The 54,707-nt window shown below is 67.1% G+C and carries 56 protein-coding genes and 1 tRNA gene (2 of these 57 only partly in view); 22 read left to right on the top strand and 35 right to left on the bottom strand.

Annotated elements, in window-relative coordinates; translation table 11 throughout:
* The 14 genes from soxB to AC3FJ6_RS10600 form a co-directional block, all read right to left on the bottom strand.
* Positions 1-1,521, bottom strand: the 5' portion of a protein-coding gene (soxB, locus tag AC3FJ6_RS10665) for a thiosulfohydrolase SoxB (protein WP_488771812.1). It extends 204 nt beyond the left edge of the window; only the first 1,521 of its 1,725 coding nucleotides appear in the window; the start codon lies at positions 1,519-1,521; the stop codon falls past the left edge of the window.
* A gap of 32 nt (positions 1,522-1,553) precedes the next feature.
* Positions 1,554-2,045 (bottom strand): TlpA disulfide reductase family protein, encoded by a 492-nt coding sequence (locus tag AC3FJ6_RS10660; protein WP_488771868.1) that lies wholly within the window; start codon positions 2,043-2,045, stop codon positions 1,554-1,556.
* Between the two features lie 10 nt (positions 2,046-2,055).
* The gene (soxX, locus tag AC3FJ6_RS10655; RefSeq protein WP_488771811.1) at positions 2,056-2,712 is read right to left on the bottom strand and encodes a sulfur oxidation c-type cytochrome SoxX; all 657 of its coding nucleotides are present in this window, start codon (positions 2,710-2,712) and stop codon (positions 2,056-2,058) included.
* A 17-nt stretch (positions 2,713-2,729) separates the two neighbouring features.
* Complete coding sequence (gene soxA / locus AC3FJ6_RS10650; protein ID WP_400394365.1) at positions 2,730-3,584, bottom strand: sulfur oxidation c-type cytochrome SoxA; 855 nt, start codon at positions 3,582-3,584, stop codon at positions 2,730-2,732.
* Positions 3,585-3,722: 138 nt separating this feature from the next.
* Entirely contained in the window at positions 3,723-4,187 is a 465-nt protein-coding gene (locus tag AC3FJ6_RS10645; protein ID WP_400394366.1) for a DsrE family protein, read from the bottom strand.
* A gap of 40 nt (positions 4,188-4,227) precedes the next feature.
* A complete protein-coding gene (gene soxZ / locus AC3FJ6_RS10640; RefSeq protein WP_488771810.1) occupies positions 4,228-4,539 on the bottom strand; it encodes a thiosulfate oxidation carrier complex protein SoxZ in 312 nt (103 codons plus the stop codon).
* Positions 4,540-4,603: 64 nt separating this feature from the next.
* Positions 4,604-5,059, bottom strand: a complete 456-nt coding sequence (gene soxY, locus AC3FJ6_RS10635) for a thiosulfate oxidation carrier protein SoxY (RefSeq protein WP_066736675.1) — start codon at positions 5,057-5,059, stop codon at positions 4,604-4,606.
* A gap of 142 nt (positions 5,060-5,201) precedes the next feature.
* Positions 5,202-5,531, bottom strand: coding sequence for a c-type cytochrome (locus AC3FJ6_RS10630; protein WP_066736677.1), 330 nt, complete (start codon positions 5,529-5,531; stop codon positions 5,202-5,204).
* A 284-nt stretch (positions 5,532-5,815) separates the two neighbouring features.
* Complete coding sequence (locus AC3FJ6_RS10625; RefSeq protein ID WP_488771809.1) at positions 5,816-6,709, bottom strand: EamA family transporter; 894 nt, start codon at positions 6,707-6,709, stop codon at positions 5,816-5,818.
* A gap of 172 nt (positions 6,710-6,881) precedes the next feature.
* Positions 6,882-8,150: an NAD(P)/FAD-dependent oxidoreductase gene (locus AC3FJ6_RS10620; RefSeq protein ID WP_488771808.1), complete on the bottom strand. Its 1,269-nt coding sequence runs from the start codon at positions 8,148-8,150 to the stop codon at positions 6,882-6,884.
* 4 nt (positions 8,151-8,154) lie between these two features.
* Complete coding sequence (locus AC3FJ6_RS10615) at positions 8,155-8,580, bottom strand: c-type cytochrome (RefSeq protein WP_488771807.1); 426 nt, start codon at positions 8,578-8,580, stop codon at positions 8,155-8,157.
* 19 nt (positions 8,581-8,599) lie between these two features.
* Positions 8,600-9,445: a BON domain-containing protein gene (locus AC3FJ6_RS10610; protein ID WP_488771806.1), complete on the bottom strand. Its 846-nt coding sequence runs from the start codon at positions 9,443-9,445 to the stop codon at positions 8,600-8,602.
* A 175-nt stretch (positions 9,446-9,620) separates the two neighbouring features.
* The gene (locus AC3FJ6_RS10605) at positions 9,621-10,208 is read right to left on the bottom strand and encodes a phosphoheptose isomerase (protein ID WP_400396070.1); all 588 of its coding nucleotides are present in this window, start codon (positions 10,206-10,208) and stop codon (positions 9,621-9,623) included.
* A 30-nt stretch (positions 10,209-10,238) separates the two neighbouring features.
* Positions 10,239-10,661, bottom strand: a complete 423-nt coding sequence (locus tag AC3FJ6_RS10600) for a YraN family protein (RefSeq protein ID WP_488771805.1) — start codon at positions 10,659-10,661, stop codon at positions 10,239-10,241.
* Between the two features lie 15 nt (positions 10,662-10,676).
* Between AC3FJ6_RS10600 and rsmI the strand changes: the two genes are divergently transcribed.
* Entirely contained in the window at positions 10,677-11,612 is a 936-nt protein-coding gene (rsmI, locus tag AC3FJ6_RS10595) for a 16S rRNA (cytidine(1402)-2'-O)-methyltransferase (RefSeq protein ID WP_488771804.1), read from the top strand.
* A gap of 117 nt (positions 11,613-11,729) precedes the next feature.
* Here the strand turns inward: rsmI and AC3FJ6_RS10590 are convergent, their stop codons facing one another.
* Positions 11,730-12,497 (bottom strand): septal ring lytic transglycosylase RlpA family protein, encoded by a 768-nt coding sequence (locus tag AC3FJ6_RS10590; RefSeq protein WP_488771802.1) that lies wholly within the window; start codon positions 12,495-12,497, stop codon positions 11,730-11,732.
* 287 nt (positions 12,498-12,784) lie between these two features.
* On the opposite strand from AC3FJ6_RS10590, the gene AC3FJ6_RS10585 reads away from it, so the two are divergent.
* The 3 genes from AC3FJ6_RS10585 (at position 12,785) to AC3FJ6_RS10575 (ending at position 14,511) form a co-directional block, all read left to right on the top strand.
* On the top strand, positions 12,785-13,435 hold the full coding sequence (locus tag AC3FJ6_RS10585; protein WP_488771801.1) for an MBL fold metallo-hydrolase: 651 nt from the start codon (positions 12,785-12,787) through the stop codon (positions 13,433-13,435).
* 3 nt (positions 13,436-13,438) lie between these two features.
* A complete protein-coding gene (locus tag AC3FJ6_RS10580; protein WP_488771800.1) occupies positions 13,439-14,128 on the top strand; it encodes a 3'-5' exonuclease family protein in 690 nt (229 codons plus the stop codon).
* A 152-nt stretch (positions 14,129-14,280) separates the two neighbouring features.
* Positions 14,281-14,511, top strand: coding sequence for a hypothetical protein (locus AC3FJ6_RS10575; protein WP_153946391.1), 231 nt, complete (start codon positions 14,281-14,283; stop codon positions 14,509-14,511).
* A gap of 89 nt (positions 14,512-14,600) precedes the next feature.
* On the opposite strand, the gene arsC is transcribed toward AC3FJ6_RS10575, so the two are convergent.
* Positions 14,601-14,960, bottom strand: a complete 360-nt coding sequence (arsC, locus tag AC3FJ6_RS10570; protein WP_153946390.1) for an arsenate reductase (glutaredoxin) — start codon at positions 14,958-14,960, stop codon at positions 14,601-14,603.
* Positions 14,961-15,151: 191 nt separating this feature from the next.
* Between arsC and AC3FJ6_RS10565 the strand changes: the two genes are divergently transcribed.
* On the top strand, positions 15,152-15,739 hold the full coding sequence (locus AC3FJ6_RS10565) for a GNAT family N-acetyltransferase (RefSeq protein ID WP_488771798.1): 588 nt from the start codon (positions 15,152-15,154) through the stop codon (positions 15,737-15,739).
* Here the strand turns inward: AC3FJ6_RS10565 and AC3FJ6_RS10560 are convergent.
* Genes AC3FJ6_RS10560 through AC3FJ6_RS10550 form a run of 3 tightly spaced genes read right to left on the bottom strand, consistent with a single transcriptional unit; the run spans position 15,736 to position 17,321 of the window.
* Positions 15,736-16,374 (bottom strand): FMN-dependent NADH-azoreductase, encoded by a 639-nt coding sequence (locus tag AC3FJ6_RS10560; protein ID WP_488771797.1) that lies wholly within the window; start codon positions 16,372-16,374, stop codon positions 15,736-15,738. The genes AC3FJ6_RS10565 and AC3FJ6_RS10560 overlap by 4 nt on opposite strands.
* A 21-nt stretch (positions 16,375-16,395) precedes the next feature.
* A complete protein-coding gene (locus AC3FJ6_RS10555) occupies positions 16,396-16,863 on the bottom strand; it encodes a GNAT family N-acetyltransferase (RefSeq protein ID WP_488771796.1) in 468 nt (155 codons plus the stop codon).
* The gene (locus AC3FJ6_RS10550; protein ID WP_488771794.1) at positions 16,860-17,321 is read right to left on the bottom strand and encodes a carboxymuconolactone decarboxylase family protein; all 462 of its coding nucleotides are present in this window, start codon (positions 17,319-17,321) and stop codon (positions 16,860-16,862) included. Before AC3FJ6_RS10550 ends, AC3FJ6_RS10555 begins: the two co-directional genes overlap by 4 nt.
* A gap of 59 nt (positions 17,322-17,380) precedes the next feature.
* Here AC3FJ6_RS10550 and AC3FJ6_RS10545 point away from each other — a divergent pair, with 59 nt between their 5' ends.
* On the top strand, positions 17,381-17,920 hold the full coding sequence (locus AC3FJ6_RS10545; protein WP_488771792.1) for a MarR family winged helix-turn-helix transcriptional regulator: 540 nt from the start codon (positions 17,381-17,383) through the stop codon (positions 17,918-17,920).
* A 106-nt stretch (positions 17,921-18,026) separates the two neighbouring features.
* Here the strand turns inward: AC3FJ6_RS10545 and AC3FJ6_RS10540 are convergent, their stop codons facing one another.
* Both AC3FJ6_RS10540 and AC3FJ6_RS10535 read right to left on the bottom strand, forming a co-directional pair.
* Entirely contained in the window at positions 18,027-19,295 is a 1,269-nt protein-coding gene (locus tag AC3FJ6_RS10540; protein WP_488771791.1) for a M20/M25/M40 family metallo-hydrolase, read from the bottom strand.
* A gap of 36 nt (positions 19,296-19,331) precedes the next feature.
* The gene (locus AC3FJ6_RS10535; RefSeq protein WP_488771790.1) at positions 19,332-20,588 is read right to left on the bottom strand and encodes an allantoate amidohydrolase; all 1,257 of its coding nucleotides are present in this window, start codon (positions 20,586-20,588) and stop codon (positions 19,332-19,334) included.
* 404 nt (positions 20,589-20,992) lie between these two features.
* On the opposite strand from AC3FJ6_RS10535, the gene AC3FJ6_RS10530 reads away from it, so the two are divergent.
* Entirely contained in the window at positions 20,993-22,393 is a 1,401-nt protein-coding gene (locus AC3FJ6_RS10530; RefSeq protein ID WP_400392482.1) for a C4-dicarboxylate transporter DctA, read from the top strand.
* A 50-nt stretch (positions 22,394-22,443) separates the two neighbouring features.
* Positions 22,444-23,136: a GntR family transcriptional regulator gene (locus AC3FJ6_RS10525; RefSeq protein WP_400392479.1), complete on the top strand. Its 693-nt coding sequence runs from the start codon at positions 22,444-22,446 to the stop codon at positions 23,134-23,136.
* Positions 23,137-23,369: 233 nt separating this feature from the next.
* Here AC3FJ6_RS10525 and AC3FJ6_RS10520 read toward each other — a convergent pair whose 3' ends face one another.
* Both AC3FJ6_RS10520 and AC3FJ6_RS10515 read right to left on the bottom strand, forming a co-directional pair.
* Positions 23,370-24,317: a LysR family transcriptional regulator gene (locus AC3FJ6_RS10520; protein ID WP_092602304.1), complete on the bottom strand. Its 948-nt coding sequence runs from the start codon at positions 24,315-24,317 to the stop codon at positions 23,370-23,372.
* A 142-nt stretch (positions 24,318-24,459) separates the two neighbouring features.
* Positions 24,460-25,128: a hypothetical protein gene (locus AC3FJ6_RS10515; protein ID WP_488771789.1), complete on the bottom strand. Its 669-nt coding sequence runs from the start codon at positions 25,126-25,128 to the stop codon at positions 24,460-24,462.
* Between the two features lie 286 nt (positions 25,129-25,414).
* On the opposite strand from AC3FJ6_RS10515, the gene gcl reads away from it, so the two are divergent.
* The 6 genes from gcl (at position 25,415) to ypfJ (ending at position 33,211) form a co-directional block, all read left to right on the top strand.
* Positions 25,415-27,199, top strand: a complete 1,785-nt coding sequence (gene gcl / locus AC3FJ6_RS10510; protein WP_400392470.1) for a glyoxylate carboligase — start codon at positions 25,415-25,417, stop codon at positions 27,197-27,199.
* A gap of 113 nt (positions 27,200-27,312) precedes the next feature.
* Positions 27,313-28,092 (top strand): hydroxypyruvate isomerase, encoded by a 780-nt coding sequence (hyi, locus tag AC3FJ6_RS10505; RefSeq protein ID WP_488771788.1) that lies wholly within the window; start codon positions 27,313-27,315, stop codon positions 28,090-28,092.
* A gap of 188 nt (positions 28,093-28,280) precedes the next feature.
* On the top strand, positions 28,281-29,204 hold the full coding sequence (locus AC3FJ6_RS10500) for a 2-hydroxy-3-oxopropionate reductase (protein WP_092602296.1): 924 nt from the start codon (positions 28,281-28,283) through the stop codon (positions 29,202-29,204).
* A gap of 75 nt (positions 29,205-29,279) precedes the next feature.
* A complete protein-coding gene (locus AC3FJ6_RS10495) occupies positions 29,280-30,602 on the top strand; it encodes a glycerate kinase type-2 family protein (protein ID WP_488771787.1) in 1,323 nt (440 codons plus the stop codon).
* Positions 30,603-30,646: 44 nt separating this feature from the next.
* Entirely contained in the window at positions 30,647-32,113 is a 1,467-nt protein-coding gene (gene pyk, locus AC3FJ6_RS10490) for a pyruvate kinase (protein WP_488771786.1), read from the top strand.
* Between the two features lie 222 nt (positions 32,114-32,335).
* Positions 32,336-33,211, top strand: a complete 876-nt coding sequence (gene ypfJ / locus AC3FJ6_RS10485; RefSeq protein ID WP_400395965.1) for a KPN_02809 family neutral zinc metallopeptidase — start codon at positions 32,336-32,338, stop codon at positions 33,209-33,211.
* A gap of 197 nt (positions 33,212-33,408) precedes the next feature.
* Here the strand turns inward: ypfJ and AC3FJ6_RS10480 are convergent, their stop codons facing one another.
* The 3 genes from AC3FJ6_RS10480 to AC3FJ6_RS10470 form a co-directional block, all read right to left on the bottom strand.
* Positions 33,409-33,747 carry a hypothetical protein gene (locus AC3FJ6_RS10480; RefSeq protein ID WP_488771784.1) on the bottom strand — a complete coding sequence of 113 codons (339 nt, stop codon included), beginning with the start codon at positions 33,745-33,747 and terminating at the stop codon, positions 33,409-33,411.
* A 315-nt stretch (positions 33,748-34,062) separates the two neighbouring features.
* Positions 34,063-34,476: a nucleoside diphosphate kinase regulator gene (gene rnk / locus AC3FJ6_RS10475; RefSeq protein WP_153946373.1), complete on the bottom strand. Its 414-nt coding sequence runs from the start codon at positions 34,474-34,476 to the stop codon at positions 34,063-34,065.
* A 446-nt stretch (positions 34,477-34,922) separates the two neighbouring features.
* The gene (locus AC3FJ6_RS10470; protein WP_153946372.1) at positions 34,923-35,366 is read right to left on the bottom strand and encodes a Cd(II)/Pb(II)-responsive transcriptional regulator; all 444 of its coding nucleotides are present in this window, start codon (positions 35,364-35,366) and stop codon (positions 34,923-34,925) included.
* Between the two features lie 190 nt (positions 35,367-35,556).
* Here AC3FJ6_RS10470 and AC3FJ6_RS10465 point away from each other — a divergent pair, with 190 nt between their 5' ends.
* Together AC3FJ6_RS10465 and htpX are read left to right on the top strand one after the other, a co-directional pair.
* A complete protein-coding gene (locus AC3FJ6_RS10465; RefSeq protein ID WP_488771783.1) occupies positions 35,557-35,937 on the top strand; it encodes a hypothetical protein in 381 nt (126 codons plus the stop codon).
* Between the two features lie 115 nt (positions 35,938-36,052).
* A complete protein-coding gene (htpX, locus tag AC3FJ6_RS10460; RefSeq protein ID WP_488771782.1) occupies positions 36,053-36,931 on the top strand; it encodes a protease HtpX in 879 nt (292 codons plus the stop codon).
* A gap of 32 nt (positions 36,932-36,963) precedes the next feature.
* Here htpX and AC3FJ6_RS10455 read toward each other — a convergent pair whose 3' ends face one another.
* The 5 genes from AC3FJ6_RS10455 to AC3FJ6_RS10435 form a co-directional block, all read right to left on the bottom strand.
* Positions 36,964-37,992 (bottom strand): GlxA family transcriptional regulator, encoded by a 1,029-nt coding sequence (locus tag AC3FJ6_RS10455; RefSeq protein ID WP_488771781.1) that lies wholly within the window; start codon positions 37,990-37,992, stop codon positions 36,964-36,966.
* A 62-nt stretch (positions 37,993-38,054) separates the two neighbouring features.
* A complete protein-coding gene (locus AC3FJ6_RS10450) occupies positions 38,055-39,260 on the bottom strand; it encodes an MFS transporter (RefSeq protein ID WP_488771780.1) in 1,206 nt (401 codons plus the stop codon).
* 134 nt (positions 39,261-39,394) lie between these two features.
* Positions 39,395-42,589, bottom strand: a complete 3,195-nt coding sequence (locus AC3FJ6_RS10445) for a bifunctional cytochrome P450/NADPH--P450 reductase (RefSeq protein ID WP_488771779.1) — start codon at positions 42,587-42,589, stop codon at positions 39,395-39,397.
* A 132-nt stretch (positions 42,590-42,721) separates the two neighbouring features.
* Entirely contained in the window at positions 42,722-43,126 is a 405-nt protein-coding gene (gene arfB / locus AC3FJ6_RS10440; protein WP_488771778.1) for an alternative ribosome rescue aminoacyl-tRNA hydrolase ArfB, read from the bottom strand.
* Positions 43,127-43,174: 48 nt separating this feature from the next.
* Positions 43,175-44,566 carry an FAD-binding oxidoreductase gene (locus AC3FJ6_RS10435; protein ID WP_488771777.1) on the bottom strand — a complete coding sequence of 464 codons (1,392 nt, stop codon included), beginning with the start codon at positions 44,564-44,566 and terminating at the stop codon, positions 43,175-43,177.
* 279 nt (positions 44,567-44,845) lie between these two features.
* On the opposite strand from AC3FJ6_RS10435, the gene AC3FJ6_RS10430 reads away from it, so the two are divergent.
* Positions 44,846-45,364, top strand: a complete 519-nt coding sequence (locus AC3FJ6_RS10430; RefSeq protein ID WP_488771776.1) for a Panacea domain-containing protein — start codon at positions 44,846-44,848, stop codon at positions 45,362-45,364.
* A gap of 8 nt (positions 45,365-45,372) precedes the next feature.
* Positions 45,373-45,747, top strand: coding sequence for a hypothetical protein (locus tag AC3FJ6_RS10425; protein ID WP_488771775.1), 375 nt, complete (start codon positions 45,373-45,375; stop codon positions 45,745-45,747).
* A gap of 30 nt (positions 45,748-45,777) precedes the next feature.
* On the opposite strand, the gene AC3FJ6_RS10420 is transcribed toward AC3FJ6_RS10425, so the two are convergent.
* A complete protein-coding gene (locus tag AC3FJ6_RS10420) occupies positions 45,778-47,004 on the bottom strand; it encodes an RtcB family protein (RefSeq protein ID WP_488771774.1) in 1,227 nt (408 codons plus the stop codon).
* A 181-nt stretch (positions 47,005-47,185) separates the two neighbouring features.
* Between AC3FJ6_RS10420 and AC3FJ6_RS10415 the strand changes: the two genes are divergently transcribed.
* Both AC3FJ6_RS10415 and AC3FJ6_RS10410 read left to right on the top strand, forming a co-directional pair.
* Entirely contained in the window at positions 47,186-47,521 is a 336-nt protein-coding gene (locus AC3FJ6_RS10415; RefSeq protein ID WP_487523401.1) for a hypothetical protein, read from the top strand.
* Positions 47,522-47,975: 454 nt separating this feature from the next.
* Positions 47,976-50,048, top strand: coding sequence for an acyltransferase family protein (locus tag AC3FJ6_RS10410; RefSeq protein WP_488771773.1), 2,073 nt, complete (start codon positions 47,976-47,978; stop codon positions 50,046-50,048).
* A 78-nt stretch (positions 50,049-50,126) separates the two neighbouring features.
* On the opposite strand, the gene AC3FJ6_RS10405 is transcribed toward AC3FJ6_RS10410, so the two are convergent.
* Positions 50,127-50,202, bottom strand: a tRNA-Arg gene (locus AC3FJ6_RS10405).
* Positions 50,203-50,523: 321 nt separating this feature from the next.
* On the opposite strand from AC3FJ6_RS10405, the gene AC3FJ6_RS10400 reads away from it, so the two are divergent.
* On the top strand, positions 50,524-51,417 hold the full coding sequence (locus tag AC3FJ6_RS10400; RefSeq protein WP_488771772.1) for a c-type cytochrome: 894 nt from the start codon (positions 50,524-50,526) through the stop codon (positions 51,415-51,417).
* 114 nt (positions 51,418-51,531) lie between these two features.
* Here the strand turns inward: AC3FJ6_RS10400 and hemN are convergent, their stop codons facing one another.
* Positions 51,532-53,001, bottom strand: a complete 1,470-nt coding sequence (gene hemN, locus AC3FJ6_RS10395) for an oxygen-independent coproporphyrinogen III oxidase (RefSeq protein ID WP_488771771.1) — start codon at positions 52,999-53,001, stop codon at positions 51,532-51,534.
* Between the two features lie 245 nt (positions 53,002-53,246).
* Between hemN and AC3FJ6_RS10390 the strand changes: the two genes are divergently transcribed.
* Positions 53,247-54,416 carry an ABC transporter substrate-binding protein gene (locus AC3FJ6_RS10390; RefSeq protein WP_488771770.1) on the top strand — a complete coding sequence of 390 codons (1,170 nt, stop codon included), beginning with the start codon at positions 53,247-53,249 and terminating at the stop codon, positions 54,414-54,416.
* 21 nt (positions 54,417-54,437) lie between these two features.
* Here AC3FJ6_RS10390 and AC3FJ6_RS10385 read toward each other — a convergent pair whose 3' ends face one another.
* Positions 54,438-54,707 carry the 3' portion of an ATP-binding protein gene (locus tag AC3FJ6_RS10385; RefSeq protein ID WP_488771769.1) on the bottom strand. The gene runs 1,029 nt beyond the window's last position, so the window shows 270 of its 1,299 coding nt (coding positions 1,030-1,299); its start codon lies beyond the right edge, outside the window; its stop codon occupies positions 54,438-54,440.

The raw sequence follows: 54,707 nt of genomic DNA, 5'->3' as shown, positions 1-54,707 counted from the left end.
CAGGCGCATGTCGGTGATGCGTTTGCCGATTGGCTGGTTGGGGTCGATCGTGTATTGCAGGCCGCCCACGCGCACCATGTCGCCGCCCTGCTGGTAGTACGGATCGGGGTTGAACAGGTTGTCGGCCACGTCTTCGAGGATGGTCTTGATCGTCTCGCCGGTCATCGGCGTCACGGTGGTGTACGGGTACGTGATGGCGGTCTGGTCCATCAGGGCTTCCATCGTGATGTTCTGGCCGGGCAGCAGCGTGGTGCCCCAGCGGAAACCTGGCGAAAATGCGATCTGGGCGTCTTGCACGGCCATCAGGCCATCCAGGATCAGCTGGTCGAAGGTGCCATTGAAGTTGCCGCGCCGGTACAGCAGGCCGCGGTTCACGGCCAGCACTTCGGCCAGCTTGCTCTCGTAGGGGGCGCGCACCGTCTGGATCAGCGCGTTCATCTTCGGGTCGGCCGGCAGGTAATTGGCGAAGACCGGCAGCAGCTTGTAGCGGAAGTCGGCCACCTTGCCATTGCGCACGTCGAAGTCCAGCACGCCCAGGAACTTGCCGTTGGACCCGGCATTGGTCACCAGCGTGACACCGCCGGCGTTCTTCACCGGCACCGGGGCCGGCACGCCGTCGTGGGTGTGGCCGCCCAGGATGGCGTCGAGCCCGCGCACACGCGACGCCAGCTTCAAATCGACATCCATGCCGTTGTGCGACAGCAGCACCACCACCTTGGCGCCCTTGCCGCGCACTTCGTCGATCACCTGCTGCAGGTTCTCTTCCTGGATGCCGAAGGTCCAGTCCGGCACCAGGTAGCGCGGGTTGGCGATGGGCGTGTACGGAAACGCCTGGCCGATGATGGCCACCGGCACACCATTCATCTCGCGAATCACGTAAGGATCGAAGACCGGATCGCCGAAGTCGTTGGTCTTCACGTTCTGGGCCAGGAACGCCACCTTGCCCTTGAAGTCGTTGTCGACGATCTGCTTCACGCGATCGGCGCCGAGCGTCATTTCCCAGTGCGGCGTCATCACGTCGACGCCAAGCTGCAGCGCGGCATCGACCATGTCCTGCCCCCTGGTCCACAGCGCCGTGGCCGATCCCTGCCAGGTATCGCCGCCGTCCAGCAGCAGCGCGCCGGGCCGGCTGGCCTTCATGCGCTGGATCAGCGTCGACAGATGGGCAAACCCGCCGACCTTGCCGTAGCGGCGCGCCGCTTCCGTGAAATCCAGATAGGTGAACGCATGCGCGGTGGCGCTGCCCGGGGCGATGCCGTACTGGCGCAGGAACGCGTCGCCCACCAGATGCGGCGGCTTGCCGGCCCACTCGGCCACGCCAAGGTTCACGTTCGGCTCGCGGAAATGCACGGGCCGCAACTGCGCGTGGCAATCGGTGAAGTGCAGCAGGTGGACGTTGCCGAAGCGCGGCACGTCGTAGAGCCGCGCGGCGGCCTGGGCCGCCTGGGCGTCGCCGCCGGGGAATGTCATGCCTCCGGCGCCGGCCACGGCCAGCACCTGCAGGAACTCGCGTCGGTTCATGCTGTTATCCGTTGAATCGCCGGCGTGCCGGCTCAGGGCTTGCCGTAGCGTGCCAGCGCGGCCACGTCGTCGTCGATCATCTCGCCGACTTCCTTCTGCACCACACGCCCTTGCCCATCCAGCACGTACAGCTCGGGCAGGCCCTTGCGGGCGCCAAAGGCGCGGCGCAGCGCGTCGGAATCCATCGTGGCCGGGAAGGTATGGCCGCGCTGCTTCAGGTACGCCGCGGCTTCCTGCGGCTGCCGGTCGATGCTGACGGTCAGCACCTGCAGGGTCGTGCCGCGCGTCTTGTCGTAGAGCGCCTGCAGGCGCGGGTTCTGCAGCGCGCAGAACGGGCACCACGACGCCCAGAACTCGATCACCACCGGCTTGCCCGCCCATTGCGAGGCCGGCACCGTGCGGCCGTCCAGCAGCCTGACATCGGGCAGGTGGATGGTGTCGCCCACCTCGGCGGCATGGGCGAGCGCGCTGGCCATGCCCAGCACAGCCAGCAGCCATATGATCGCCACGCGCCACGCCCGCATCATGCCGCCCTTACTGGTTGACCGGCGAGGCCGGGTCCAGCAACAGCGCCATGACGTCGCGGATCTGCTGTTCGGTCAGGATGCCCTTGTGGCCAAAGCGTGGCATGTTCGAGCACGCGCTGTACGCGTTCGAATCCCAGATCTTGCCCCACGTGTAGCGCACCACGTCCGGCGAATTGCCGCGCAGCTTGCCGTACTGGTAGAGCGACGGGCCGATATTGCCGAACGAGATCTCCGCCTTGGTCAGCTGGTGGCAGGCGTAGCAGTTGGCACCGTTGGGCGCGCCCGCCTGGTCCGAGAACTGCATGCCACGGCCGTTCTGGGCGATCTTCTCGCCTTCCTTCCAGTCGCCGATGAAGTGGTTGTCGGCCGGGTACTTCACCTGCTTCAGCTCGGCGGCCTCGACCTTCTTCGCCACGGCGGCGGGCACGTGCAGGCGGTCCGGGTACTGGCTGCAGGCCTTCTGCGTGGCGTCCTGGTGGATCACGCCCTCGACCGTGGCCGGGCCCTTCGACGTGAACGACGATTCGATCATCTGGCGCACGTCGGCGTCGGTGACCTTGACGGGCTTGTCGGCCCTGGCGCCCTTGGCGGCGGTCTGCGCGTGCGCGCCCGAGGCGGCCAGCAGCACCAGCGCGGCGGCGGCCATCGTATGGAGTGTCTTCATGTTGTTCTGCTCCGTGCTCAGCGCTTCATGTTCGGGCCGTCGTACGTGCCGCCGTTGGCGTTCTTCGCCAGGAACATCGTCAGGGCGGTAATCACGTCCGAGCCGTAGGCCGGTTCGGGGAATCGCTGTTGGCGCAGGCAGTCGTACAGGCGGTGCTGCATGGTGCGGACCTCGCCCTGCGACACGCGGTACGCGGGCCAGGTGGTGTACGCCGCCTGGGCGCCCTTCTGGGTCATCAGGTTCGGCAGGTCCTGCAGGCGGATACGCTGGCCGTCCACGGCGTGGCAGGTGGCGCAGGCAAAGTCATAGGCGCCGGCACGGTAGAAGAACATCTTCTGGCCCAGCGCGTAGACGCGCTTTTCCTCGGGGTGCGTCAGCTGGACGTTCATCGTCACGCCGCGCGATTCGCCGGTCAGGAAGGCGGCCAGGCGCTCGATGTCGGACGGCTTGCCCTGCGACGCAAACGGGTTCCTGGTGGCCTCTTCCTGCGTCAGGCCCTGCAGCGTCACGCGGCAGTACGCCAGGCGCTGTTCCAGGTCCATCACCTTGTTGGCGTCCTTGAAGTAGCGTGGCAGTTCGGCGTAGGCCCCCTTGGTCACGCCCGGGCCCTTGCCCAGGTCGCATTGCTCCAGCGATGCGTTCTTCGGGCCGGCCGGCTTTTTCCACAGTTCCTCGCCAGCGGCTTCCCACAGTTCGGCGGGATTGCCTTCGGCTAGCATCTGGCGGTACTTGGCGATTTCCTCGGCGGTGTTGTCCTGTGCCAGCGCGGGGCCGGACAGCGTCGCGGTGACGGCGGCCGCCACGGCGCCCAGCGCCACCAGCGCGGGGGCCACGGTGCGGCGCAGGCGGCGAATGTTGCGCACGGTAACCATTGGGGGATTCTCCTCGCCATCGCGCCGCATGGCTGGCGGACGGACGGCCTTCTTGTGCGGGTCCGGCGGCTCGTTGCCGGACGGCTTGTCAGTGAACCCGGGCAGGCCGCGACGATGCGCGGCGGCCGCCCCGGTCCGTCACGGCTTGATGTAGGCGTAGCCTTCGTCGAACTGCAGGCGCGCGATTTCCACCACGCCCGCGGGCACCACCTTGGCGTCCATCAGCAGGCTCTGCTCGGAGATGCGCCGTGCGGTCAGCGTGTTGCGGCAGGCGCGGAATTCCACGCCCGACGACGTCAGCGACGCCACCGCGGCCTCGAACGTGTTGCCGCGCGCATCCTTGGCGCCTTCCACCAGGAAGTCCACCCCATAGCCGAATGCCACGACCACGATCTTCGTGTCGGGCGCCCCGTTCAGGTGGTTGCGCAGGTTCGACATGGCGCGCACGGCCTGGTCGATACCGTCCGACAGCTGGTACACCACCTTGACGCGGCCCTTGCCCGACGCCGCGGACGTGGCGGCCGGGGCTTGCTGGGCCCCCGCCCTGGCGGACAGTCCGATGGCGGCCAGGGCCGCCGTGGCACGAATGAATGCTCGACGCATGCTGCTTCTCCTTCGCCCGTATCAGGCCGGTTTCAGGCCATCAGGCGATGGTCGCTTCGTCGGTACGCTTGTCGCCGCGGTTGTCGACCCAGGTCACGGTGACCTTGTCGCCCTTGACGCCGCCCTTGAACTTGAAGTTCAGGAACGGGTCCTTCGACACCGCCGCGCCGAACTGGGCGTGGAACACTTCCTTGCCCTTGCACGATGCCACCACGGTCTGGATATGCCAGGCCGGAATGGTCTTGCCGGCCGAATCCTTGCGCTGGCCGGTTTCCATGTCGTGCTTCATCAGAATCTTGACGTCTACGACGCCGCCGTTTTCAGTGGCGCGAACGCGCATCGGGTCTGCCATGTGTTTCTCCTGTCAGCAGTCATCTGGAAATCTGGTCTCGAACGGTGCAACGGTCCGGCGGCGCCTAGCCGCCGCAGCCGCCCAGCGTGACCTTGATTTCCTTCGATGCGACGTACCACTTGCCGCCGGCCTTGACCGCGGCATGCACCACCGACGTCTGGCCCATCTTCACGCGCGTGGACACGAACGGCTCGGTGCCGGCCGGGATCGTGAAATCGGCGGCCAGCGTGTTCGGGTTCTTTTCCACCAGGATGGCGATCTGCTCGGTATCCGGGATGTTGCTGGTCACCGCCACCGGCACCACGGCGCCGTTTTCGGCGATGTCCGGGGCGTTGAAGGTGATGGCGCTGCTCTTCTCGGTGCCGCTGCCGCCCAGTGCCTTGATCACGTCGGCCACGCTCTTGCCGTCAAAGGCAGTCTTGTTCCATTCCGCGGCCTGTGCCTCGCTGATCAGGCCGGTGGCGGCCATCAGCGACAGTACGGCGGTCATCCGCAGTACATCTCGTCGTTTTGCGTTCATCTTGCTGTGTTCCCGTACTACCCGGTTTCCTGTCGACCCCTGCCGCGCCGGTGCGTCGCCGGCCCATGCATGCATCTTGCGAATACGTCAAACGTGGCGGGCGCCCGGCACTGCCAGCCGCCCGCCCAGGCCATAGCCCCGATTACTTGGCCGGTGCGCCGGCCAGAACCCACTCCACCACGGTCTTGATATCGGCGTCGCTGACGGCGGCGTTGGCCGGCATCGGCACCGGGCCCCAGACGCCCGAACCGCCGTTCTTCACCTTGGCCGACAACTTGGTCAGGGCGTCCTTGTCGCCCTTGTACTTCGCGGCCACGTCCTTGAAGGCCGGGCCAACCAGCTTCTTGTCCACCTGGTGGCAGCCCATGCAGGCGTTCTTGTTGGCGATGGCCTGGGCCTTGGCGGCGTCGACGGCGGCGTGCGCGGACGCGGCGGCGGCCAGCAGCGCGGCGGCGATGACAAACTGCTTCATGTGTTGTGCTCCAAACTGAATGAGAGCCGTGGGGACGGCAAATGCCCGCGCTCGGATTGCTCCACGGCGCGGCGTGCTGGCCGCCGTTGGGGCGGGCTTCTCAGGAGTGCCCTGCGGTGATCGTTGGGGGCTCCCGGGCATATGCGGCCAGTCCGCTATTTTGCCTGAAGTCAAAGCCCGTATACGGACGCGACAGTGATAACCATATGCACAAAACAGGTGGGAATTGTCGCCTTATTAAGGGTTAACCCTTGGATGGGCTGACGCCGAATCTACAGGTGCCGCTATCGGCGTGCCAGCGTCCTGCCCGCCCAGAGCCTGCTGCCGAACACGTTCAGCAGCAGGCCGGCCATGACCACCACGGCGCCGGCCCATTGCGCGGCCGCCAGGTCTTCGCCCAGCAGCAGGTGGGCCGACAGCAGTCCCACCACCGGCACCAGCAGCGTCAGCGGTGCCACCTTGCTGGCCGCGTAGCGGGTCAGCAGGCGGCCCCACATCGTGTAGCCGAAGAGCGTGGCGGCAAACGCCAGGTAGGCGACCGCGAACACGGCCTTGCCCGAGACATGGGTCAGCGCGTCGGCGATGCGCGCCGGCCCCTCGAACCAGAGCGACAGCAGCGCAAACGGCACGATGGGGATCAGCGCGCCCCACACCACCAGGCCCAGCAGGTCCACGGGGCCGATCTTCTTGCTGACGATATTGCCGGTGGCCCAGCACAGCGCCGCGCACAGCGTCAGCAGGAAGCCCGCCGCCGTCATGCCGCCGGGGCCGTGCGCGGCGGCGCTGCCGATCAATGCCAGCCCGCCGGCAGCAATCGCCATGCCGGCCAGGTTGTGCCAGCGCAGCGGTTCGCCCAGCCACAGCGCGGCAATGGCCACCGTGAAGAACACCTGCGACTGCAGCACCAGCGACGCCAGCCCGGCCGGCATGCCCACGGCCATCGCATAGAACAGGAACGCGAACTGGCCCAGGCTGATCGACGCACCATAGGCCACCAGCATGCGCAGCGGAATGCGCGGGCGCGGGATGAAGAAGATGGCCGGGAATACCACCAGGCTGAACCGCAGCGTACCCAGCAGCATCGGGGGCACGCCGGACAGGCCCACCTTGATGACGACGAAATTGACACCCCACACCACGATGATGGCGAGGGCGAGCAGACGGTCTTTGGCTTGCATGATCGTGGAGAGAAAGCCGCGTCCTGGTTGTGGCCAGACAGGGGGCATGGACGTTCGGCACGACTAGCGTAGCAGCCCGCGCCGGCCAGGCATTGCACGATCCTGCGGTTTGTTTGTGGCGCCCGCGTCCCTTCCGGTCTTCTGCGCTCCTGCTGTTCTGAGCTGTGCTGCGTTACGCCAGCATGTCGGCCCAGACGCTGCGGGCCCATGCGAATCCGTACTGGCCTTCCAGCGCACTCGGGGCCGTGGACAGCCCGCCCGATCCCGGCACCGTCAGCATCGTCCGCTCGGCGGGGTCGTAGCGATGCACGCTGGCGATGTGGATGGCCTCGGTCGACGACGTGAAGCTGTAGCAGGTATTGGTATAGAGCGGCACCGGATCTGGCGCCCGCCCGGCCAGCAGCTGCAGGATGGCCGCGGCGGCCACCTTGCCGTGCTGGTTGGCCATGGTGCCCGATTTCGGCATCAGCGGCGCGATCTGGACCGCGTCGCCCAGCACATGGATGTCCGGCGCCACCCGCGACGCCATCGTCAGGAAATCGACCTCGCACCAGCGGCCGTTGGCGGTGGCCAGTCCGGCCGCGACCGCGATGGCGCCGGCCCGCTGCGGCGGCAGCAGGTTGAGCACGTCCACGCGCTCGTCGTCCTGCACATCGAACCGGATGGTACGGGTGGCCGGGTCGACGCCCACCGTGTCGTGCTGGGGCCGGTACTCGATCATGCCCGCGTAGCGCGTCTGCCAGACCTGGCGGAACAGCGCGCCCTTCGACGTGATATCGGGATTGGCATCGAACACCAGCACCTTGCTGCGCGGCTTGTGCTGTTTCAGATAGTCCGCCACCAGGCAGGCGCGCTCGTAGGGGCCCGGCGGGCAGCGGTAGGGCGCCAGCGGAATGGTGATGGCAAAGGTGCCGCCGTCCGGCATGGCCGCCAGTTGCCGGCGCAGGACATCGGTCTGCGGACCGGCCTTCCAGGCATGGACGATCTGCTCGCCGCCGGGCGCCGACAGGCCGTCGATCGCGCCGGACTGCATTTCCACGCCCGGCGACAGGACCAGCCGGTCATACGGCAGCGTCGCGCCACCGGCCAGCCGCACGGTGCGCCGGCCGAGGTCGATGGCGGTCGCCGTATCGCGCACGTGCTTCACGCCGTGACGCCTGACCAGCGCATCGTAAGGCACCGTGATATCGGCCATCTGGCGATAGCCGGCCACGACGAGGTTCGACAGCGGGCACGACACGAAGGCGGCATCGGGTTCCACCAGCGTCACGTCCACCGCCCCGCGGCTCCAGGTGCGCAGGTAGCGTGCCGCCGTGGCGCCGCCGTAGCCGCCGCCGATGACCACCACCCTGGCCGGCGCGGCGGTGCGCGCCTGGCGCACGGTCAGTCCGCCCAACGCCGTGGCGGCCAGCGCCGCCTTCAGTACGGAGCGTCGGTGCATCGGTCTATTTCTGGTCCGCGAACCACGCGGAAATGGCGATAATCTCGGTGTCGCTGTAGCCCTTGGCAATCTGCGGCATCACCGTGCCGGGGCGCCGGCCGTTCTTGAAGTTCAGCATCAGTTCGACCAGTTCGGCCTGTGGGCGGCCAGCCAGGCCGGGAACGGGACTATCGGCGGGCGCGCGGCCGTCCGGGCCATGGCAGACGGCGCACGACGCCGCCTGGTTGCGTGCCTGCTCGGTACGCGCGCGCTGGACCTCGATCGACATCTTGCCCGCGTCGGCGGGGCCGGTGGTCATCGGTGCCGAAGGCGCCGGGGCAGGCGCGGATGCCGATGCCGGCGACTGGGCCAGCAGCGGCGCGGCACACAGCCCGGCCGCGACACCGGCCATCCAACGCAGGGAGATCGGGAATCGCGACAGGGTTGTCATAGCACTTTCCTTAAAAGGATCAGGGGAGATTGCGTCCCGGCGGCAGCGCCACCGGCGACGATACCGGGGCGGCCACCGGGCTGGTGGTGGCGCCCGAGGTGCCCATCGACGCCGGCGCATCCGACGTGACCGGCGCGTTCGGCTGGCTGCCCGGCACGGTCTGCACCGGCGCAGGCGTCCCCACGGCATCGCTGCCGGCGTTGCCGTTCTGCGACGATGCGGCCTGATCCAGGCGCGCACGCTCGGCTTCGCTCACGTAGTCGAACACCTTGACCACCTTCTGCACGCCGCTGGCGTTGCGGGCCACGTCGGTGGCCTTGTCGCCCTCGGCCGTGGTGACCACGCCCATCAGGTACACGACGCTCTTCTCGGTGGTGACCTTGATCGAATTGGCCGGCACGCCATCGGCCGTGACCAGGAACGTTTTCACCTTGCTGGTCAGGTAGGTGTCGTTGCTACGGGTCATGAAACCCGGCGACGCCGTGATTTCCAGTTCGTTGACCACCTCGCGCGTGTTCGGCAGCCCGCGCACGTACTGCTCGATCTGCTGCTTGATCTGGGCGTTCGCGGCTTCGCCGGTCAGCAGCACCTTGCGGTTGAACACCGTCGTGCTCACGCGCGCCTGGCTGTCGCTGTAACGCTGGCCCAGCGTGCTGTCGATCTCCACCTGCAGGCCGCGGTCGATGGCCTGAGTGCCGGTCGGGCGGCGATCGGTGGCCATCACCACGCCGGTGCCCACGGCGCCAGCCAGTACGGGGAAGCAGCCGGCCAGCTGCGTGGCGGACACCAGCAGTGCGGCCACGGTGACAGCGGTACGGGCCAGGCGGGCGGGAGAGGTCTTGTTTGGATGGGTCACGTTCGTCATGCGGTTCTTGGGTTCTGGGTGGATGCCGAAAGGATGCGTGAAACAGGTTGCAGTTTCAGGTTTTTGCCATGTCTGTGGATAAGGCTGTGGAAGACATGGCGATTCCTGTGCACAGGTTGTGGGCAGCCTTGTGGATATCCCGGGATAACACGTGCCGGTCCAGGCTGCCCGGGCGTCATGCTTCGCCCAGCAATGCTTCGTCGATGCCGTCGCACAGGCAATGCAGTGTCAGCAGATGCACTTCCTGGATGCGGGCCGTGCGGTCGCTGGGCACGCACAGGTGGATATCGAATTCGTCGAGCAGGGTGGCAATCCGCCCGCCGCCCTTGCCGGTCAGCGCCACCACGCCCATGTCGCGCTGGTGGGCGGCCTGGATGGCGGCCACCACGTTGGCCGAATCGCCAGACGTGGACAGCGCCAGCAGAATGTCGCCGGGCTGGCCCAGCGCCTCCACCTGCTTGGAAAACACCACCGAGAAATCGTAGTCATTGCCGATGGCGGTCAGGATCGAACTGTCGGTGGTCAGGGCGATGGCGGCCAGGCCCGGGCGCTCGCGCTCGAAGCGGCCGATCAGTTCGGCGGCAAAGTGCTGCGCGTCGGCAGCGGACCCGCCGTTGCCGCACACCAGGATCTTGTTGCCGCTGGTCAGCGCCGTCACCATCCGCTCCACGGCGGCATCGATATGCGGCGCCATCAGCGTCGCGGCCAGCCGCTTGGTGTCGGCACTGTCCAGGAAATGCTGCTCGATACTTTCAATACTCATGGTCTGGTGACATCTGCACAATCCCGCGCATTATGACGCAGCGCCCGCGCCGCTGTTCCCATCGGCCGACGTGAGGTCGAACGCGCCGGGCAGCCAGTCGATCCGGCCGGCGTCCATGGCCACCACGTCCATGCGGCAGGGCGGTACGCCGTCCAGCGTGGCCAGATAGTGCGCCGCCGCATGCAGCACGCGCCGCTGCTTGGCCGGCGTCACGCTCTGCGCCGCCCCGCCAAACCCCCGGCTGCGGCGCTGCCTGACCTCGACGAACACCAGCGTACCGTCGGCGGCACGCATGATCAGGTCGATCTCCCCGCCTTTGCAGCGATAATTGCGGACGACTGGCGTGAGCCCCTGCCGCTGAAGATAGGCCAGCGCGCGGTCTTCGGCCAGCGCGCCGCGTTGCGTCGTACTACGCACGTCGGCGTGCGTGGTGGATTTGAATGAGTGATTCAACGGAAGTTCTCAAGCATGAGTGACTGGACCCAGCTGGCCGCCGGCCAGACGTACCCCGCCGGCACGCTTTACGTGGTGGCCACGCCCATCGGCAACGTCGCCGACCTGTCGCTGCGCGCGCTGCACGTGCTCGGCCTGGCCGATGCCATTGCCTGCGAAGACACGCGCAACACCGGCCAGTTGCTGTCCCGGGTGGGGTTGCAGCGGCCGCTGGTGGCCGTCCATGAACACAACGAACGCGAGGCGGCCGTGCGCATCGTCGAACGGCTGTCGGCTGGCGAGCGCATTGCGTACGTATCCGATGCCGGCACGCCCGGCATTTCCGATCCCGGCGCCCGGCTCGTCGAAGCCGTGCGCGCGGCCGGCCTGAACGTGGTGCCGCTGCCGGGCCCCAGCGCGGCCGTGACGGCGCTGTCGGTGGCCGGCGCCATGCTGGAGGCCGGCGAAGGCCGCTTCACGTTTGTCGGCTTCCTGCCCGGCAAGCCCAAGGCCCGCCAGGACGCCATCGCCGGGCTGGCGGCGCTCGATCACGCGTGGGTGTGTTACGAAGCCCCGCACCGCATCGCCGAAACCCTGGCGGCGCTGGCCGCCGGCCTGCCCGGCACGCGGCAGCTGCTGATCGGGCGCGAACTGACCAAGCTGTTTGAAGAAACGCCGGTGCTGACGGTGGCCGAAGCGCCCGCCTGGCTGGCTGCCGAAGCCACGCGCGGGAAGGGGGAGTTCGTGCTGGTGGTGGAAGGCGCGGGCCGCGCCGACGGCGGCGACACCGATACCCCTGACGCGGAGGCCCAGCGGGTGCTGAAGCTCCTGCTGGCGGAGCTGCCGGCCAAGCGCGCCGCCAAGCTGGCGGCAGCCGTGACCGGCGCCAGGACCGACGCGCTGTACAAGCTGGCGCTGGCGCAACGCGCGGACGGGGTGGACGGGGCGGACGACGGCGACAACGACGCCTGAAAGCACAAAAGGCACGATCGGGAGATCGTGCCTTTTGAGAATTTTCTTACTTGCGAGGGAAGCGGCGGGCGGAGGGTCGGGAGCGCGAGAATCGGGTTCCGGCCGGTGCGCATCGCCTTACTTGTGCTTGTGCTTGACCACGGCCTTGCCGGACCTGGCCCTGGCCTTCGATTTCGCCGGCACCAGCGTGTTGGCGGTGTCGGGCACCTCGTCCGCGCCGCTGCCGTCACCGGCTTCCATGCCACCCGCTTCCAGGTTCGGACCCAGCGCCGCCACCTCGGTACGCGACAGCCGGCGGATTTCCACCTGCGTGGCGCCGTGGTCGACAAAGCTCAGGCGCTTGGCCGCGGCGTAGGACAAGTCGAGAATCCGGTTGCCGTGGTACGGGCCACGGTCGTTGATACGGACCACGGCCACCTTGTTGTTGCGCAGGTTGCGCACCAGCACCCAGCTATCGAGCGGCAGCGACGGGTGCGCCGCCGTCATGGCGCGCATGTCGAAGCGTTCGCCGTTGGCCGTCTTGCGGCCATGAAAGCCCTTGCCGTACCACGATGCCGTGCCACGCTGCTCGAACGTCCCCATGTCAGCGCGCAGGCCGTCGATCGACGACTGCGACGGGGCATTCTCGTCCTGCCAGCCGAACAGGTTCCAGTTGCCGCGATCGTCGGTCTTCGCGACATTGGCGCTGGGTCTTGCCGGCCTGGCCGCCTTCGTGGACAGCGCGCCGGTGGTGCCCGATGCGTTGTCGGTGTCGCCGCCCGGCGGCGTCGCGCACGCAGCCAGCACCAGCGCCGATACGAGGATCGCGCACTGACGCAGGAAGCGGTTGGAGCCGGGCGCTGTCTCGCGCACGGACCCCGGACGGGAAAGGGGCAGGCTGAACATAGGCGCGCAGTCTAACACTGGTCGTTTGAAGCTAGTGCCTTGATTTTGTTACGAAATCTGTTACAACGCCGCGTAATTTCCCGCAATCCACCGCCTGGCAAGGGATTGCGCCGTTCCCGCGGCGCAAAATCCGGGTGCAGACAACGCAACTTTCAGACGACCTTCATCGCCGATTCAAACGTTTCACCATCTCTCGGGCGCGTGTTCGGCGGCTACAATGGACCACCCTCCGGGCCCCCTTCACCCCCTCGAAGGCACCCGCCCGAACAGGCTTACCGATCACAAAAATGAAAGTCCTTCTGATCCCCGTGACGCCTTTCCAGCAGAACTGTTCGCTGCTGATCGATGAAGCCACGCAGCGCGCCGCCGTCTGCGATCCCGGGGGCGACCTGAATCGCATCACCGAGGCCATCAACGAACAGGGCGTGACGCTGGAGAAGATCTTCCTGACCCATGGGCACGTGGACCACTGCGCAGGCGCCGCCGCGCTGGCGCGTCAGTACGGCGTGCCGATCGAAGGCCCGCAGGAAGACGAGCGATTCTGGATCGAGCAACTGCCCGAGCAGACGCGCCGCTTCGGCTTTGGCCAAGCGGAAGTCTTCGAACCCGACCGCTGGCTGGAGAACGGCGACACGGTGACGTTCGGCAACGAAACGCTCGAGGTCTACCATTGCCCCGGCCATACGCCGGGCCACGTGGTGTTCTTTTCGCGGGCGAACCGGCTGGCCATCGTGGGCGACGTGCTGTTCGCCGGATCGATCGGCCGCACCGACTTTCCGCGCGGCAATCACGCCGATCTGGTCCGGTCGATCCGCACGCGGCTCTGGCCGCTGGGCGATGACGTGACCTTCGTGCCCGGCCACGGCCCGGCATCGACGTTCGGCCAGGAACGCCGCAACAACCCGTTTGTGGCCGATCACCTGATCGACGTGGCCTGACGCATGGCAAAGAAGCAGCCGCCCGACACGCGACCGGAGATTTACGTCAGCACCGACGTCGAGGCCGATGGCCCGATTCCGGGGCCGCATTCGATGCTGTCGTTCGCGTCGGCCGCGATGCTGGCGGACAAGACCGTGATCGGCACGTTCTCCGCCAACCTGGAAACCCTGCCGGGCGCGGCGGGGCATCCGGTGCAGATGCAGTGGTGGAAAACCCAGCCCGACGCCTGGGCGGCTTGCCGGCGCGACCTGGAGCGCCCCGAGGACGTGCTGCCCCGCTACGTCGAATGGGTAGAAAAGCTGCCGGGCAAGCCGGTGTTCATCGCGTTTCCGGCCGGGTTCGATTTCACCTGGATGTTCTGGTACATGATGCGCTTTGCCGGCCGCTCGCCGTTCGGCTGGGCCGCGCTGGACATCAAGACCCTGGGCTTCGCGCTGACCGGCCGGCCGTACCGGAAGTCGGTCAAGGCTGCCTTCCCGGCGCACTGGCACGACCCGTTGCCGCACACCCATGTGGCGCTGGACGATGCCCTGGAACAAGGCGCCCTGTTCTGCAACATGCTCGCAGAACTGCGCACGCGCGAAGCGCGTCTGGCGGCGCTTGCATCATCGCCTGATGCACTGCCTGACGCGGACGGCAGCGAAAGCGAAGCCTCACATCCATCGTCCGGCCCGGGCAAATCGGTGCGCTAGCCCACCAGCGCCGGCGGCCATCGGCGGCCGCCAGTGGCGGCAAGGGCACCACATTTGCGCGGCGTCTCCTATATTGGAAGTGTGCGGTGGCCCAGCGGGGCCACGAGAACGGCCGACCCCGATGCGCGGCGGCATGCCCAGGAGGTGTGACCATGCGTTTCCATCCAGACCTTCATCTCAAGGACCTGTCAGGCCGGCTGCATTGGCCGCATCGCTCCCACGCGCGCACCAACGTCGTTTCGCATTTCCATTCCTCAACGGAAGATGCCGAAGTCGCCAAGGCGCTGATCTATGTGAGCGCGGTCACCGCGATCGTGCTGCTGGTCGTATTGGCAGGCATCAGTTTCGGTCAGGAGGCCATGCACTGGCTGGGTGTTGAATAAACGACGACTCGCCTGAAGCGAATCGCCAACTGACCGGCCGGCCTCCCCTGGGGAGGCCGGTTCTATTTTGTGCGCCGCAACATCGTGGATCAGGCCAGCAGCGGGGCCACGTTCTCCGGCGGGCGGCCGATGACGGCGCGGCGGTTGCGCACCACCACCGGACGCTGCAGCAGGATAGGGTTGTCAGCCACGGCCGCCAGCAGTTCGGCGTCGGTCAGGCCCGAATCGGCCAGATCCAGTTCCTTGTAGACGGACTCGCCGTCGCGGATCATGTCGCGCACCGGCACGCCCAGCATCGTATGGAGCTGGCGCAGCGTGGACAGCGAGGGCGGCGACTTCAGGTATTCGACGATCTCCACCGGCTCGCCCAGCCGCTGCGCAGCGGTCTCCACCAGCGCCAGCGTTTCGCGCGACTTGGAGCAACGGGGGTTATGGTAGATCGTGATCATGGCGGCTTCCTCCTGCCCGCTTGTCGGGGCGTTCAAATATCCCGCACTATACCGCCGCGACGCGCGCATGCACCACGCTGGCGCGCCAAGGTACGGGATGTGGCGGGCATGCATCCTGCATGGGCATGACCACCCGTCTTCCAGCGGCGCCGGCACCGTGCCGGCGCTGCCCTGCACTAATTAGAGAAACCGTGTCCGCGCTGCCCGAAACCACTGCCGTGCCCGTTCGCAAGCCCTTCAGCCTGCGCGATGCCACCCCTGCCGACGTGCCCGCCATCCATGCCATCTACGCCCACCATGTGCAGCACGGGCGTGCCTCGTTCGAGGAGGTCGCGCCCACGCCCGACGACATGCGGATGCGCTTTGCCGAAGTCTTGCGCAAGGGCCTGCCCTATATCGTGGCCGAGCGCGATGGCGAAATCCTGGGGTACGCCTATGCGTCCAGCTACCGTGCCCGCAGCGCCTACCGCTTCGCGATCGAGGATTCGATCTATATCGACCACCGCCATACCGGCGAAGGCCTGGGCCGCGCGCTGCTGGCCGAGCTGATCGCGCGTTGCGAGACCGGACCGTGGCGCCAGATGGTGGCCGTGGTGGCGCTGACGTCCAGCGGCGAAGGCGCGGGCTCGGTGGCCGTGCATGAGCGCCTGGGGTTCCGCACCGTTGGCCGGCTGGAATCGGTCGGCCTCAAGCATGGCCAGTGGATCGACACCCTGCTGATGCAGCGCCCGCTAGGGGCGGGCGACGCGACGCTGCCCGACCCGGACGCCCTGCGCTAGCGGCCCGACCGCCCGACCGGCAGCGCCGGCACCACGGTGGTGCACCAGGACTGCAGCTTGTCGAAGGCCCGGGCCACGTGGTCGGGGCCGCGCGACGTACTTTCCATGCGCAGGATCTCTACCTGCTTCAGCCCGATCGTCTCCAGCACATAGGTCAGGTACGGGCTGAAAAAATCGCGCTGGCTCGCGGCATCGTCCGAGAACCGGCCACCGCACGACACCACGGCCAGCACCGGGCGATCGCGCAGCAGGCCCTGCTTGCCTTGCGGCGTCCGGGCGAACGTGCGGTCTGTCCGGACGACCAGGTCGATCCACGTCTTCAGCGATGCCGGCACCGTGAAGTTGTGCATCGGCGTGGTGATCAGCACCACGTCGGCGGCCTGCAGTTCGGCGATCAGCGTTTCCGAGAGCGCCAGCGCGGCGGGATCGGCGTCGGTGCGGCCGGCGGCCACCGCCATGTTGGCGTCGGTAAAGGCCGCGTCGATGGGCGGCAGCGGCTGGGCGCCCAGGTCGCGTTCGATCACGGTCAGTTCGCCATGTCGGGCAGCCAGTTCGGCGCGCACGAGCTGGCCCGCGCGGCGGCTGGTGGAGGCGTCGCCACGCGGGCTGACGTTCAGGTGAAGCAGGGTTGCCATGTGTTGCTCAGGTGGACCGGATCAGCCGATCGGAAAATAGAAGCGCAGGGCCCGCGCCAGCAGGCCGTTACGGTAATAGAAGCGGTGCCCCAGCACATTGGTCAGCGGGGTATCGAGCACGAGCTGGGTGCAGCCTGCGGCTTCGGTCTCGGCCTTGAGCCAGTCCATCAGTTGCCGGCCGTACCCACCGCTGCGCGCGTTGGCATCGGTGACCAGATCATCCACGTACATATGGTGGCCGACGATCAGGTTCTCGGCGAAGCGATAGCCGGCCAGGGCCACCAGGCGGCCGTCGTCCCACAGTCCGGCCAGATGGTAGCCATCGCCGGTCTGGCGGCGCCAGCGCGTGACCAGTTCGGCGGCATCGGCCAGGTGCGGGCGCAACTGGTGCATCAGCGGGAAGGCATCGGCCACCTCGGCGGCCGTTTCCAGCCGGCGGATTCCGATCTTCCCGGTGATGTGTCCGGCGGCCGCGACGGTGGTGCTCATGCCGGGCTCCGATGCGGTTCGGCGGCCGGCGGCGGAAAGTGCAGCCCGACGGCGATACGGTTCCAGGCGTTGATCGACGCAATGGTCGCGGCCAGGAACACCAGCTCCTTGTCGTCGAACGCCGCCCGGGCCCTGGCCAGCGCGGCGTCGCGGGCCGATGGATCGGTCAGCTGCGTCAGGGCCTCGGCCCAGTCCAGCGCGGCCATTTCCCGTTCGGCATAGATGCCGGCGTCACGCCAGCCGGCCAGCAGGTCGAACTTGCGCGGGTCGATGTCCAGCTTGCGCGCGATGTTCAGGTGGAACTGCAGGCAGAAGGCACAACCGTTGATCTGCGAGACGCGCAGCTTGACCAGTTCGGTCAGCGCCTTGTCCATGCCGGACGCGGTCACTGCCTTGCTGACGCCTCCCAGCGACGCGTACACGTCGGGCGCGGCCTGCGTGAAAGCCTGGAAATCCATGTCGAACTCCTTCGGGTAAGATGTCAGAGTTCGAAGATTAATGTAAGAGCTCTGACATTATGGCAAAGACCCTGCCGTCCGAAGGGAAAATCGAGGGAAAGCACCCGGCGCGACGGGACAGCCAGCCTGCCGATGCCGTGGCGATTCCGGCGCCGGGCGAAGGCAAGCGCGGCGAAAGCGGCTATCTGGCGTACCTGCTGCGGCAGGCCAGCGCGGCCAACCGGCTGCATATGGAACGCGCGCTGGCCGATCTGGGCGTGACGCTGCCGCAGTTCTTCGTGCTGACCATGCTCGGGGCCTACCCCGGCATCTCGGGTGCCGACGTGGCGCGGCTGGCGATGCTGACGCCGCAGACGGTCAGCGTGATCATGGGCAATCTGGAGAAGATGGGCGCGATCGTGCGCCAGCCCCATCCGGTGCATGGGCGCATCCAGACCATCGCGCTGTCCGATGCCGGCCGCGCGTTGCTGGCGCAGTGCAAGGTACGCGCCACCGAGGTGGACAAGCAGTTGCGTGCGGGGCTGACGCCCGACGAGGAAGCCGTGGTGCGGCGCTGGCTGGTGAGCCTGGCGGTGCCCGGTGAGGATCTGGCGGAATAGCGATACCGACCGCCCATGAAAAAAGGCCCGCCGGCAAACGCCGTACGGGCCATCATCACAACAAGGGGGTGCTACAGGGTTCTGCGTGGTTGCCGATGCCGGCGGCTCAGCCCATCAGGTCGGACAGTGCCAGCGCCACCACCTTGGTGGCGCGGTTCAGGTCGTTCAGGCGCAGGTTCTCGTCGGAGTTATGGCCACGGGCTTCCATCAGCGTGCGCGGGCCGGCGCCGTACAGCACGGTCGGGATGCCACGGCTCGTGTAGTGGCGCGCGTCGGTGTAGAGCGGCACGCCCTGCACCGGAATCTCCACGCCGAACACCGATTCGGCACGCGTCTTCAGCGCGCCGATCAGCTTGTCCACGCCCGGCAGTTCCGACAGCGGCTCGGCCAGGATGATGCGCTCGACCTTGACCTCGATGCCCGGACGATCCCTGGCGGCCTTTTCCACCACGGCGCGCAGCTCGCCTTCGGCGTCGAAGCCGATCTCTTCCGGGATCATGCGGCGGTCCACGCGGAACGTCACCAGGTCCGGCACCACGTTGGTGTTGATGCCGCCCTTGATCAGGCCGACGTTCAGCGTGGCGGTGTCGATACCCGGCACCTTGCTCTTGCGCGTGGCCAGTTCGGCGCGCAGGCCGTAGACCGCGTGCAGGATGTGCGTGGCGGCCTCGATGGCGTCCACGCCGGTGTGCGGCATGGCGGCGTGGCCCTGCTTGCCCTTGACGGTCACTTCCACGTGCAGGCAGCCGTTGTGCGCCGACGTGATGCCGTACGAAAAGCCGGCCGAGATCGCGTAGTCGGGCTTGGTCAGGCCTTGGTCGAGCAGGAATTTCGGGCCGATGTCGCCGCCGGTTTCCTCGTCGTACGTGAATTGCAGTTCCACGGTGCCGTTGATCTTCGCGCCCTGCTTCTCGGCTTCCTGCAGCGCCAGCACGGCGTAGGCGTAGGTGGCGAAGTCAGACTTCGACACGGCCACGCCGCGCCCGTACATGACCGGGCCGTGTTCGCTGTCGGCGATCTCGCCGCCGTACGGGTCCTTGGTCCAGCCCAGGCCCGGCGGCACCACGTCGCCGTGCGCGTTCATGGCGATGGTGGGGCCGCCGCTGCCGAACGTCTTGCGCACCAGCAGGTTCGTGGCGCTGATCATGCCGGCCGCCTTGACCAGTTCGTCGGGCACCTTGTGCGCTTCCACCTTGAAGCCCAGCCCTTCCAGCAGTTCCTTGGCACGCTTGCCGTGGGCCGCGCAATCGCCGGCGGGGTTGTCCGACGGCACCTTGACCAGTTCGGCCAGGAACGCTTCCTGCTGCGGACGGTGCTGGTCGATGTACTGGGTCAGCGTGGATTCGATCGGGTTCATGTTGTCTCGTGCGGTCATCTTCGTATCTCGGGAGTCTTCTGGTTGCCGGCAGGCTTATTGGGGACGGTGAAAGTGCTCGACGAAGTCCGCGAACACGCGCGCGGCGGTCTGGGCGTCTTCGGCCGTCATGGTCTCGGTGGGATGGTGGCTGATGCCGCCGTTGCCGCAGCGAACGAACAGCATGGCCACATCGGCGATGGCGGCGATGGCCATCGCGTCATGGCCGGCACCGGAGGGCAGGTGGCGCACGGGTACGCCCTGGCGCTCCACGGCGGCAGCCCATTGCGACTGCAGCCACGGCGCGCACGGCACGCTGGCGGCCTCGTGCGTCTTGCGGATCTGCGCGCGCACGTTGCGGCGCGCGCAGACACGTTCGATTTCGGCCAGCACGTCGTTGACGGCGGCCTCGCGCTCGGCGTCGATGCCGGCGCGGATGTCGATGGAAAACGTCGCGCGGCCCGGCACCACGTTGGTGGCGCCATTCGGCACGTTGAACTGGCCCACCGTGCCGACGAGGCCCGGCTTGCCGCCGCAACGCTTCTCGATGAACAGGCCGATTTCGGCGCCGGCCATCGCGGCGTCGCGGCGCATGTCCATCGGCACCGTGCCGGCGTGGCCGGCCAGGCCTTCCAGTTCGACGATAAAGCGCGTGGCGCCCGAGATCGCGGTGACCACGCCCACGGGGAGACCCTCGTTCAGCAGCACCGGACCCTGTTCGATATGCACCTCGACAAAGGCCAGCACGCGGCTGCGATCGTGGCGGGCGGCGGGCAGCTGGTCGGGTTCGAAGCCGGCGGCGCGCATCACTTCGCGCATGGTCTTGCCGGAGTCGTCCACGTTGTCGAGCACGTTGGTGTCGAACGTGCCGGCGATGGCGCGGCTGCCCAGCAGCGTGGCCTTGAAGCGCACGCCCTCTTCCTCGGCAAACCCGACCACTTCCAGCGCGAACGGAAAGCGCCTGCCCTGGCGGTTCCACTCGGCCACGCAGGCAATCGGCAGGATCACGCCCAGGTTGCCGTCGAAGCGGCCGGCGTCGCGCACGGTGTCGAAGTGCGAGCCGGTCAGCAGCGCCGGGGCATTGGGTTCGGTGCCTTCGTAGCGGCCGATCACGTTGCCGGCGGCGTCGCGGCGCACGGTCATGCCGGCCGCCTGCATCCATTCGGTCAGCTGCGCGGCAGCGCCGTGGTGGGCGTCGGTCAGGTAGGTGCGGGTGAGCAGTCCGGGCTGATCGGTATGGACGGCCAGGCTGTCGGCCCAGGCCATGATGCGGGTGCCGGTGTCAGCGGACAACGGCGTAGGGGTTGCTGCCATGTGCGTGTCTCTCCTGCTTGGTGCCTGAGCCCGGTTCAAGGATGCCTGGCAATCCTGCCAGTCCGGGCGGGCGCCCGGGACCGTGCTCTCTATTCTGTGCGATTCATGTTAGCACAGTGAATTCAAAAATTGCATACAAAAATGATATGCACTATATTGGCTTCCACGCACCGACAATCCGCCGCGGACAATCCGGTCCGGACAAGTGGATGGCGTGGATTCCGCCTCAACAGGGGGGCTTTCCGCGTGGGGCAAGGGCGGGCGGGCCGATTGGCCCCCGGTCCTTCCCGCAGTGCAACCATCCCGGCGTCGGCAGGCATGTGACGGCGGGCACCCCTGAACCAGATCAGGGCAGGCCGATGGCAACCGATGCGCCACGGACCCGCCCGGCACGGAGACAACAAATGCAGCATGCCGTACCCACGCAGCGCGCCGCAGGCCGCCTGCACACGCGCTTCACCCGTTCGTTGTTTGGCCAGGTACTGATTGCCCTGGCGCTCGGCACCCTGCTGGGCCTCGCCTTTCCCGAATTCGCCGCCAAGCTCAAGCCCCTGGGCGACGGCTTCATCAAGCTGATCAAGATGCTGATCGGCCCGGTGGTCTTCTGCGTGGTGGTGGCCGGCATCTGCGGCGCCGGCGAGCTCAAGAAGGTAGGCCGCGTGGGCATCAAGGCGGTGGTCTACTTCGAGATCGTCACGACCATCGCACTGGCGCTGGGCATCGTGCTGGCCTACGTGTTCCAGCCGGGCACCGGCATGAACGTGAACCCGCGCAGCCTCGATATCTCGGCCATGGCGGCCTACATCGAATCGGCCGACAAGGTGAAGAGCGCCGGCACGGTGGACTTCCTGATGAAGCTGATTCCGAACACGATCATGGGCGCGTTCACCAGCGGCGACGTGCTGCAGGTGCTGCTGGTGTCGGTGCTGTTCGGCTGCGCGCTGTCGGTGGTGGGCGAACCGGGCAAGCCGCTGGTGCGGATGATCGACAACTTCTCGGCCACGCTGTTCAAGATGATGGGCTTCATCATCAAGCTGGCGCCGCTGGGCGTGCTGGGCGCCGTGGCCTTCACGGTGGGCAAGTACGGCATCGGGTCGCTCAAGCAGCTGGGCTTCCTGGTGATCCTGTTCTACGGCGCCGTGGTGGTCTTCGTGCTGGGGGTGCTGGGCCTGATCCTGCGCCTGTGCGGCTTCTCGGTGCTGAAGCTGATCCGCTACCTGCGCGCCGAACTGCTGGTGGTGCTTGGCACGGCGTCGTCGGACAGCGTGCTGCCGCAGGTCATGAAGAAGCTCGAATTCATGGGCATCAAGAAGTCGGTGGTAGGCCTGGTGATTCCGACCGGCTATTCGTTCAACCTGGACGCGTTCTCGATCTACCTGACGCTGGCAGCCGTGTTCATCGCGCAGGCCACCAATACGCCGCTGGCGCTGGGCGACCTGCTCGGCATCCTGGCCGTGGCGCTGGTCACGTCCAAGGGCGCGCACGGCATTCCGGGGTCGGCCATCGTGATCCTGGCGGCCACGCTGTCGGCCCATCCGGCCATCCCCGCCATCGGCCTGGTGCTGGTGCTGTCGGTGGACTGGTTCATCGGCATCGCCCGCGCCGTGGGCAACCTGATCGGCAACTGCGTGGCGACCGTGGTGGTGGCCGCCTGGGAACGCGATATCGACCGCGAACGCGCCCACGGCGTGCTCAACGGGACCATCCCGGCCAGCGAACTGGACGAAGGACTGTCGGCGCTGGTGGACAGCGTCGGGGAAGTCCCTGTGCCGGCGCCGCTGCCCGGGGCGGCGTCGGGGCGGTAGAATCGCGCCATCCCAGTCAACGCGCAGGTCCGGCAAGAGACGCGCACACCATGCCCGAGCACATCGATCCAGACATGACCGCCGAGGCGATTGCCGACGATATCGTCGCGGCCATCGTCTCGCACCGGCTGCCGCCCGGCACCAAGCTGCGCGAGGAAGCCCTGGCCAGCGTCTACCGTGTCAGCCGTACCAAGGTGCGCGCGGCGCTGCTGATGCTGTCCAAGGACAAGGTCATCCAGATCGTGCCAGACAAGGGTGCGTTCGTGGCCAAGCCCAGCGCCGAAGAGGCGCGCGAGGTCTTTGCCGTGCGCCGCATCCTGGAGGCCGCACTGGCGCGCGAATTCGTGGCCCGTGCCACGCCGGCCGACTACAAGCGCATCGAAAAGCATCTGGCCGCCGAACGCAAGTCGCTGGCCGGCAACGATGCGCAGACGCGCACGCGCCTGCTGGGCGATTTCCACATCGTGCTGGCGGAAGTGGCGGGCAACAATGTGCTGACGGAAATCATGCGCGAGCTGTCGATGCGCAGCGCGGTCATCACCATGCTCTACCAGAGCCGGCGCGATGCCACGTGCTCGTCGGACGAGCACCGGGCGTTCATCGAGGCCGCCCGCGCAGGCGACGCCGACCGGGCCGTGGCGCTGATGGTGGAGCACCTGAATCACGTCGAAAGCGCGCTGCACTTCGAGGAAGTACCGGCCGCCGCACGGGGCAAGGATCTGGTCGCCGCGCTGCTGGCGTAGGACAGTGCATCTGGCTTGATCGCCATCAAGGACGAGGACGGGATGGGAGGCGCATCATTCCTCTCGCCATGAAGTTGCGGGGGCGCACTTCATGAGCTCTCCCCGTCCTTCGCAAGAAGGGCTGCCCGCAGACCGCAATGGCTGCGGGCTTTTTCTTTTGGGCTGCCCTTCCGGCATCGCTGCTGTCTCCGCTGTTTCCCCGGTCTTCCCCTTCCTTCCCGCCCGATCCCTCCTCAGGCCGACTGCCGCTGGGCGGCATCGGTCCAGCTGCTGCCGCGCTCGGTCCAGTAGCCCGGTTTGGCGAATGCCTGCTTCAGGTGTTCGATGAAGAAACGGATCTTGGCCGGCACCGGCCGCTGTTGCGGGTACACCGCCAGGATGTCGTAGTCGGGCAGCGCGAATTCATCGAGCACGGTGATCAGCTCGCCGCTTTCGAGCTGCGGCAGGATTTCCCATGTCGAGCGCCATCCCAGCCCCAGGCTCTCGCCGGTCCAGCGGTGCAGCAGTTCGCCGTCATTGCAGTCGAGGTTGCCGCGCACCCGCACGGTCACGGTCTTGCCGTTCTGCTGGAAGTACCAGCCGCGCTGCTGCCCGCCCTGCAGGTTGAACGCCAGGCAGTTGTGCTTTTCCAGGTCTTCCAGCGTATGTGGCACGCCATGCCGGGCGAAGTAGGCCGGGGTGCCGCACACCACGCGCTTGTTGGTGGCCAGCTTGATCGCCACGAAGTTCGGGTCGATGGCGCCGCCGATGCGGATGCCCAGGTCGTAGCCCTCGCGCACGAGGTCCACCACACGGTCGGTCAGGTTGAACGAGATCTGGACTTCGGGATTGGCCGACAGGAACGCTGGCGCATGCGGCGCCACGTGCTTGCGGCCAAAGGCGGCCGGCGCCGACACGATCAGGTGGCCGGTGGCCTTGTGCTTGCCCTCGGCGATCAGCATCTCGGCGCGATCCAGATCCGACAGCGCCTTCTTGCACTGCTCCATGAACGCCGCGCCCTGCTCTGTCACCACGATGCGCCGGGTGGACCGATGCAGCAGCTTCACGCCGATGCGCGCTTCCAGCGCGTTGATGCGCCGGCCGATCATGACCGGCGTCACGTTCTGCGTGAGCGCCGCGGCGGCCATGCTGCCGTGTTCCACCACGGCGATGAATGCTTCGATTTGTTTGAGTTTGTCCATAACGCCATTTGTCTCCTGCCGACACATTGTGAGGCATGGACGCCATGGTGCGCATCCCCGCACAGCGATGCCGTGCATCCGTCGCACGCCATGCAGGGCGCCGAAGATGGCGCCTGGACGCGGCTGGACGTACCGCGCCTGGCTAGCGGCCCAGCTTTTCGTTGATCTCGGCGGCCTCGCCCAGCACGTGGGCCAGGCGTCGCAGTGGCGCGCTGCATTGCAGCTGCGCGAACAGCGCCAGCGCGCCGCCGCCGACCAGCACCACGGCGTAGAGCGCCACCACCGACGGGCCATGGCCCGGGGCCATGACCGCCAGGCCATCGGCCAGCACGACGGCGGCCGGCACCAGCGCCACGATCATCGCCACCGTGCGCGCGCCGCCTTCCCACAGCCGCGCCTGCAGCAGCACGCGCCGCTGCCGCGCGCGCAGTTGCAGCACCGGAATGCGGCCCAGGCGCAGCAGCAGCGCGTTCTCGACTTCGCTTTGGGCATCGACGCGGCGGCTCAGCCAGCGCAGCAGATGACGCAGTGCATCACGGCCGGCCAGCAGCCGCGACAGCCACGCGCCGGCATAGCACGCCCCGCTGACGGCCAGCAGCACGTGGAACGCCTGCGGCAGCCAGCCCGGCGGCGCCTGCACCAGTACCTGGTGCCACCAGACCAGCGCCCCGCCGGCCACCAGCGTCGGCACCAGCGCCAGGACGAAGGCGGCCCACAGGACCATAGGCAGCCGGCCGTCGGGCGATTTTTCGGCCGGCGCCGTCTGCAACGCTTCCATCAGTTCGTAGGTGCTCGGCAGCCGCGTGTACATGGCGAAACAGGGCAATTCCAAACCCGCTATTTTGACCCGGGCCCCGTTGCCGCCGATAGGGGAAAACCGTGGCAAATCCCCCCAACCCCACGTATCGGGGGGTGCGGTGTAGCCGTCCGCACGTGTCTCTGAAAATGCACATTTCCCGGCCGGTTGCTGCGGCATTCCTTACGCCAGGTATCGAATCAACTGATCGCCCTTCTGTTTATCCGCCCCCCTCCGCGGGCATAAAGTCAACGCCAGAACGAAATCCCAACCATTGTTTTTGAGCGTACTGGAGAGAGACATGCCGAAGATGAGAGCAGTCGACGCGGCCATTGCCGTGCTGGAAAAGGAAGGCATCACCACCGCGTTCGGCGTGCCCGGCGCCGCCATCAACCCGTTCTACTCGGCCATGCGCAAGGCAGGGTCGATCCGCCACCTGCTGGCCCGCCACGTGGAAGGCGCCTCGCACATGGCCGAAGGCTACACCCGTGCCGAACCCGGCAACATCGGCGTCTGCGTCGGCACGTCGGGCCCCGCCGGCACCGACATGATCACGGGCCTGTACTCGGCCTGGGCCGATTCGATCCCCATCCTCTGCATCACGGGTCAGGCGCCGCGCGCCCGCCTGTACAAGGAAGACTTCCAGGCCGTCGATATCGAATCGATCGCCAAGCCGGTGACCAAGTGGGCCGTCACCGTGCGTGAGCCGGCGCTGGTGCCGCAGGTGTTCCAGCAGGCGTTCCACCTGATGCGCTCGGGCCGCCCGGGTCCGGTGCTGATCGACCTGCCGTTCGACGTGCAGGTGGCCGAGATCGAATTCGATCCGGAAACGTACCAGCCGCTGCAGCCGTACAAGCCGGCCGCCTCGCGCGCCCAGATCGAGAAAGCCATCTCGATGCTGAACCAGGCCGAGCGTCCGCTGATCGTCTGCGGGGGTGGCGTGATCAACGCCAACGCCGACGAACTGCTGGTCGAGTTTGCCGAACTGGTCAACGTGCCGGTCGTGCCGACCCTGATGGGCTGGGGCGTGCTGGCCGACGACCACCCGCTGCAGGCCGGCATGGTGGGCCTGCAGACGTCGCACCGCTATGGCAATGCCACGCTGCTGGCATCGGACTTCGTGATGGGCATCGGCAACCGCTGGGCCAACCGCCACACCGGCAGCGTCGATGTGTACACGAAGGGCCGCAAGTTCGTGCACGTCGATATCGAGCCCACCCAGATCGGCCGCGTGTTCGGCCCGGACCTCGGCATCGTGTCCGACGCAAAGGCCGCACTGGAGCTGTTCGTGGAAGTGGCGCGCGAAATGAAGATGGCCGGCCGCCTGCCATGCCGCAAGGCCTGGGTGGCCGACGTGCAGAAGCGCCGCCGCACCATGAAGCGCAAGAGCGACTTCGACAACGTGCCGGTCAAGCCGCAGCGCGTGTACCGCGAGATGAACCAGTACTTCCCGCGCGACGTGCGCTACGTGACCACGATCGGCCTGTCGCAGATCGCCGCCGCGCAGTTCCTGTCGGTGAACCAGCCGCGCCACTGGATCAACTGCGGCCAGGCCGGCCCGCTGGGCTGGACCATTCCGGCCGCCATCGGCGTGAAGACCGCGTCGCCGAACTCGGACATCGTGGCCATCTCCGGCGACTACGACTTCCAGTTCATGATCGAGGAACTGGCCGTGGCCGCCCAGTTCAAGGTGCCGTACATCCACGTGGTGGTGAACAACTCGTACCTGGGCCTGATCCGCCAGGCGCAGCGCAACTTCGAGATGGACTACTGCGTGCAGCTGGCCTTCGACAACGTCAACGCGCCCGAACTGGAAGGCTACGGCGTGGACCACGTCAAGGTCGTGGAAGGCCTGGGCTGCAAGGCGATCCGCGTGTTCAAGCCCGAGGACATCGCCCCGGCCTTTGCCGAAGCGCGCGACCTGATGGCCGAGTTCTCGGTGCCGGTCGTCGTGGAGGTGATCCTGGAGCGCGTGACCAACATCGCCATGGGCACCGAGATCGACAACATCAACGAGTTCGAGCCGATCGAAGACCTGGAAGACGCGGAAGAAGCGATCCTGGCCGAAGAGACCGTCACCGCGTAAGTCCCCAGGGCAACACGCCGCCGGCACCAGCCGTTTCAGCAGTACGCCCACCGCCCCGCTCCACCGGGGCGGCCGGGCCACCGCTTTTTCCCAACACCGAGAGAGACATCACAATGCCAAAGCTCGCAGCCAACCTGACGATGCTGTTCAACGAAGTGGGCTTCCTGGACCGCTTCGAGGCCGCCGCCCGCGCCGGATTCCGTGGCGTGGAGTTCCTGTTCCCGTACGCGTTCCACGCCGACCAGATCGCCGACCGCCTGAGCCGCTTCCAGCTGGACCTGGTGCTGCACAACCTGCCGGCCGGCAAGTGGGATGCCGGCGAGCGCGGCATCGCCTGCCACCCGGACCGCGTGGGCGAGTTCCAGGACGGCGTGGGCGAAGCCATCAAGTACGCCAAGGCGCTGGGCGTGCGGCAGCTGAACTGCCTGGTGGGCATCCTGCCGCAGAACGTCAAGCGCGAGCAGGCCAACGAGACGCTGGTCGAGAACCTGCGCTTTGCCGCCAACGCGCTGGCCAGGGAGCAGATCGACCTGCTGGTCGAGCCGATCAACACGTTCGACATTCCCGGCTTCTTCCTGTCGCGCACGCAGCAGGCCATCGACCTGATCGGCCAGGTCAACGCGCCCAACCTCTACGTGCAGTACGACATCTATCACATGCAGCGCATGGAGGGCGAGATCGCCAACACGATCCGCGCCAACCTGCCGAAGATCCGCCACGTGCAGCTGGCCGACAACCCGGGCCGCAACGAACCGGGCACCGGCGAGCTGAACTACCCCTACCTGTTCCGCTTCCTCGACGAGATCGGCTACCAGGGCTGGATCGGCTGCGAGTACAAGCCGAAGACCACGACCGAAGCCGGCCTGGGCTGGCGCGCCGCGCACGGCGTCTGAAGTACGGAATGTCCGCTCGTTTTGGCTCCCTCTCCCGCAAGGCGGGAGAGGGCGGGGGGAGAGGGCATAGAGGCTCTACGAAGCGAATTCGGTGTTCCTGGCGCCGAACCCTCTCCCCCAACCCCTCTCCCGCTTGCGGGAGAGGGGAGCAAAGACCTACAGAATTTTTTTACTTACTGGAGACAAACATGGCAAACCAACGCAACGTCGGCTTTATCGGCCTGGGCATCATGGGCGCGCCCATGGCGGGCCATCTGCGCGCCGCCGGCCACACACTGTTCGTGCATGACGTGAACCCGGCCCCGCAGGCCCTGGTCGATGCCGGCGTCACCGTCTGCACCAGCGCCGAGGAAGTGGCCAAGCGTGCCGACATCGTGATCGTCATGGTGCCGGACACCCCGCACGTGGAAGCCGTGCTGTTCGCCGAAAAGGGCATCGCCGCCGCGTTCAAGGCCGCCGGCAAGGAAGCCACCTACGGCAAGATCGTGGTCGACATGAGCTCGATTTCGCCCATCGCCACCAAGGACTTTGCCGCGCGCATCAACAAGCTCGGCGCTTCGTACCTGGACGCCCCCGTGTCGGGCGGCGAAGTCGGTGCCAAGGCTGCCTCGCTGACGATCATGGTGGGCGGCCCGTCGGAAGCGTTCGACGAGGTCAAGCCGCTGTTCGAGCTGATGGGCAAGAACATCACGCTGGTGGGCGGCAACGGCGACGGCCAGACCACCAAGGTGGCCAACCAGATCATCGTGGCGCTGAACATCCAGGCCGTGTCCGAGGCCCTGCTGTTCGCCTCCAAGGCCGGCGCCGATCCGGCCAAGGTGCGCCAGGCGTTGATGGGCGGCTTTGCGGCATCGCGGATTCTTGAAGTTCATGGCGAGCGCATGGTCAAGCGTACGTTCGATCCGGGCTTCCGCATCGAACTGCACCAGAAGGACCTGAACCTGGCCCTGCAGGGTGCCAAGACGCTGGGCGTGTCGCTGCCGAACACGTCGGCCGCGCAGGAGCTGTTCAATGCGTGCGCCGCCAATGGCTACGGCAAGCTCGACCACTCGGCGCTGTGCCGTGCGATCGAGATCATGTCGAATCACGAAATCGCCAAAGCCGCGAAGTAAATGCAATAGCAGTATTGCAATCGCCTTCGCGTGAAGGCGATTGCATCGTTTTTCCCAAGATTCCTCAGGATTCGCATGTTCGCCACCGACGCCAACGCCGCCCTGCTTTCGCCCCAGCGGCAGACCGACTATCGCAACCCTGCCCAGGCCCGCGCGTTGCTGCGCGACCTGTTCGATACGGCAGTGGCCGCCGTGAGTGCCAGCCACTGCCTGCCGCCGCACCTGCCGCCACCGCCGAAGGGCCGCACCGTGGTGATCGGCGCGGGCAAGGCCGCCGCGGCGATGGCGCAGACGGTGGACGCGCACTGGCAAGGCGACCTGTCGGGGCTGGTGGTGACGCGCTACGACCATGGCGCCGATTGCCACCGTATCGAAGTGGTCGAGGCCGCCCATCCGGTGCCCGATGCAGCGGGCCAGCAGGCCGCCCAGCGCATGGTGGAACTGGTGCAGGGTCTGACAGCCGATGACCTCGTACTTTGCCTAATTTCTGGTGGCGGCTCGGCACTGCTGGCCGCGCCCGCGCCCGGCATCACACTGGCCGACAAGCAGGCCGTGAACAAGGCGCTGCTGCGTAGCGGCGCCAGCATCGGCGAGATGAACTGCGTGCGCAAGCACCTGTCCGCGCTCAAGGGCGGACGCCTGGCCCTGGCCTGCGCACCGGCCCGTGTGGAGACGCTGCTGATTTCCGATATTCCCGGCGACGATCCGACGCTGATCGCCAGCGGCCCGACGCTGCCCGACGCCACCACGTGCGCCGACGCGCTGGCGGTCATTGCCAAGTACGACATCGACGTACCGGCCAACGTGCGTGCGCACCTGGAGTCCGGCGCCGGTGAAACGCCCAAGCCCGGCGATGCCCGCTTCGCCGGGCACCGCAGCGTCACGCTGGCCAGCGCGCAGCAGTCGCTGGAAGCGGCCGCCGCCCGTGCCCGCGAACTGGGCCTGACCGCGCACATCCTGTCGGACAGCATCGAGGGCGAGGCCCGCGACGTGGCCGAAGTGCATGCCGCCATCGCGCGCCAGATCGTCGCGCATGGGCAGCCGTTCCAGAAGCCGTGCGTGATCCTGTCCGGCGGCGAGACCACGGTCACCGTGCGCGGCAACGGCCGGGGCGGCCGCAACGCGGAATTCCTGCTGTCGCTGGCGGTGGCACTCGACGGCCTGCCCGGTGTGCACGCGATGGCGGCCGACACCGACGGCATCGACGGTTCCGAGGACAACGCCGGTGCGCTGCTGGGCCCCGACACGCTGACGCGTGCCGCGTCGCGTGGCCTGTCGGCCCGCGCGCACCTGGACAACAACGACGGCTACGGCTTCTTTGCCGGACTCGACGATCTGGTCGTCACCGGCCCCACCCGTACCAACGTCAACGATTTCCGCGCGATCCTGATCGTTTGAGATCGCGAGCTGCAGCATAAAAGAGGATGGAGAAGGAGACTTTCATGAGACGCCAGCGCAAAGCCAAGATCGTGGCCACCCTGGGCCCGGCCAGCTCGGACATCGCGGTGATCCGCCAGCTGTTCGATGCCGGAGCCGACGTGTTCCGCCTGAACTTCAGCCACGGCACGCACGATGACCACCGGGCCCGCTACGACGCCGTGCGGCAGGTGGAGGCCGAGACGGGCCGCCCCATCGCGATCCTGGCCGACCTGCAGGGCCCCAAGCTGCGCATCGGCACCTTTGCCGTGGGCAAGGTGGCCGTGCGCGCCGGCGACACGTTCGTGCTGGACAGCGACCCCACGCCCGGCGACGCGACGCGCGTCTACCTGCCGCACCCGGAGCTGTTCAAGGCGGCCAGCGAGGGCCAGTCGCTGCTGATCGACGATGGCAAGGTGCGCCTGAACATCGAGGCGGTGTCCAGCGGCAGCATCGCCACGCGGGTGGCCAACAACGGCACGCTGTCCGACCGCAAGGGCGTGAACGTGCCCGACGCCGTGATCCCGATTCCCGCGCTCACGGACAAGGACCGCCGCGATCTGGCATTTGCGCTGGAACTGGGCGCCGACTGGATCGCGCTGTCGTTCGTGCAACGGCCGTCGGACATCGTCGAGGCGCGCGAGATCATCGGCACGCGTGCCGGCGTGCTGTCGAAGATCGAGAAGCCGGCCGCGCTGCAGCAGCTCGACGAGATCGTACGCGTGTCCGATTCCGTCATGGTGGCCCGTGGCGACCTGGGCGTGGAACTGCCGCCCGAGCGCGTGCCCGGCGTGCAGAAGCGCATCCTGCGCATCTGCCGCCAGCTGGGAAAGCCGGTGGTGATCGCCACGCAGATGCTGGAGTCGATGATCGATTCGCCGGTGCCCACGCGCGCCGAAGCGTCGGACGTGGCCAGTGCCATCTACGACGGCGCCGATGCGGTGATGCTGTCGGCCGAGTCGGCCAACGGCCGCCATCCGGTGCCGGCCGTGTCGATGATGGACCGCATCATCACCGAGGTGGAGCGCGATCCGCTGTACCGCAACATGATCGACGCCCAGCACGAGGTGCCGCTTTCCACGCGCCAGGACGCGATCTGCGCCGCGCTGCGCGAGGTCACGCATATCATCGGCGCCAAGGCCACGGTGACGTACACGTCGTCGGGCGCCACCGCGCTGCGCGCCGCCCGCGAGCGGCCGTGCGCGCCGATCGTCAGCATCACGCCGAACCTGGATATCGCTCGCCGGCTAGCCATCACCTGGGGCGTGCATTCGACGGTGAGCCCGGACGTGCAGAGCGTGGACGAGATGGTCGAAGCCGCGGCCCGCGCCGCGCTGGTGGAAGGCTATGCCGCACCGGGCGACCAGATCACGATTGCGGCCGGCATGCCGTTCGGCCAGGGCGGCACGACCAACCTGCTGCGCGTGGCCGAGGTCGGCACGGAGGTGGCTGCGCTGGATATCAGCAAGGCGCCCGCCACGGCCACCGCCTGACGACTGCCTCACACACCGCCGGTTTCCCTTGCGTCGGACGGGCTGACCCCCCGTTCACCCGCCGCCCGCGCCAATCCTCAGCCCGATTGGCGTGGGCGGCGCTCTTTTTTACGCATCGCGATGCGCGCGGGGCATCCTTGCGTGTGTGCCTGGGGCGCCGGAGCCGGTGGCATAGCCGTTGCTATACTCCATTGGCATAACAGACCCCCGGAGCGTAACAACATGCGTCTCGATGACGAAGCCGAAAGCCAGAATGTGGAAGACCGCCGTGGTGGAGGTGGCGGATTCGGCATCGGCGGCAAATCGATCGGCATCGGCACGATCATCGTCGCGCTGGCCGCGTCGTACTTCTTCGGCATCGACCCCAGGCTGATCCTGCAGGGCGGCTCGGCGCTGCAGCAGCAACAGCAGGAGGCACCGCAATCGCAGTCGCACCGGCCGCCGGCCACCGACCAGCTTTCGGTGTTCACGCGCAAGGTGCTGGGCAGTACCGAGCGCACGTGGGAACACATCTTCGAGACCGACCTGAACCGCCGCTATGCGCCGCCGACGCTGGTGATGTTCACAGGCGCCACGCCTACCGCCTGCGGCACGGGCCAGTCGGCCATGGGGCCGTTCTATTGCCCCGCCGACCAGAAGGTCTATATCGACCTGTCGTTCTATAACGAACTGCGCCAGCGGTTCGGCGCGGGCGGCGACTTCGCCCAGGCCTACGTGATTGCCCACGAAGTTGGCCATCACGTACAGAATCTGCTCGGCGTGTCGAACAAGGTGGACGCCGCGCGGCGTCGCATGAACGAGGCGCAGGCCAATCAGCTGTCGGTGCGCATGGAACTGCAGGCCGACTGCCTGGCCGGCGTGTGGGCCGCCACGGCGGGCAAGCTCAACCAGCAGCTGATCGAGCCCGGCGATATCGAACAGGGTCTGAAAGCCGCGGCCGCCATCGGCGACGACCGCCTGCAGAAGCAGTCGCAGGGCTATGTGGTGCCCGAGGCGTTCACGCACGGCACCAGCGAACAGCGCGTGCGCTGGCTGCGCCAGGGCCTGACGACCGGCGACATCCGCAAGTGCGACACCTTCGCGCAGCGGCAACTCTGACGGTACTTCGGAAAAATCAGGAAAGAACTACGGGAAGAAATGCGACAACGGCGGCGGGCGGGGGAAAAATCACCTGCGCGACTTCAGAGAGAAGGAGGAGGTCGGCCGCGCAGGTGGGAGAGAAACCGGAAATCAGAATCGGCGGCCCGGAGGTGACCCGGGGCCGCCGATTTGCGTTCTGGCGGGCTGGCAGGTCATCAGACCTTGTAGCCGTACAGATCGCCGTTGCGCGAGTTGTCCAGCGCGGAGGCGGAAATCTCGCCGCTGAAGCTGCGCGCGCCTTCGCCGAAGCTGTCGAACTTGCCCTGGCGGGCGCCGTCCGTGTAGCTGTCGAACTTGCGTTGGCCGTCGGTGAAGAAATCGTACTTGCCGATCTTCGAGCCTTCACTGTACGTGTCGAACTTGCCTTGGCGCGCGGCATCGGCATACACGTCGAACTTTCCGACCTTCTTGGTCGTGGCGGGCGCGGCAAAAGCGGCCGACGCCGCCAACGTGGCAAGCACAAGAGCGCCGCCAAGGATACGTTTGGCGTTCATCTGGGACTCCTTCAACTGATTCACAACTTTTTTATGGATACAGCTGACTACTGCCCGGACGCGCCATCTGTGTAGCGATGCGAGCACGGACTGAAGGTTAGTGGCTAGCACTTCCACGAGAAACACCGCTGCGACGAATGGTGCGTTGCTCGCCGTGAAACGCCGGGTCTGTGGATGAACGGTAGGGGTCGGCGACCGGATGGCGGCCAGGAGGGGTATTCCGCAGTACGGAACTGGCCACCTACCGTGCGGTACGCGCGCGGGCAGGCGGCGCGCGCCGCGGGACGTCTGGCGTCACGCAGCGCGGGCGTGGGTTCAGAGCGTGTACTGGCCGCTGGCCTCGGGTTGGAACGCGATGCTGACAATGGTCACGCGCTGCGCGCCGCCGTTAGGCAGGCGATAGTCCACGGTCTTGCCGGCGCGGGCGCCGAGCAGGGCCTGGCCGATTGGCGACAGCACCGACAGGCGGCCCGCCGCCAGGTCGGCGTCGTCGGGATAAGCCAGTGTCCACTCACGCGGCGCGGCTTCACCTTCCAGCGTGCAGACGACGCGCGAATTCATCGTCACGACATCCTTGGGAATGGCATCGGGCGACACGATGGCCGCGCGGGCCAGCAGGTCGTCGAGCATCTCGTCCAGTTCGGCCGTGCCGGCACGGCTGGCGATGCCCTCCAGGCGGGTCACGTCGAGTTCGGTCAGGTAGAGGGTCGGGTTCTTGGTCTTTGCCATGGCAGTGCCTCTCGCAAAAGCGGCGGCCGCGCGTCGGGATGAAACCCGGCGCTGGCGGCAGCCGTGGAAATGTCGGTCGGGCCGGCGCGCAACAGGCGCCAGCGGCGTTACAGCGGATTCGCGTGGTGGCTCGGGCCCGGTTCGGCACCGGACCCTTGCTGCTCAGGAGTGGGGTCGGTCAGGCCGGGAACCGGGCAGGATCAAGCGGGGCGTTGATCCGGCGGGTGGCGGTGATGGGCTGTGCCACCATGCGCGCGCGCGCCGGTCGCATGGTGCGAACCAGGACAAGGGCGGCGGACGGAAGGTGGCGAGACATCGTAGGAAATTTCTGAGAAAAAGAGCGTCTCTGGGACGCGAACGGCCATGCTAGCACAGCCGTCGCGACATGGCCGATGAGAAACATCCCTGCTCTGGCGGGGATGGGTTCGCGTGGACTGCCCGGCAGTTCAGTGTCGCGCAGGCGCGGGATGGCACTCGCAGCCTGCCCCTTCGGCGGCTTGCTGCAGGTTCTGGAGGATGCCGCACTCGCTGGCCGGATGCGGGTGCGGGTTCTCGCAGGTATGGCGCAGCGTACGGAGCTGCGCCTCCAGTGCCTCAAGCGCCACACGTTGCGCGTGGATCTGGTCGATCTGGCGATCCAGCAACGTGTTGATATCGTCACATGCGAGCGACGGATTGCGCTGGAAGTCGCGCAGCCGGCGGACGTCGGCCAGGCTCATGCCCAGCGAGCGGCAGTGCCGCACGAAATTCAGCTGCACCAGATGACCGTCGCCATAGCGGCGGTAGCCATTGTCTTCGCGCTGCGGGGCATCGAGCAGCCCTTCGCGTTCGTAATACCGGATGGTTTCCACGTCGCAGCCGCTATGGCGCGACAGTTCGCCGATGCGCATGGCTTAAATCTCCGAACTGGGATCGATGGTCCACCCTGTAGCCATTACAGGGTTTCCCATAGTGTAGACCTGTCGCGCCGGGCTTGCAGTGCCGGGCCGCGCTGGCGCGGCAAATCGGGTGCCCTGCGGCCGGCGCGCCATCCTGTAGAATCGACGCCATCGTTTCCTGTCTCGCGCGTCACCCGCCCCCGTGCATCCGCTTCGCCTCCTGATGATGATCGTGCTGCTTGCCTTCCTGCCGCTGCAGGCGTGGGCCGGCATTGGCATGTCCACGGCAGGCCCCGGCATGCAGGCGCCGCACGCGGCCGTCATGGCGCCAGGCAACGTGGCGGTGGCCGCCGACCCGGCTGAGGCTTCCCAGCCATCTGCCACACCGGTTTCGTCCGATTCCTCGCTGCCTGCCGATAGTGCAGAGCCGACGCCGCCCGGCGCCGACTTTGCCGAACAGTTGCTGCCCGCGCCGCTGCCGCGCGTGGTGACATCGGCGGCGCGCGGCGCCGTGCCGCGCTACGCGGCCGGCCCGTTGCCCGATCCCGACCTGCCCCGGCTGCCGCGCCCGCCGCGCGGCTGATCCCGCTTTCGCGCGGCCGACATGTGCCGCGCTGACCCTTGTCGCATGGCACGCCCGATGCGTGCCGTGCGCGCCTACGGCCTGTCCGCGTCCTTACCTGCACTGCCCCACAACCATGAAACGCATTTTCCTGTTCCTGGCGACCAACATCGCCGTCATGCTCGTCCTCAGCATCACCGCCAGCCTGCTGGGCGTGAACCGCTTCCTGACGTCCAACGGCCTGAACCTTGGCATGCTGCTGGCCTTTGCCGCGCTGATGGGCTTTGGCGGCTCGTTCATCTCGCTGCTGATGTCCAAGACCATCGCCAAGTGGTCCACCGGTGCCCAGGTCATCACCCATCCGAGCACCGGCACCGAGCTCTGGCTGGTACAGACCGTCCAGAAGCTGGCCACGCGCGCCGGCCTGCCGATGCCCGAGGTGGCCATCTACGAAGGCGAGCCCAACGCCTTTGCCACGGGCGCGTCGAAGAACAGTTCGCTGGTGGCCGTATCCACGGGCCTGCTGCAATCGATGTCGCGTGACGAGGTGGAGGCCGTGCTGGCGCACGAAGTGGCCCACATCGCCAATGGCGACATGGTCACGCTGACGCTGATCCAGGGCGTGGTGAACACGTTCGTGATCTTCATGGCGCGCGTGGTCGGCTACTTTGTCGACTCGTGGCTGCGCCGCAATGACGAGGAGTCCAGCGGCCCCGGCATCGGCTACATGATCACGGTGGTGGTCTGCGAGATCGTGTTCGGCATCCTGGCCAGCATCATCGTGGCGGCCTTCTCGCGGCATCGCGAGTACCGCGCCGACGCCGGCGCGGCGGGCCTGATGGGCACGCCCGTGCCGATGGTGGGCGCGCTGCGCCGCCTGGGCGGCCTGGACGCCGACGGCCTGCCGCAGAACATGCAGGCCATGGGCATTTCGGGCGGCAAGTCGTGGCTGGCGCTGTTCTCCAGCCATCCGCCGATCGAATCGCGTATCGCCGCGCTGCAGAACGCCCGCTGATGCGGGTACGGCCGGCGGCGTGGCCCGTACCGCTACGCCGCCAGCCCGTCTTCCCCCGCCGCCGCGTCAGACCGGAACGCCGCCCGGTAGCGTTCGGGCGTGGTCTGCACATGGCGCAGGAATGCCTGCCGCATGACATCGGCGTTGCCGAACCCCGTGGCGTGGGCGATCGTTTCCAGCCGGCGGTCACTGCCTTCCAGCAGCCGCCGCACGGCTTCCACGCGCAGCCGCTCCACATAGCGCGCTGGCGTTTCTCCTACCTGCTTGACGAAAACCCGGGCAAAGTTGCGGGGGCTCATGGCCGCCTGCTCGGCCAGCACGCCCACCGACAGGTCGCGGCCGAGGTTGTCGGCGATCCACGTCTGCAGCGCGCGCAGCTCCGGGCTTTGCGCGGCCTGCGCGCGCAGCACGGTGGAAAACTGCGCCTGGCTGCCGGGGCGACGCAGGAACATCACCAGTTCGCGCGCCACTTCCAGCGACACCGCGTGGCCCAGGTCTTCCTCGACCAGCGCCAGCGACAAGTCCATGCCTGCCGTGACGCCGGCCGACGTGTAGAAGCGTCCGGCGCGAATCCAGATCGGATCGGCATCGACGGTCAGTTCGGGGTGACGCTGCGCCAGCCGTTCGGCATGGCGCCAATGCGTGGTCACGCGCTGGCCGTCGAGCAGCCCGGTGCGGCACAGCGCGAAGGCGCCCGTGCACACGGCACCCATGCGCCGCACCGAGCCGGCCTGCTCGCGCAGCCAGCCGATCAGCCGCGCGTCATCGGCCGCGGCGCGCGAACCCGCGCCGCCGGAGATCAGCAGCGTATCGATGGGCTTGCCGATCCGCCCGGCGATCCGGTGGTACGGCGCCTCGGCCAGCAGCCGCAGCCCGCATTCGGTATGCACGATGGCATCGTCGCTGACACTGGCCACGTGCACCTCGTACGCCGGCTGGTCGCGGCCGCACAGCTTGTTGGCCGTGCTGAAGACTGCCGTGGGCCCGGTAACGTCAAGTTCCTGCGACGGATCTGGCGCGACGATCACCACCACGCGCGGCGGGTCTGGGACGAGATGCATGATGGGTTGCGGGATGGATGAGTGACGGGCTGGCGCTCACGTTGCCACTTGCGTTGCCACGATCATACTGCCGCGGCCACCGCCGCCGCCCGTTCCCGGCGCTGCCACGCCAGCGTCACCGCCAGCGCAATGCCCAGCGCGGGCAGCACCGCCAGGTTCACGCCCTGCCAGCCCCAGACGGTCAGCACCTGACCCGCCGCGAGCGTGGCCGCCGCCGTCAGCACGGCCGACGAAAACTCGCTGGCCGACTGCGTGCGCGCCCGTTCGCTGGGCCGGTAGCTGCCAGCCAGCAGCGTCGTGCCGCCCACCGACATGAAATTCCAGCCCATGCCCAGGCACAGCAGCGCCACGTAGAACGCCACCAGCGACGTCGAGCACAGCGCCACCACCGCAGCCAGCGCGGACAGCGCGATGCCAGCCACCAGCATCACCGGGTTGCCAAACCGCTGCAGCAGCCATCCCGAGAAGAACGACGGTGCGTACATGCCCACCAGGTGCCATTCGATGATCTGCGCGCCCTGCGCGATCGTGTGGTTGCAGGCGATGGCGGCAATGGGCGTGGCCGTCATCACGAACATCATCACCGCGTTGCCGATGCCGTTATTGGCAAACGACGCCAGGAACACGGGCTGCCGGACGATCTCGCCCAGCGGGCGCGCGGGCCGGGCGTCGGCAGCGGCGGCGGCCAGGGCGGCCGGCGATTCGCGGTACGCCAGCATCAGCAGCATCACGGTCAGCGCCCCGAAGGCCGCCACCACGGCGTAGGAGCCGGCAAACGGCGTCGGCATCATCATGTCGGCACTCCACGCCGCGATGGCCGGGCCGCACACGGCGGCCACCACACCGCCGGTCAGCACCACCGAGATCACGCGCGGCTTTTCCGGCAACGGTGCGGCGTCGGCGGCGGCCAGCCGGTAGAAGCGGGCAAACGACTGGAATACGCCAACCAGGGCCGTACCGGCACAGAACAGCCAGAAGTCATGGCGCCAGATTGCCGCCACCGACACCCATCCGCCCAGCATGCAGGCCACGCCGCCCAGGCAGAACGCGAAGCGGCGTCCGAATCGTTCGATCACGAATGGCACGCCCAGGGCCGTGGCCGCGCCCGCCACGGTAATCAGCGCGAACGGCAGCGTGGCCAGCGCCTTGGCGGGCGCGAGCGTGTAGCCGACCAGCCCGGTCAGCGTCAGGTCGACAGATATGGCGGACGTGAACAGCGCCTGGCACAGCGCCAGCACGCGCGCCTGGCGCATCGCGGGGGAAGCCATCGGGGGTCTCCGGATTCTGGAATGGGGATGGATTCCAGCGTACGGGCCCGGCCGGGCGGCCGACTGACAATGTTCAGCGGAATCCTGCCAAAGCCGGCAGGCTGTCCGGCAGACCGCCAGATACCGCCTGGTTGTCAGTTGAATACGTCCTGGCGGTAGCGGCCCTGCGCCACCAGACCGGCGAACCAGTCCGATGCCGCGTCGGCCGTCATGCCGCCCTGCTGCGCGCCGATCTCGATCAGCACCTGCCGCACGGCGGGCGCCATGCGACGGCCGTCGCCGCAGACGTAGACCATCGCCCCGCCCTGTAGTTGGTCCCAGACCTGCGCGCGCCGCTGCCAGAGCAGATCCTGCACATAGCGCGCGGCGCCCGGCAGCACTGAGTACGCGGTGTGGACCTCGGCGACACCCGCTTCGGCCCAGGCCGCGATGTCGTCGTGGAACAGCCAATCGTGCCGGGGATGGCGGCAGCCGAAGTACAGCTGCACCGGCGTGATGGCCTGCCCGGCCGCCTGCTGGGCGGCGCGCTCTTCCAGGAAGCCCCGGAACGGCGCGATGCCCGTACCCGGGCCGATCAGCAGCATCGGCACCGATGGATCGTCAGGCGGCGCGAACGGCGGATTCGGCGTGCGGATCGACGCCGATATTTGCGCGCCCGGCGGCAGGCCCTGCAGCCACGTGGACGCCACGCCGCGGAACTGGCCGCGCCCTGACAGCGCCGGGGCCCAGACCGTACCCACCAGCAGCGTGGCCACATCGGGCGACACCCGCGGCGACGATGCAATCGAATAGAAGCGCGGCCGCATCGGCACCGTGCAGGCCAGCAGTTGCGGGAGCGTCAGGGCGATGGCCGGGAAGCGGATCAGCACATCGAGCAGGTTCAGCCGGCGCGCGGCCACCTGGGCGGCATAGCCGGTATCGGCATCGTCGGCGGCAAGCTGCTCCAGCGACTGCCGCGTGAACGGGCAGCGCGTGGCCTGGGCCAGCGAACGGAGCGTCTGGCGCGACACCACGTCCTGCAGTTCGACAAAGTGCGTCAGCAGTTGCCGCAGCGGCAGCGTTTCGCCGATCGGCAGCCCGCGCCCGGCGCCCTGGCGGGCCGACAGCGTGACCAGGGCCTCGGGGTCAAGGTCGAGCCGCTCGCACAGCGCCGCCACCCCTGCCGCGTCATTCTGCGGCCAGACCGCAACGTGATCGCCGGTCCGGTAGGTGGCATCGGGTGGCAGTTGCAGCCGGATGTCGCGCGTCGATGTGCGCGGCGCCTCGATGGCGAAGTCCCATAGGCCGGCGGGATCGGCAACCAGCTCGGCATTGGCCAGCACCGTGAAGGCCTGCGTGCCGGCCGGCAGGGTGTCGGCACGCATGGCTTCGACGCTGCGCCACTGCACGTCCACGCTGATGCCGCCCGTGCTGGCGCCATCGGCCTGCAGCGCCTGCCACAATTGCGCCAGCCAGCGTTCCGCCGCCTGGTCGAAATCGGCATTGCCATCGGCCTCGCCGCGCGGCAGCAACGGCACCGCGCCGGCGGCCGTGAAGAAGTCGAACACGCGGCGTGGAAAGGCCTGGTACGTCGCCCATTGCGAGTTGCCGCAGCCAAGCAGCGCCAGCCGCAAGCCCTCGGCGCGGTAGCCGCTGGCTCCGCCGGCATCGAGCATGGCTTCGAACCGACGGCCGGAATCCGGCGCGCGGCCGTTATAGGTGGCCGCCACCACCACCAGCAGGCCCGCTGTGGGCAGGGCATCCGCCACGTCGTCCAGATCGGCCAGAGTGGCCTCGAACCCCGCCGCCACCGCGCCGCCATGGATCTGCTCGGCCAGCTCGCGTGCCGTGCCCAGGCTCGACGCGCACAGTACGGTCATGACCTGGCCATTGCCGCGTACGTCGGCCTGCGCGGCATCGGCCACCACTTCGGCGGCCGCCTGGACCGCGATCCGCTCATGCGGACGCCGGCGCCGGGCGCGCAGCACGAAGTTATCGGGCTTGATCGTCAGCGTTTCCTTGAGCCGGAACTGGTAGTCGTACGGATCGTGGAAGGCGAAGTTGCGCAGCATCAGCGCGAGTGCCAGCTTGGCCTCGGTCAGCGCGAACTGGCGGCCGATACAGGCGCGTTCGCCATGGCCGAACGGCATATAGGCGTGCGCCGGCAGCGCCGCTTCGTTCTCGGGCAGGAAACGGTCGATATCGAACCGCTCCGGGTGCGCCCACACCTTCGGATCGCGATGCAGCGCCGTCAGCACCACCGAGACGCGACGGTTCTGCCGCAACCGGTAGCGGCCGCCAATCACCACATCGTCGAACGGTGCCACGGCGAAGGCCGGCGCGGTCGGCCAGAGGCGTAGTGTTTCCTTCAAAACACGATCCAGCACAGGCAGGCGGGCCAGGTCGGCATAGACGGGCGGGGCGTCGCCGGGCAGCACGGCATCGACTTCGGCATAGGCCTGCGCCAATACGGCGGGGTTGCGCAGCAGTTCGTACAGCGCGAAGGTCAGCAGGCCGCTGGTAGTCTCGTGGCCGGCGATCAGGAATGTGATGACCTGGTTGCGGATATTGGCGTCGTCGAGCTGGCGGTCCGTTTCGGGGTCGCGCGCTTCGAGCATCAGGTTCAGCAGGTCCATGCCCGGCCGGGGCGCGGCCCGGCGCTGGCGGATCACGTCGTCCACCAGGTTGCGCATGTAGGCCACGTCGTCGGCGAACTGGCGGTGCGCGCGGCCCATGAAGCGGTCCTGGATCGGCAGCCGGGTGAGCTTGCGCATGGCCTCTTCCAGCGCGCCCACCATTGCCACGATAAACGGGTCAAGCTGGTCGCTGGCGAACGACTCGAAGTCGTAGCCGAAGCCGGACAGCGCGATGGTGTCGAGCGTCAGCCGCGTCATGTCGTCGGCCACGGCGATATCGGCATCGGGCCCCTTGTGGTCCCACTTGTCCACCAGCCGGTTGGCCACGCGCAGCATCACGTCGAAGTAGCCCTTCATGGCGCGCTGGCTGAAGGCCGGCATCAGGATGCGGTGCGCGCAGCCCCAGTTGGGCTCGTCGCTGTGGGCGGTGAACAGGCCGTCGCCGGCCATGTCGCGCAGATACGACAGCGGCGGACCGATGATCTTGCGAAAGCGCGCCGGGTCGCACACTTCGGCCGCCAGCGCCACCGACGACACGAACGGCACGCGCCGCCCCGCGAAATCCAGTTCGAAGATGCCGTCGTGATGACGGCTGCGCGCCAGCAGGTGCTGCCCGACTTCGCCGGGCGTGATCTGGAACAGGTTGCCGACGAGGGGCCAGCCCGGATCGCGCGGAATCGGTTCCAGGGTAACGGTGGGCGTGACGGATGACATGGATGGGGGCGTTCCTTGTCGAAATCGGAAATGGCTGGGCAGCGCGATGCCAGAGCATGCCTGTCTATCGCCGCATTGTCCCGCCCGGTCTCGCTGCGTTTGAAATATTTGTTCGACTTCCGAGGCGCCCCGCTAATCGACCACCCGCCCGCGCAGCGCCTTGATCTGGCCGCGCTGCACCTTGGCATCGAGCCGGCGGACCTTCGACGCCCGGGTGGGCCGGGTGGCGCGCCGGATGCGCGGCGGCGCGGCCACGCTGCGTACCAGATCGTGCAGGCGCCGGATGGCTTCCTCGCGATTCATTTCCAGGCTGCGATGCTGCTGCGCCTTGATGACGATCACTCCGTCGCGCGTAATGCGGTGGTCGTGCAGCGCCAGCAGGCGTGCCTTGTGATCGGCGGCCAGCGAGGATGTGCGCACGTCATAACGCAGGTGTACCGCATTGGACACCTTGTTGATGTTCTGCCCGCCCGCGCCCTGCGCGCGAATGGCGGTGATCTCGTACTCGTGGTGAGGGATGAACAGGTCGTCGGCCATGCGCCGCATCATAGCAACGCATGGCCGGGCGGTGTGCGGCGCATCGTGTCACGGCGCCGGCTTGATGTTCTGGTTCGAGCAGAACAGGTTCTGCGGATCGTACGTGCGCTTGGCGCGCGCCAGGCGGTCGAAGTTGTGGCCATACGCCGCGTTGACGCGCGCGCCTTCGTCCTCGGTCATGAAATTCACATACACGCCGCCGGTGGCATAGGGAGCGGTGGCGTCGAAGAAATCGCGCGCCCAGCCGATGCAGGCAGTGTCCTCGTCGGTACGGTCCCAGCGCGAATGCACATTCATCACATAGCGCGCGTCGCGATGGTGGTATGCCGTGGCGTCCGGTGCCACGCGGTTGGCCACGCCGCCCACCTGGCCGATAAAGATCTCGGCATGGGCCGATGGCCCGCGCGCGGCGTAATCGGTCATCAGGTCGATGGCGGCATCGTCCAGCCGCGTGAAGTTGTGCGATTTCCAGTAATTGCGCGCGCCCGGTGTCAGCAAGGGGTCGAACGCCTGTTGCCAGGCCGTGTAGGGCATCTGGCCCACGTGCTCCCCGATGGGCTGGCCGAATCCGCGCAGCGGGTCGATCGCCCTGTCGGCCTTGCCGGGGTCGCCGGTATAAAAGACCGCCAGCACCACCACATTGGCGCCGTGTGCCGACGACGGCAGGAACGGCAGCGGGGGCGCACGGCGCAGGACGACCCAGACGTTCATATCCTCGGGCATGGCCGTTTCCGTAAATGCGCGGTACTGGCGCAGCACCGACTTGCCTTCGGCGGCCGGAAATACGATCAGCCCGGCCGTCACCAGCGGCCCCACCGCATGCAGCTTGAATTCGAACAGCGTGACCACGCCGAAATTACCACCGCCACCGCGCAAGGCCCAGAACAGTTCCGGCTCGTGGTTGGCATCGGCCCAGCGCCGCTGGCCATCGGCCGTCACCACCTCGCAGCCCTGCAAGTTATCGACGGTCATGCCGTACTGGCGCGTCAGCCAGCCGAATCCGCCGCCAAGGGTCAGCCCCGCCACGCCCGTCGTCGAGTTGATGCCGAGCGGCGTGGCCAGACCGAGGGCCTGCGCCTCATGGTCAAAATCACCGAGCGTGGCGCCGGGGCTCACCCACGCCACCTTGTCGCGCGGATCGATATGGACGCTGCGCAACCCTGACAGATCGACCACCAGCCCGTCATGACAGATGGCGCTGCCGGCAATGTTGTGGCCACCGCCGCGCACGGCGACCGGCAGGCCATGATCGCGCGCGAAATTGACGGCCTGCATCACGTCGGCCGTGCCCGTGCATTGGACGATGACCGCAGGCCGGCGATCGACCGTGGCGTTCCAGACGGTGCGCGCCACGTCGTAACCGGCGTCGTGCGGCAGCAGCACCTTGCCGCGCACGGCCTTGCGCAGCATATCGATGTGGTCGGCGGCAAGCGTGGGCATGATGAACCCTCCCCTTTTTCAACAACGATCTTTCTGGGACAGGATATGGATGCAAGGCACGCGCCAGGCGCCGAAGAACCGCTTCGCAGCAGCGATTGCGCCCAGGACGTACGTGCTGAGGATCGTGCGGGTAGCACAATTTGTTGCACTCTTGAGGCGGCGTGGGCGAGACACGGCTGTGCAGATGACACACATGTTTACTTGGCCTGGGGTGTGGCTGCACGGTATGGTCGTCTTCATGCCGGATCACAAACAAGCACGCAGAACAGAGGGGTCGCCATGTGGAAATTCTGGAAGCGAGAGAACTGGACGAAATATGATGCGAGAGCGCATGACGGGAAGGCGTTGGCCGTTGCCCAGTACATGCTCAAGCGTCGTCAGGATGCGGGGGCAGGACTGACTCCCTTGCAGTTGACGAAGCTTACGTACATCGCACACGGTCATATGCTGGCGAGGCACATGCGGCCGCTCTTCGACGAGGAAGTCCAGGCGTGGCCGCTCGGACCCATGGTGCCGAGTGTCTACTACGCCGTGCGGCACTATTGCAGCCGGTTCATCGACGCGGTGCCTGGCGCGCCAGTTGTCGATTTTGATCCGCATGAGATCGCTCTCATGGATTGGGTTGCCGACATGTATGGTCGCCTTGACGGAATTTCCCTGGCCGGCGCCATGCATCATCCAGGAACACCCTGGCGTATCACGCGTGACGAAATAGGAAAGAACGGGCCCATTTCCAATAACCTGCTTGCCCATTTCTATAGGCAGATCTTGCGCAAAGGCCGGCATCACGCGCTGTGAGGTCCAGGATGAACGACGCCATGAGGATCTCCGCATTCCCTCAGGATCTTGAGTTTGACGGAGGCGAAACGGACGGTGCTCCAGCGGGCTATCCGGAAGAGCATGGACTGATGGGTCCCGGCGACCTGGCGCATGACGGCCGTGTCCGCGAGCACAAACGCCACCAATCATTCCGCGACCAGGTCAACTGGGCGATGATCGGCATGTTCTGGATCCTCTGCACGGCCCTGGCGGGCGGCATCGTCGTCTATAGCTGGCATTTGATGACCCCGCTGCTATGGCACTTTCTTGATGACTCGCAGCAGGTGCGCTTGCAGACCTTGCTGGCGCCGGCCGTGCTATCGAGTTCGCTGACCGGGTATGTCAGCCGGCGCATTGAATAGGACGAAGCGACATCTGCCGCCCGGCCCCGCCTACCCCTTCACGCAGACCACCTGCCGCAGCGTGTGGACGACTTCGACCAGGCTGCTCTGGGCGGCCATGACGGCGTCGATGTCCTTGTAGGCCATCGGAATCTCGTCGATCACGGCGGCGTCCTTGCGGCATTCCACGTGCGCGGTGGCCTGGACCTGGTCTGCCACCGTATAGCGGCGCCTGGCCTCGTTGCGGCTCATGGTCCGGCCGGCGCCGTGGCTGCAGGAGCAGAAGCTCTCGGCGTTCCCGAGCCCGCGCACGATGAAACTCCTTGCGCCCATCGACCCCGGGATGATGCCAAGCTGTCCCTTCTGGGCCGAGACCGCGCCCTTGCGCGTCACGAAGACATCGGCGCCAAAGTGGCGCTCCTTCTGCACATAGTTGTGGTGGCAGTTCACTGCGTGTTCATCCATCGCGAATGGCTTGCCGATAACAGCCCGCGCCGTCTCGACCACGGCGGCCATCATCACTTCACGATTACGGCGCGCATATTCCTGCGCCCATCCGACCGCCTCGACGTAGTCGTCGAAATGCGCGCTGCCTTCTTCGAAGTACGCCAGATCGCGATCGGGCAGGTTGGCGATGTGCTGGCGCATGTCCTGCTGCGCCAGTTCGATAAATTGCGTGCCGATGGCATTGCCCACGCCACGTGACCCGCTATGAAGCATGAACCAGACCGTGTCGCTTTCGTCGAGGCAGACTTCGATGAAGTGATTGCCGGTGCCGAGCGTTCCCAGATGGACATGGTTGTTCGTCCGCGCGAGCTTTGGGTACTTCTGGCAGATTCGCCCGAAGCCCGGCATCAGCGCCTTCCACATTACGTCCACGTGGTGGGGCGGACGATCCCCCCAGGCACCCGGATCCCGCCGTCCCGGCGCCCGGCCGTGCGGCACCGCGCGCTCGATGGCGCTGCGCAGCCGGTGCAATGAATCGGGCAGGTCCGCCGCCTTCAGCGTCGTGCGCGCAGCCATCATGCCGCAGCCAATATCGACCCCGACCGCCGCCGGGATAATGGCTCCCTGGGTAGGAATAACCGTCCCTATCGTCGATCCCTTACCCAGATGTACGTCCGGCATCACGGCCAGATGGCGGAACACGAAGGGCATGCGCGCCGTGTTCTGCAACTGCCGCCGGGCATCTTCCTCGACGGGCACGCCAACCGTCCACATCTTGACTGGCTTGCCGTTGGCCAGCGCCATCACCTGGTAGTCGGTCGTTTTACTCATCGTGGCTCCTGTCTCTGTCCCTTTTGCTGTCCCGGTCTCGATGCGCGGTGCATCGATTCCCCTGTTCATTGGGCCTGCCGCTTGCCGGGCCGTTCCGCATCCGGGCCTTCCGCCCAATATCCAGCGCCCCCGCCCTGGTGCTAGAACGGAAACTCGGCGCCGACAGATTGAAGGGGATGCCATGAAACGCCTGCCATTGATCCTTGCCCTCTGGACGGCCCTGCTCCTTGGCGGCTGCTATTACGGCTATCCGCCCGCGCCAGGGCCGGGACCGACCAGCTTCGACCGCTCGTTCTACGCGGCGGCCGACGCCATGCGCGATCAGGGTGTGGCGGTGCAGACGCAGGAACCGACCACCGGCAATATCACCGGCTACTACGGCAGCACCCCCGTGGCGGCCATGATCCGGCAGCAGTCGGATGGCAGCGTGCGCGTGGAATTCCAGGCGGCCGATTCCCGCGACCCCGGACTGGTCAACCGGATCACGCAAAGCTATCAGCGGCGGATGGGGCGGTAACGCGGCGCGGCGGCGTGGCGGGGCCTCGGAGGCGCGATTTTCCGAATCTTTATCCCTCCCCATGAGGGATTTTCTCGGCACATCGAGATTCTTATTATGTCGGGCTTGAAGATTGCCAGTCGTGGCTTCACCCGGGTACTCAAAGAAGTGCCCTGAGAAAATAGAACATGAAATTCGGTCATCCTGTCGCGGAATCCTCCTGCTTTTCCCTTCTGCACGCGCGGCATCACGGCGCCGGCAAATGCCCGGCTGCACGTGAAGGGGTCGCGCATCCTCATTCCAGCCACTGAAGACATGCAGATCCGGCCATCGCCGGACCTGCAATGCCCTTTGCACGCACGGTTTTACACGCGCCAAACGCACCGTTAAGTCAGTGAGGTGACTGACTTGAACAGGGCGTTGGCGTGCGGGCGGCTTCCCTTTGCACGGGTTGCTACCCCTACCCGGTAATCCAATGTCAGCCCAAGCATTATCAGATCAGCCGGCAAGCGTTGCCGGACAAAAGGCCTACGTCTGGGCGCTCGACTATCGGCCCGACATCGACGGAATGCGCGCACTGGCCATTCTGGCGGTGGTGGGCTTCCACGCCTTTCCAGACCTGATTCCAGGCGGCTTTGCCGGTGTGGACATCTTCTTCGTCATATCCGGGTACCTGATTACCCGGCACATTCTCAAGGACATCGAGGACGGCCGGTACAGCACCGCCCGGTTTTACGCCAAGCGCGTCAAGCGGATTTTTCCGGCCCTGATCTCGGTGCTGGCCGCATCCGCCGCGCTTGGATGGCTCATCCTGACCCCCGAGGAATATGAGTCGCTGGGGCGGCACATGATTTCCGGCGCGGGCTTCTTTGCCAATATCCAGAACTGGAAGGAAGCCGGCTATTTCGATCGCGCGGCGGACACAAAGCCGTTACTGCACCTGTGGTCGCTGGGCGTGGAGGAGCAGTTCTATATCGCATGGCCGCTGATCCTTGCGGCGCTGTCCCGCAAGCGCCGATGGCTCGGCAAAGGCATCGTCGTGTTGATCGTGCTGTCGTTCGCTTACAGCATGGCCACGGTATTCCGCGATATCACCGCCGATTTTTATTCCCCGGTCACGCGATTCTCGGAATTGGCCGTGGGCGCATGGCTGGGCCAGGTCACGCTGCACCGGCCCGCATTCGGCTCGGCACATCGGCGTTGCGCGGGCTGGATCGGCGCGGCGTTGATCCTTGCCGCTCTCGTCGGCCTGCGGCCGGCGTCGGCCTTTCCTGGCGCCTGGGCGCTGTTGCCGACGGTCGGCGCGGCTTTGCTGATCCTGGGCGGTACGAGGGCGCCGTTCAACCAGCGCATCCTGGCCGCGCCACCGCTGGTCTGGATCGGCCTGATCAGCTATCCGCTTTATCTCTGGCATTGGCCGCTGTTTGCCTTCGCGCGTATTCTGCGCGGCGAGACGCCCGCCGCCGAAGCGAGGCTGTGGGCCATCGCAGCCAGCGTTGTGCTGGCCTGGGCAACTTATCGGTTTATCGAGCGGCCCATCCGGGACCGCCGCGGCAGCGCCGCGAACTGGGCAATCGGCGGCTTGTGCCTGGCCATGGCCGCGGTCATCGCGGTGGGTGTGGCAATCAAGAAACGGGACGGCTTTCCAGGGCGTCTGGATGACCTGGTGAATGGCGACCTGAAAACGCTGACCTTCGGGTCCGAATTTGGACATTATCGACACGAATGCGGCGTCTCTGCCGAGCATGCAAGGCATTTGGCCTTCTGCCAGACAAGCGGGCAAGGCGCGCCGGCTTTCGCGGTGCTGGGCGATAGCAAGGCGCAGGCGCTTTATTTCGGCCTGGCGAATGAACTGGCGTCCGACGGAGCCGGCGTGCTGATGGGCTCCTTCGTCGCACCTGGCGCCGACAGTTCCGTGGCCGAAAACAAGAAGGCCGCCATACATGCCGCGCTGGAATCCGTCCTGGCGTCCCCGTCGATCAAGCTCGTCATCTGGGCGGTGGCGCTACGGCACACGCTCCCGGCGGATGAAAACGGCCATGTGCGTGGACATCCATCGATCGACACACCGCTATCGGCCTATGGCGAAGTCATCCGGAAGGCGCATGCCGCGGGCAAGCGGGTGATTTTCGTCATCGATAATCCCACCCTCCCGGACCCAACCAGCTGCGTGTCTGGTGGGCTGACGTCGAGCCCGCTGTTGAACCGAATATTCTGGCGACATCAGAATCCGCGTTGTTCCAGCAGCTACGCCGGGCATTTGGCGGGCACCGCGCCGTACCGGCATTTCGTGGCCGAGCTGGGGCGGCAAAATCCTGGTCTTTTCGTCTACGATCCCACGCCGTTGCTTTGCGATGTGCAAAAGGACCGCTGCAACATCATGCGGGAAGGAAATTTCCTCTACAGCTATTCGGACCACCTCTCGTATTACTCGAGTTCCATGATTGCCCGGGACATGGCGTCCGACATCCGTAAGGTGATCGGCGGCGCGGCCGCAATGCCGGACCGACAAGCGCATACCCCGGGACAGGAGCAACAGGCCATGTGACTGGAAACAGGCGGGAAGCAGTGGCCGGGCGCCGGTGATCGGCCGGCCATTGTGGCTTGCTGGAAGCGAGAAAATTCTTGGCGCGCCCGGCTGGGATCGAACCAGCAACCCCTGCCTTCGGAGGGCAGTACTCTATCCATTGAGCTACGGGCGCGATGTGAGCTGCAGTGACAACGGCGAGTGCCGTCGTCGGAAAGTCGCATAGGATACCCGACTTGTCCGTGGCCGTCCATGCGGGATGCGCCGGGGGCCGCCGAAACCGGGTTTTCACAGGTCTCTGAGCCGTCGCTTTTGGCCCCGGGGGCCCAGTCTTGGGTCTATAATCGGCAGCTATTTGCGTCGTACCAGAGACGTAGCGGGGCAGGAGACGCCCCGGACGCGAAGACCGACAGATTCATCCCCGAAGACAGGGCCAGACAAGCAAGCCGCCCCCACGTGCTGTGCAATAGGTTTCCCGCAAAATCGAGAGTTCTGTATGAGTGACGTCCATCAAAACGACCACCACGAGTCGCCAATCAAGACCCCTAAGCAGCTTGTCGCTGTTGTGATCGCCGCCTTTCTGGTGCCGATCATCGTCATCATCCTGCTGGTCAATTTTGTCGGACATGGCACCCGCGAGGGCGCCGGCTCCACCCAGAGCGTGGAGGCGGTGAACACCCGTATCGCGCCGATAGCGTCACTCGAAATCAAGGATCCCAATGCCCCGCGGGTCTTCAAGACGGGCGAGCAGGTCTACAAGGAAGTTTGCGCCGCGTGCCACGCCACGGGCGCGGCCGGTGCGCCGAAGTACGGCACGGCCGGCGACTGGACGGCCCGGATCGGCCAGGGCTTTGATGGGCTGATGAAGTCGGTGCTGAATGGCAAGGGCGCGATGCCCGCCCGCGCCGGCACGTCGCCGGACGACCTCAGCGATTACGAACTGGCCCGCGCCGTGGTCTACATGGCCGATGCCGGCGGTGCCAAGTTCCCCGAGCCGGCTGCTCCGGCCCAGGGTGCCACCGCCCAGGCTGCGGCCTCGGCGCCGGAGGCGGCTGCAGCACCGGCCGCCGCGGCGCCCGCACCTGCGGCAGCCCCTGCTCCGGCAGCCGCAGCACCGGCTGCACCCGCCGCTGCCCCGGCTGCGGCGTCGGCCGACACGGGCAAGAAGGTCTACGAACAGGTTTGCGCCGCCTGCCACGCTGCCGGCGTGGCCGGTGCGCCGAAGTTCGGCGACAAGGCTGCCTGGGCGCCGCGCCTCAAGGAAGGCATGGACGTGGTTCACAACTACGCGCTCAAGGGCAAGGGTGTGATGCCGCCCAAGGGTGGCTACGCCGGTCCGGATGCGGACGTGATTGCCGCATCCGATTACATGGCCAACGCAGCCAAATAAGCTTCCAGCCCGCTCCAGACCTGGTCCGACAGGTCCGACCGACGGGGCCTGCGCCCAGCAAAAAAGCCCGCGAATCTATCGCGGGCTTTTTCGTTTCTGGCGTTGCCGCCGCGGCTAGACCACGCGCGAATAGCGCACCAGCGGAATCGCCTGGGCATCGTTGGCGGCGCTGGGCGCCGGTTGCGGGCGGGCGGCGTCGTCGCGCAGGTAGCGGTCGAATACCATGGCCACGCGGCGTACCAGCAGGCGTCCCAGTTCGGTAATGTCGATGCGGGCCGGCGTGCGGCGTACCAGGTGGTCCTCCGCCAGCCTGTCCAGGTCGGCCAGCTCGGCGGCGAAGGTGGTGGCGAAGTCGATGCCGTAGGTCTTTTCCACCTCGGCAATGTCCAGCGTGCCGTTGCACATCAGCGCGCCGATGATGGCCTTGCGCAGATGATCGTCGGCGGACATCTCGAAACCGCGCACCACGGGCAGGCGCCAGGCATCGATCGCGGCGTAGTAGTCGTCCGTGGTGCGGGCGTTCTGCACATAGTGTCCGGCCACGGCGCCGATGGCCGAGACGCCAAGGCCGATCTGGTCGTAGCCGGCGTGCGTGGCATAGCCCTGGAAATTGCGTTGCAGCCGGCCTTCGCGCTGGGCGATCGCCAGGTCGTCGTCGGGCAGCGCAAAGTGATCCATGCCGATATAGACGTAGCCGGCGGCGGTCAGCCGTTCGATCGTCGACACCAGGATGTCGAGCTTCTCGGCCGCTGGCGGCAGTGTTGCGGCATCGATACGGCGTTGCGGCTTGAACACGTGCGGCAGGTGGGCGTAGCTGTACACCGACAGCCGGTTGGGCCGCAGCGCCAGCACCTTTTCAATGGTCTTGCCAAAGCGCGCGGTGGTCTGGTGCGGCAGGCCGTAGATCAGGTCCACGCTGATCGACTGGAATCCCAGGCGCCGCGCCGCCCGCACCACGGCGCGCGTGTCTTCGTACGACTGCACCCGGTGCACGGCTTCCTGCACCTCTTGGTCGAAATCCTGCACGCCCAGGCTGATACGGTTGAAGCCGAGCTCGGCCAGCAGGTCCATGCGTTCGTCGGTGACGCGGCGCGGATCGATCTCGATCGAATGTTCGCCCTCGGGCAGCAGCACGAAATGCTCCTGCAGCGCCGCCATGACCCGGCGCATTTCAGCGGGGTCGAGGAAGGTCGGCGTGCCGCCGCCCCAGTGCGACTGCATCACGGCGCGTCGCTCGCCCAGGCGCCCGGCGACCATCGCCATTTCGCGCGACAGGTAGTCGACATACTGCGCGCTGCGGCTGTGATCCTTGGTGATGATCTTGTTGCAGCCGCAGTAGTAGCAGATGTTTTCGCAGAACGGGATATGGAGATACAGCGACAGCGGGGCCGGCGAATCGGCGCGGCACGCCTGCAGCGCCGTCTGGTAGCCGGCGTCGCCCACTTCCTGGTGGAAGCGGTCGGCGGTGGGGTAGGAGGTATAGCGGGGGCCGTTGCCGTCGATGCGGCCTGCCAGGCTGCGGAAATCGGCAAGCGCGCGGCGGTCGAAAGCCGTGCCGGCGGCGTCTGGAATGGGGGCGGACATGCGGAGACTCGATTTGTGGGCGGAATGACAATCGATGCTATGCCTCGCCCGGTGCATCAACCTTGATGCGCATCAAGATCATGGCGACCTACACCTGCCAGCCCCGCCAACGGGGGGCCTCATGTCGGGCAAAAGTCACGGAAGCGTCATGAACGGCCGATAGTCTCTGGCCCGGCTCGCCAAGTATCAAGTCCAGCCCGCACTCGCTTTCCGCAGCACATCCTGTCCATCCGACTCTCACTGCCATGCGCCCAGCCTTGCCGCAATCGCCCCCCGCGTGTCCGCCCGCTTCGACAGGCCGCCGCCGCGCATTGCAGAGGCTCGGCGCCCTGACGTCCGCCGCCGTGCTGCCCGCGATGGCGCAGCCGGCTGGCCAGGTTCTGCGCCGCCAGCTTGTGGTGGGCCACCTGGTGGATCGCGTGGGGCCGCAGGCCGACCAGGCGCGGGACTATCTGGCCGGCGCCAAGGTGATGTTTGATGCCTTCAATGCGTCGCCGGCCGGCAACGCCGGCCTGCGCATCGTTCACGTGGTGCGCGATGCGGACGCCTCGAACCCGCGCGCCGCCGCACAGGCCGTGGCCCTGGCCGACAACGAACGTGCCGAGGTGCTGTTCGGGCCTGGCGACAGCCTGCTGCCCACGCTGGCGGGCTCGGCCGACCTGACGCGGCGCGGGGTGCAGATCGTCGCGCCGCTGTCGGGGCTGGCGCTGAGCGCCGACAACGTGTGGTTCACGCGCGCCGACTATCAGGCCGAACTCGATGCCGCCGTGCATCAGCTGCGCAGCTACGGGCTGACCGGCATCGCGCTGGCGGTGTCGCCCGACTTCGCGGCCGGCACGCTCGGCGTCGGCACCCCATGGCTGGCGCGCCTGGAAAAGGACATCTCGACGCGCGCCGTGGCGCTGACTGGCAATTTCGACGACAGCGCACGGCGCATTGCCGCGGCCCGGCCGGGCGCAGTGATCGTCGCGGGCGACACGCTGGCCTATGGCAGCCTGGGCCGCGCACTGGCGGCGCAAAACTGGTACGGGTTTCTGGTAGGCCTTTCGGCGGTCAGTCCGTCGGCGGCGCGCGAGATCCTGGGCGCCGGCTACGCGGGCGGCATGGTCGTGACGCAGATTGCACCGGGGCCGCAGGAATCGACGCTGCGCGTCGTCAAGGAGCACGTGGCCCGCATGAAGCAGTACCTGGACGAGCCGCCCTCGCCTGCCACGCTGGCCGGCTATATTGGTGCGGCCTGGCTGGTGCGCGCGGCCACCGGCATGAAGGCGTCGGGTACGGCGGAACTGCGGCGCGCGCTGCAGGCCCGCATCGACGTCGGGGACTTCACGCTGGACTTCACGCGTGGCCTGCGCGGGTCGCAGTACGTGCAGCTGGCGGCGATCGGCAAGAGCGGCCTGCCGCAGCGCGCCTGAGCTGGGGCTGGATCGCTTCGATCAGGCGCGCGGCAGTGTGATGCTGACGCGCAGCCCTCCCTCCGCCCGGTTGGCAAGCTTCAGTTCGCCACCGTGGCGCGCCACGATATCGGCGGCGATCGACAGGCCCATGCCCACGCCGCCGGTGGCGCGGCTGCGCGACGACTCCAACCGATAGAACGGCTCCAGCACACGCTGCAGTTCGGCCGGCGGAATGCCGGGACCGTTGTCGCAGACATCGATCGAGACGCGCTCGGGGCTGTCGGTGAGGATGATGTGCGCGGCGCCGCC

This window comes from Cupriavidus sp. 94F1 (assembly GCF_057798875.1).
The sequence above is the reverse complement of the archived record's forward strand: the minus strand, read 5'-3'. Positions and strand labels throughout refer to the sequence as shown.

Excerpts from the sequence above, each read along its gene's own strand:
- AC3FJ6_RS10660 (WP_488771868.1), bottom strand. The coding sequence starts at position 2,045 with ATGCGGGCGTGGCGCGTGGCGATCATATGGCTGCTGGCTGTGCTGGGC.
- soxX (WP_488771811.1), bottom strand. The coding sequence starts at position 2,712 with ATGAAGACACTCCATACGATGGCCGCCGCCGCGCTGGTGCTGCTGGCC.
- soxA (WP_400394365.1), bottom strand. The coding sequence starts at position 3,584 with ATGGTTACCGTGCGCAACATTCGCCGCCTGCGCCGCACCGTGGCCCCC.
- AC3FJ6_RS10645 (WP_400394366.1), bottom strand. The coding sequence starts at position 4,187 with ATGCGTCGAGCATTCATTCGTGCCACGGCGGCCCTGGCCGCCATCGGA.
- soxZ (WP_488771810.1), bottom strand. The coding sequence starts at position 4,539 with ATGGCAGACCCGATGCGCGTTCGCGCCACTGAAAACGGCGGCGTCGTA.
- soxY (WP_066736675.1), bottom strand. The coding sequence starts at position 5,059 with ATGAACGCAAAACGACGAGATGTACTGCGGATGACCGCCGTACTGTCG.
- AC3FJ6_RS10630 (WP_066736677.1), bottom strand. The coding sequence starts at position 5,531 with ATGAAGCAGTTTGTCATCGCCGCCGCGCTGCTGGCCGCCGCCGCGTCC.
- AC3FJ6_RS10625 (WP_488771809.1), bottom strand. The coding sequence starts at position 6,709 with ATGCAAGCCAAAGACCGTCTGCTCGCCCTCGCCATCATCGTGGTGTGG.
- AC3FJ6_RS10620 (WP_488771808.1), bottom strand. The coding sequence starts at position 8,150 with ATGCACCGACGCTCCGTACTGAAGGCGGCGCTGGCCGCCACGGCGTTG.
- AC3FJ6_RS10615 (WP_488771807.1), bottom strand. The coding sequence starts at position 8,580 with ATGACAACCCTGTCGCGATTCCCGATCTCCCTGCGTTGGATGGCCGGT.
- AC3FJ6_RS10610 (WP_488771806.1), bottom strand. The coding sequence starts at position 9,445 with ATGACGAACGTGACCCATCCAAACAAGACCTCTCCCGCCCGCCTGGCC.
- AC3FJ6_RS10605 (WP_400396070.1), bottom strand. The coding sequence starts at position 10,208 with ATGAGTATTGAAAGTATCGAGCAGCATTTCCTGGACAGTGCCGACACC.
- rsmI (WP_488771804.1), top strand. The coding sequence starts at position 10,677 with ATGAGTGACTGGACCCAGCTGGCCGCCGGCCAGACGTACCCCGCCGGC.
- AC3FJ6_RS10590 (WP_488771802.1), bottom strand. The coding sequence starts at position 12,497 with ATGTTCAGCCTGCCCCTTTCCCGTCCGGGGTCCGTGCGCGAGACAGCG.
- AC3FJ6_RS10585 (WP_488771801.1), top strand. The coding sequence starts at position 12,785 with ATGAAAGTCCTTCTGATCCCCGTGACGCCTTTCCAGCAGAACTGTTCG.
- AC3FJ6_RS10580 (WP_488771800.1), top strand. The coding sequence starts at position 13,439 with ATGGCAAAGAAGCAGCCGCCCGACACGCGACCGGAGATTTACGTCAGC.
- AC3FJ6_RS10575 (WP_153946391.1), top strand. The coding sequence starts at position 14,281 with ATGCGTTTCCATCCAGACCTTCATCTCAAGGACCTGTCAGGCCGGCTG.
- arsC (WP_153946390.1), bottom strand. The coding sequence starts at position 14,960 with ATGATCACGATCTACCATAACCCCCGTTGCTCCAAGTCGCGCGAAACG.
- AC3FJ6_RS10560 (WP_488771797.1), bottom strand. The coding sequence starts at position 16,374 with ATGGCAACCCTGCTTCACCTGAACGTCAGCCCGCGTGGCGACGCCTCC.
- AC3FJ6_RS10555 (WP_488771796.1), bottom strand. The coding sequence starts at position 16,863 with ATGAGCACCACCGTCGCGGCCGCCGGACACATCACCGGGAAGATCGGA.
- AC3FJ6_RS10550 (WP_488771794.1), bottom strand. The coding sequence starts at position 17,321 with ATGGATTTCCAGGCTTTCACGCAGGCCGCGCCCGACGTGTACGCGTCG.
- AC3FJ6_RS10545 (WP_488771792.1), top strand. The coding sequence starts at position 17,381 with ATGGCAAAGACCCTGCCGTCCGAAGGGAAAATCGAGGGAAAGCACCCG.
- AC3FJ6_RS10540 (WP_488771791.1), bottom strand. The coding sequence starts at position 19,295 with ATGACCGCACGAGACAACATGAACCCGATCGAATCCACGCTGACCCAG.
- AC3FJ6_RS10535 (WP_488771790.1), bottom strand. The coding sequence starts at position 20,588 with ATGGCAGCAACCCCTACGCCGTTGTCCGCTGACACCGGCACCCGCATC.
- AC3FJ6_RS10530 (WP_400392482.1), top strand. The coding sequence starts at position 20,993 with ATGCAGCATGCCGTACCCACGCAGCGCGCCGCAGGCCGCCTGCACACG.
- AC3FJ6_RS10525 (WP_400392479.1), top strand. The coding sequence starts at position 22,444 with ATGCCCGAGCACATCGATCCAGACATGACCGCCGAGGCGATTGCCGAC.
- AC3FJ6_RS10520 (WP_092602304.1), bottom strand. The coding sequence starts at position 24,317 with ATGGACAAACTCAAACAAATCGAAGCATTCATCGCCGTGGTGGAACAC.
- AC3FJ6_RS10515 (WP_488771789.1), bottom strand. The coding sequence starts at position 25,128 with ATGTACACGCGGCTGCCGAGCACCTACGAACTGATGGAAGCGTTGCAG.
- gcl (WP_400392470.1), top strand. The coding sequence starts at position 25,415 with ATGCCGAAGATGAGAGCAGTCGACGCGGCCATTGCCGTGCTGGAAAAG.
- hyi (WP_488771788.1), top strand. The coding sequence starts at position 27,313 with ATGCCAAAGCTCGCAGCCAACCTGACGATGCTGTTCAACGAAGTGGGC.
- AC3FJ6_RS10500 (WP_092602296.1), top strand. The coding sequence starts at position 28,281 with ATGGCAAACCAACGCAACGTCGGCTTTATCGGCCTGGGCATCATGGGC.
- AC3FJ6_RS10495 (WP_488771787.1), top strand. The coding sequence starts at position 29,280 with ATGTTCGCCACCGACGCCAACGCCGCCCTGCTTTCGCCCCAGCGGCAG.
- pyk (WP_488771786.1), top strand. The coding sequence starts at position 30,647 with ATGAGACGCCAGCGCAAAGCCAAGATCGTGGCCACCCTGGGCCCGGCC.
- ypfJ (WP_400395965.1), top strand. The coding sequence starts at position 32,336 with ATGCGTCTCGATGACGAAGCCGAAAGCCAGAATGTGGAAGACCGCCGT.
- AC3FJ6_RS10480 (WP_488771784.1), bottom strand. The coding sequence starts at position 33,747 with ATGAACGCCAAACGTATCCTTGGCGGCGCTCTTGTGCTTGCCACGTTG.
- rnk (WP_153946373.1), bottom strand. The coding sequence starts at position 34,476 with ATGGCAAAGACCAAGAACCCGACCCTCTACCTGACCGAACTCGACGTG.
- AC3FJ6_RS10470 (WP_153946372.1), bottom strand. The coding sequence starts at position 35,366 with ATGCGCATCGGCGAACTGTCGCGCCATAGCGGCTGCGACGTGGAAACC.
- htpX (WP_488771782.1), top strand. The coding sequence starts at position 36,053 with ATGAAACGCATTTTCCTGTTCCTGGCGACCAACATCGCCGTCATGCTC.
- AC3FJ6_RS10455 (WP_488771781.1), bottom strand. The coding sequence starts at position 37,992 with ATGCATCTCGTCCCAGACCCGCCGCGCGTGGTGGTGATCGTCGCGCCA.
- AC3FJ6_RS10450 (WP_488771780.1), bottom strand. The coding sequence starts at position 39,260 with ATGGCTTCCCCCGCGATGCGCCAGGCGCGCGTGCTGGCGCTGTGCCAG.
- AC3FJ6_RS10445 (WP_488771779.1), bottom strand. The coding sequence starts at position 42,589 with ATGTCATCCGTCACGCCCACCGTTACCCTGGAACCGATTCCGCGCGAT.
- arfB (WP_488771778.1), bottom strand. The coding sequence starts at position 43,126 with ATGGCCGACGACCTGTTCATCCCTCACCACGAGTACGAGATCACCGCC.
- AC3FJ6_RS10435 (WP_488771777.1), bottom strand. The coding sequence starts at position 44,566 with ATGCCCACGCTTGCCGCCGACCACATCGATATGCTGCGCAAGGCCGTG.
- AC3FJ6_RS10430 (WP_488771776.1), top strand. The coding sequence starts at position 44,846 with ATGTGGAAATTCTGGAAGCGAGAGAACTGGACGAAATATGATGCGAGA.
- AC3FJ6_RS10425 (WP_488771775.1), top strand. The coding sequence starts at position 45,373 with ATGAACGACGCCATGAGGATCTCCGCATTCCCTCAGGATCTTGAGTTT.
- AC3FJ6_RS10420 (WP_488771774.1), bottom strand. The coding sequence starts at position 47,004 with ATGAGTAAAACGACCGACTACCAGGTGATGGCGCTGGCCAACGGCAAG.
- AC3FJ6_RS10415 (WP_487523401.1), top strand. The coding sequence starts at position 47,186 with ATGAAACGCCTGCCATTGATCCTTGCCCTCTGGACGGCCCTGCTCCTT.
- AC3FJ6_RS10410 (WP_488771773.1), top strand. The coding sequence starts at position 47,976 with ATGTCAGCCCAAGCATTATCAGATCAGCCGGCAAGCGTTGCCGGACAA.
- AC3FJ6_RS10400 (WP_488771772.1), top strand. The coding sequence starts at position 50,524 with ATGAGTGACGTCCATCAAAACGACCACCACGAGTCGCCAATCAAGACC.
- hemN (WP_488771771.1), bottom strand. The coding sequence starts at position 53,001 with ATGTCCGCCCCCATTCCAGACGCCGCCGGCACGGCTTTCGACCGCCGC.
- AC3FJ6_RS10390 (WP_488771770.1), top strand. The coding sequence starts at position 53,247 with ATGCGCCCAGCCTTGCCGCAATCGCCCCCCGCGTGTCCGCCCGCTTCG.